The sequence below is a fragment of the uncultured Eudoraea sp. genome, assembly GCF_947490415.1.
Lineage (GTDB): Bacteria > Bacteroidota > Bacteroidia > Flavobacteriales > Flavobacteriaceae > Eudoraea.
On sequence record NZ_CANLGX010000008.1, the window covers coordinates 57,672 to 107,516 of the forward strand.

Annotated in this window: 45 protein-coding genes, 1 tRNA gene and 1 pseudogene (1 of these 47 cut by a window edge); 10 read left to right on the plus strand and 37 right to left on the minus strand. The window is 38.2% G+C overall.

Annotation, left to right across the window (positions count from 1 at the left end; genetic code table 11):
- The 3 genes from metG to Q0874_RS16375 all read right to left on the minus strand — a co-directional run.
- Positions 1 to 470, minus strand: partial view of a methionine--tRNA ligase gene (metG, locus tag Q0874_RS16365; protein ID WP_299164597.1) — the beginning only. 1,630 nt of this gene lie to the left of the window's left edge; 470 of the gene's 2,100 nt are visible here — the first part of the coding sequence; it begins with the start codon at positions 468 to 470; its stop codon lies off the left edge, out of view.
- 141 nt (positions 471 to 611) lie between these two features.
- Complete coding sequence (locus tag Q0874_RS16370) at positions 612 to 2,306, minus strand: DUF1501 domain-containing protein (RefSeq protein WP_299164598.1); 1,695 nt, start codon at positions 2,304 to 2,306, stop codon at positions 612 to 614.
- Positions 2,307 to 2,317: 11 nt separating this feature from the next.
- A complete protein-coding gene (locus Q0874_RS16375; RefSeq protein ID WP_299164599.1) occupies positions 2,318 to 3,826 on the minus strand; it encodes a DUF1800 domain-containing protein in 1,509 nt (502 codons plus the stop codon).
- 189 nt (positions 3,827 to 4,015) lie between these two features.
- Between Q0874_RS16375 and Q0874_RS16380 the strand changes: the two genes are divergently transcribed.
- Both Q0874_RS16380 and Q0874_RS16385 read left to right on the plus strand, forming a co-directional pair.
- On the plus strand, positions 4,016 to 4,375 hold the full coding sequence (locus Q0874_RS16380) for a YraN family protein (protein ID WP_299164600.1): 360 nt from the start codon (positions 4,016 to 4,018) through the stop codon (positions 4,373 to 4,375).
- A gap of 51 nt (positions 4,376 to 4,426) precedes the next feature.
- Positions 4,427 to 5,086 carry an aspartate kinase gene (locus Q0874_RS16385; protein ID WP_299164601.1) on the plus strand — a complete coding sequence of 220 codons (660 nt, stop codon included), beginning with the start codon at positions 4,427 to 4,429 and terminating at the stop codon, positions 5,084 to 5,086.
- A gap of 15 nt (positions 5,087 to 5,101) precedes the next feature.
- On the opposite strand, the gene Q0874_RS16390 is transcribed toward Q0874_RS16385, so the two are convergent.
- From Q0874_RS16390 to Q0874_RS16415, 6 genes are all read right to left on the minus strand, one after another.
- On the minus strand, positions 5,102 to 6,391 hold the full coding sequence (locus Q0874_RS16390; RefSeq protein WP_299164602.1) for a serine hydrolase: 1,290 nt from the start codon (positions 6,389 to 6,391) through the stop codon (positions 5,102 to 5,104).
- A gap of 123 nt (positions 6,392 to 6,514) precedes the next feature.
- Positions 6,515 to 7,978 carry a Gfo/Idh/MocA family oxidoreductase gene (locus Q0874_RS16395; protein ID WP_299164603.1) on the minus strand — a complete coding sequence of 488 codons (1,464 nt, stop codon included), beginning with the start codon at positions 7,976 to 7,978 and terminating at the stop codon, positions 6,515 to 6,517.
- Positions 7,979 to 8,247: 269 nt separating this feature from the next.
- Complete coding sequence (gene mfd / locus Q0874_RS16400; protein WP_299164604.1) at positions 8,248 to 11,607, minus strand: transcription-repair coupling factor; 3,360 nt, start codon at positions 11,605 to 11,607, stop codon at positions 8,248 to 8,250.
- A gap of 55 nt (positions 11,608 to 11,662) precedes the next feature.
- Positions 11,663 to 12,295 carry a ligase-associated DNA damage response endonuclease PdeM gene (pdeM, locus tag Q0874_RS16405; RefSeq protein ID WP_299164605.1) on the minus strand — a complete coding sequence of 211 codons (633 nt, stop codon included), beginning with the start codon at positions 12,293 to 12,295 and terminating at the stop codon, positions 11,663 to 11,665.
- Between the two features lie 73 nt (positions 12,296 to 12,368).
- Positions 12,369 to 14,837, minus strand: coding sequence for a ligase-associated DNA damage response DEXH box helicase (locus Q0874_RS16410; protein WP_299164606.1), 2,469 nt, complete (start codon positions 14,835 to 14,837; stop codon positions 12,369 to 12,371).
- Positions 14,834 to 15,016, minus strand: a complete 183-nt coding sequence (locus Q0874_RS16415; RefSeq protein WP_299164607.1) for a hypothetical protein — start codon at positions 15,014 to 15,016, stop codon at positions 14,834 to 14,836. The genes Q0874_RS16410 and Q0874_RS16415 overlap by 4 nt, the downstream gene beginning before the upstream one ends.
- An 86-nt stretch (positions 15,017 to 15,102) precedes the next feature.
- Between Q0874_RS16415 and Q0874_RS16420 the strand changes: the two genes are divergently transcribed.
- Positions 15,103 to 15,525 (plus strand): TerB family tellurite resistance protein, encoded by a 423-nt coding sequence (locus tag Q0874_RS16420; RefSeq protein WP_299164608.1) that lies wholly within the window; start codon positions 15,103 to 15,105, stop codon positions 15,523 to 15,525.
- A gap of 29 nt (positions 15,526 to 15,554) precedes the next feature.
- Here the strand turns inward: Q0874_RS16420 and fbp are convergent, their stop codons facing one another.
- Complete coding sequence (gene fbp, locus Q0874_RS16425) at positions 15,555 to 16,577, minus strand: class 1 fructose-bisphosphatase (RefSeq protein ID WP_299164609.1); 1,023 nt, start codon at positions 16,575 to 16,577, stop codon at positions 15,555 to 15,557.
- 113 nt (positions 16,578 to 16,690) lie between these two features.
- Here fbp and Q0874_RS16430 point away from each other — a divergent pair, with 113 nt between their 5' ends.
- From Q0874_RS16430 to Q0874_RS16440, 3 genes are all read left to right on the plus strand, one after another.
- The gene (locus tag Q0874_RS16430; RefSeq protein ID WP_299164610.1) at positions 16,691 to 17,170 is read left to right on the plus strand and encodes a GNAT family N-acetyltransferase; all 480 of its coding nucleotides are present in this window, start codon (positions 16,691 to 16,693) and stop codon (positions 17,168 to 17,170) included.
- Positions 17,167 to 18,420, plus strand: coding sequence for an aspartate kinase (locus Q0874_RS16435; RefSeq protein ID WP_299164611.1), 1,254 nt, complete (start codon positions 17,167 to 17,169; stop codon positions 18,418 to 18,420). The genes Q0874_RS16430 and Q0874_RS16435 overlap by 4 nt, the downstream gene beginning before the upstream one ends.
- Positions 18,421 to 18,504: 84 nt before the next feature.
- Complete coding sequence (locus Q0874_RS16440) at positions 18,505 to 20,316, plus strand: lysophospholipid acyltransferase family protein (protein ID WP_299164612.1); 1,812 nt, start codon at positions 18,505 to 18,507, stop codon at positions 20,314 to 20,316.
- On the opposite strand, the gene Q0874_RS16445 is transcribed toward Q0874_RS16440, so the two are convergent.
- The 18 genes and pseudogenes from Q0874_RS16445 to Q0874_RS16535 form a co-directional block, all read right to left on the minus strand.
- Complete coding sequence (locus tag Q0874_RS16445) at positions 20,313 to 20,732, minus strand: arsenate reductase ArsC (protein ID WP_299164613.1); 420 nt, start codon at positions 20,730 to 20,732, stop codon at positions 20,313 to 20,315. The two genes, Q0874_RS16440 and Q0874_RS16445, sit on opposite strands and share 4 nt — an antisense overlap.
- Positions 20,733 to 20,768: 36 nt before the next feature.
- Positions 20,769 to 21,290, minus strand: a complete 522-nt coding sequence (locus Q0874_RS16450) for a GNAT family N-acetyltransferase (protein ID WP_299164614.1) — start codon at positions 21,288 to 21,290, stop codon at positions 20,769 to 20,771.
- A 21-nt stretch (positions 21,291 to 21,311) separates the two neighbouring features.
- On the minus strand, positions 21,312 to 21,800 hold the full coding sequence (locus tag Q0874_RS16455) for a DUF6428 family protein (protein WP_299164615.1): 489 nt from the start codon (positions 21,798 to 21,800) through the stop codon (positions 21,312 to 21,314).
- A gap of 10 nt (positions 21,801 to 21,810) precedes the next feature.
- Positions 21,811 to 22,134 (minus strand): helix-turn-helix transcriptional regulator, encoded by a 324-nt coding sequence (locus Q0874_RS16460; RefSeq protein WP_299164616.1) that lies wholly within the window; start codon positions 22,132 to 22,134, stop codon positions 21,811 to 21,813.
- A gap of 80 nt (positions 22,135 to 22,214) precedes the next feature.
- Positions 22,215 to 22,718: a TM2 domain-containing protein gene (locus tag Q0874_RS16465; RefSeq protein WP_299164617.1), complete on the minus strand. Its 504-nt coding sequence runs from the start codon at positions 22,716 to 22,718 to the stop codon at positions 22,215 to 22,217.
- Between the two features lie 51 nt (positions 22,719 to 22,769).
- Positions 22,770 to 23,155: pseudogene (locus tag Q0874_RS16470) on the minus strand (VOC family protein).
- Positions 23,156 to 23,165: 10 nt separating this feature from the next.
- Positions 23,166 to 23,621 (minus strand): DUF1801 domain-containing protein, encoded by a 456-nt coding sequence (locus Q0874_RS16475; RefSeq protein WP_299164618.1) that lies wholly within the window; start codon positions 23,619 to 23,621, stop codon positions 23,166 to 23,168.
- Positions 23,622 to 23,644: 23 nt separating this feature from the next.
- On the minus strand, positions 23,645 to 24,583 hold the full coding sequence (locus tag Q0874_RS16480; protein WP_299164619.1) for a 2-hydroxyacid dehydrogenase: 939 nt from the start codon (positions 24,581 to 24,583) through the stop codon (positions 23,645 to 23,647).
- A 6-nt stretch (positions 24,584 to 24,589) separates the two neighbouring features.
- Complete coding sequence (locus Q0874_RS16485; protein WP_299164620.1) at positions 24,590 to 24,955, minus strand: cupin domain-containing protein; 366 nt, start codon at positions 24,953 to 24,955, stop codon at positions 24,590 to 24,592.
- A gap of 5 nt (positions 24,956 to 24,960) precedes the next feature.
- Complete coding sequence (locus Q0874_RS16490; protein WP_299164621.1) at positions 24,961 to 25,923, minus strand: exo-alpha-sialidase; 963 nt, start codon at positions 25,921 to 25,923, stop codon at positions 24,961 to 24,963.
- A 10-nt stretch (positions 25,924 to 25,933) separates the two neighbouring features.
- The gene (locus Q0874_RS16495) at positions 25,934 to 26,854 is read right to left on the minus strand and encodes a carbon-nitrogen hydrolase family protein (protein WP_299164622.1); all 921 of its coding nucleotides are present in this window, start codon (positions 26,852 to 26,854) and stop codon (positions 25,934 to 25,936) included.
- Positions 26,855 to 26,929: 75 nt separating this feature from the next.
- The gene (gene mgtE, locus Q0874_RS16500; protein WP_299164653.1) at positions 26,930 to 28,282 is read right to left on the minus strand and encodes a magnesium transporter; all 1,353 of its coding nucleotides are present in this window, start codon (positions 28,280 to 28,282) and stop codon (positions 26,930 to 26,932) included.
- On the minus strand, positions 28,269 to 29,129 hold the full coding sequence (gene rsmA, locus Q0874_RS16505) for a 16S rRNA (adenine(1518)-N(6)/adenine(1519)-N(6))-dimethyltransferase RsmA (RefSeq protein ID WP_299164623.1): 861 nt from the start codon (positions 29,127 to 29,129) through the stop codon (positions 28,269 to 28,271). The genes mgtE and rsmA overlap by 14 nt, the downstream gene beginning before the upstream one ends.
- A gap of 3 nt (positions 29,130 to 29,132) precedes the next feature.
- Positions 29,133 to 29,780 (minus strand): DUF4286 family protein, encoded by a 648-nt coding sequence (locus tag Q0874_RS17395; protein ID WP_367275458.1) that lies wholly within the window; start codon positions 29,778 to 29,780, stop codon positions 29,133 to 29,135.
- A gap of 32 nt (positions 29,781 to 29,812) precedes the next feature.
- A complete protein-coding gene (locus Q0874_RS16520) occupies positions 29,813 to 31,597 on the minus strand; it encodes a tetratricopeptide repeat protein (RefSeq protein WP_299164624.1) in 1,785 nt (594 codons plus the stop codon).
- A gap of 153 nt (positions 31,598 to 31,750) precedes the next feature.
- Positions 31,751 to 33,022 carry a serine--tRNA ligase gene (serS, locus tag Q0874_RS16525; protein ID WP_299164625.1) on the minus strand — a complete coding sequence of 424 codons (1,272 nt, stop codon included), beginning with the start codon at positions 33,020 to 33,022 and terminating at the stop codon, positions 31,751 to 31,753.
- Between the two features lie 108 nt (positions 33,023 to 33,130).
- A complete protein-coding gene (locus tag Q0874_RS16530; RefSeq protein WP_299164631.1) occupies positions 33,131 to 34,456 on the minus strand; it encodes an HTTM domain-containing protein in 1,326 nt (441 codons plus the stop codon).
- Positions 34,457 to 35,383 (minus strand): bifunctional riboflavin kinase/FAD synthetase, encoded by a 927-nt coding sequence (locus Q0874_RS16535; RefSeq protein ID WP_299164632.1) that lies wholly within the window; start codon positions 35,381 to 35,383, stop codon positions 34,457 to 34,459.
- A gap of 50 nt (positions 35,384 to 35,433) precedes the next feature.
- Between Q0874_RS16535 and Q0874_RS16540 the strand changes: the two genes are divergently transcribed.
- Together Q0874_RS16540 and Q0874_RS16545 are read left to right on the plus strand one after the other, a co-directional pair.
- Positions 35,434 to 39,216, plus strand: coding sequence for a reprolysin-like metallopeptidase (locus Q0874_RS16540; RefSeq protein WP_299164634.1), 3,783 nt, complete (start codon positions 35,434 to 35,436; stop codon positions 39,214 to 39,216).
- Entirely contained in the window at positions 39,213 to 39,890 is a 678-nt protein-coding gene (locus Q0874_RS16545; protein WP_299164635.1) for a hypothetical protein, read from the plus strand. The genes Q0874_RS16540 and Q0874_RS16545 overlap by 4 nt, the downstream gene beginning before the upstream one ends.
- Before the next feature lie 46 nt (positions 39,891 to 39,936).
- On the opposite strand, the gene pth is transcribed toward Q0874_RS16545, so the two are convergent.
- From pth to Q0874_RS16560, 3 genes are all read right to left on the minus strand, one after another.
- A complete protein-coding gene (gene pth, locus Q0874_RS16550) occupies positions 39,937 to 40,566 on the minus strand; it encodes an aminoacyl-tRNA hydrolase (RefSeq protein WP_299164637.1) in 630 nt (209 codons plus the stop codon).
- Between the two features lie 91 nt (positions 40,567 to 40,657).
- Positions 40,658 to 41,326, minus strand: coding sequence for a 50S ribosomal protein L25/general stress protein Ctc (locus Q0874_RS16555; RefSeq protein ID WP_299164639.1), 669 nt, complete (start codon positions 41,324 to 41,326; stop codon positions 40,658 to 40,660).
- A 20-nt stretch (positions 41,327 to 41,346) separates the two neighbouring features.
- Positions 41,347 to 42,288, minus strand: coding sequence for a ribose-phosphate pyrophosphokinase (locus Q0874_RS16560; protein WP_299164641.1), 942 nt, complete (start codon positions 42,286 to 42,288; stop codon positions 41,347 to 41,349).
- Between the two features lie 144 nt (positions 42,289 to 42,432).
- On the opposite strand from Q0874_RS16560, the gene Q0874_RS16565 reads away from it, so the two are divergent.
- Positions 42,433 to 42,514: transfer RNA gene (locus Q0874_RS16565), tRNA-Leu, on the plus strand.
- A gap of 68 nt (positions 42,515 to 42,582) precedes the next feature.
- Here the strand turns inward: Q0874_RS16565 and Q0874_RS16570 are convergent.
- The 6 genes from Q0874_RS16570 to Q0874_RS16595 all read right to left on the minus strand — a co-directional run bounded on the left by Q0874_RS16570 (position 42,583) and on the right by Q0874_RS16595 (position 48,871).
- The gene (locus Q0874_RS16570; RefSeq protein WP_299164644.1) at positions 42,583 to 42,747 is read right to left on the minus strand and encodes a hypothetical protein; all 165 of its coding nucleotides are present in this window, start codon (positions 42,745 to 42,747) and stop codon (positions 42,583 to 42,585) included.
- A gap of 238 nt (positions 42,748 to 42,985) precedes the next feature.
- Positions 42,986 to 43,810 carry a hypothetical protein gene (locus Q0874_RS16575; protein WP_299164646.1) on the minus strand — a complete coding sequence of 275 codons (825 nt, stop codon included), beginning with the start codon at positions 43,808 to 43,810 and terminating at the stop codon, positions 42,986 to 42,988.
- A gap of 209 nt (positions 43,811 to 44,019) precedes the next feature.
- Positions 44,020 to 44,652, minus strand: a complete 633-nt coding sequence (locus Q0874_RS16580) for a hypothetical protein (protein ID WP_299164648.1) — start codon at positions 44,650 to 44,652, stop codon at positions 44,020 to 44,022.
- 242 nt (positions 44,653 to 44,894) lie between these two features.
- Positions 44,895 to 46,709, minus strand: coding sequence for a serine hydrolase (locus Q0874_RS16585; protein ID WP_299164649.1), 1,815 nt, complete (start codon positions 46,707 to 46,709; stop codon positions 44,895 to 44,897).
- An 86-nt stretch (positions 46,710 to 46,795) separates the two neighbouring features.
- A complete protein-coding gene (locus tag Q0874_RS16590; RefSeq protein ID WP_299164650.1) occupies positions 46,796 to 47,959 on the minus strand; it encodes an AraC family transcriptional regulator in 1,164 nt (387 codons plus the stop codon).
- 159 nt (positions 47,960 to 48,118) lie between these two features.
- Entirely contained in the window at positions 48,119 to 48,871 is a 753-nt protein-coding gene (locus Q0874_RS16595; protein ID WP_299164651.1) for a type 1 glutamine amidotransferase domain-containing protein, read from the minus strand.
- A 289-nt stretch (positions 48,872 to 49,160) separates the two neighbouring features.
- Here Q0874_RS16595 and Q0874_RS16600 point away from each other — a divergent pair, with 289 nt between their 5' ends.
- Entirely contained in the window at positions 49,161 to 49,541 is a 381-nt protein-coding gene (locus tag Q0874_RS16600; RefSeq protein ID WP_299164652.1) for a hypothetical protein, read from the plus strand.
- The last annotated feature ends 304 nt before the right edge of the window (positions 49,542 to 49,845 follow it).

The following is a 49,845-nucleotide window of genomic DNA, read 5'->3' on the forward strand; positions in this document are numbered from 1 at the left end:
TCTTCGTAACCGCATTTAGGGCAGGTTCCAATGACAAATCGGTCTGCGAGAAATTGCTGGGCTTCCTCATCGTAAAGTTGAGCTGTTATCTCCTCCAGGAAATCACCTTGTTCGTATAAAGTTTTAAAAAAATCGCTGGCCGTTTCGTGATGAATTTGGGCGGAGGTACGTGAATAGTTGTCAAATGATATTCCAAAATCTACAAATGATTTTTTTATAATGCCATGGTATTTGTCAATAATCTCTTGGGGTGTAACTCCTTCTTTTTTAGCCTTCATGGGTATGGCCACGCCATGTTCATCACTTCCGCAAACAAAAGCGACATCATTGCCATTTAACCTGAGGTATCTTGCATAGATATCTGCAGGGACGTAGACTCCGGCCAAGTGCCCAATATGGATAGGGCCGTTTGTGTAAGGCAAAGCTGCTGTGATTGTATATCTGGCAGGTTTATGCAGGTGTTCCGACATCAAAAATGGATTAAGGCACAAAAATAACTATTATTTCAGACCAAACACCAAGTACCCGGGAAAAAGAAAACCCACGGAACACCAGATCCTTTTAGAAGGGATTTCCGGTGTCCGGGGGCAATTATGCAAAGTAGGGGTAACCTAAGCTACCATTATCGATTTAGACATTTTTTTGTCCGAAACTTGTATCCTATATATGTATTTGCCTGTAGACAAATGCGAAGGTAAATTTTCCCTTATGTTGATTTCGGTAGAACCTTCCGACACGATCTGATTATAAACAGTTCCAACATTTTGTCCCAGGATATTATATAATTGAATATCAACATGAGCAGTAAAAGGCATTTCCAAATAGATATGCGGTGTACTTTTTGTGGGATAAAATGGCTTGTGAACAATGGCTTCCAATAATTCAGGAGTTGGATCTTCTGCAACCGGATCTTCAGGCATTGGAGGCGTTGGCGGTTCATCGCTATATACAATATCGGGGAATTCCACACCACTACAATTAAAGCCAAGATCAACCGGCGCATAGGGGTGATTTAGTAAGTGCTGCTCTACCAAAGGTATAGGGACACATAACCATTCTGCAAGGACCGTGGCATACAGATCCCTAAAGTCCATAGTGTATTCAAGATTTCCTCGTCCATTTGGACTTTCCAAAGAAGGGTGTTCCCCTACAAAGGCACTTCCATTAAGCCCGGAACCGAAAAATAAGGTTGGGGCAGCCTTACCGTGGTCTGTTCCGTTTGAACCGTTTTCAAATATTCGTCTTCCGAATTCGGAAAATGTCATACTCAATACTTTTTCATCTTGTTGAGTGAATGCAATATCTTCATAAAAGTTATTGATAGCGATAGATAAATTAGACATCAATCGCTCATGAGCAAGAGGCTGATTTCCGTGGGTATCAAAACCTCCCATTGAGATCATGTACACTTTTGTGCCTAAATTACCCTTAATAAGCCTGGCCAAAAGCGCTAATTGCCTTGCAAAACCATTGTCCTGATATTGAACCTGATTTTGTCCTCTTTCATAAGCTTCATGGATAAGTCCGGAGTATTCATATGTGGTATTAGCTACTCCTCTTAAGAACTTAAGCTGATCTCCATACATACAGTTATTGAACAAACTGTCATCCAGGCTGTACTGAACTCCGGATTCTGCAATTTCTTCCAACTGATCGATATTTGAAGTAACAAAGGCATAGTTGGTTTCTTCACCCTGGAATACGAGACTGCCAAAATTTCCAATTTGGATAGCTGCAGGTGCTGCAGGGGGGTTTACCAGGTAGTCCGGGTAAATATTTTCGAAATAACGACCCATCCAACCTGTATTCAGTCCATCGAAACCGGTAGTTGTTAAATCGGTATTCGCATAAATATCAGACCCTGTAAAGTGAGATAAACTTTGATTTTCATAGCCTACACCATGAACCGCTTTCACTTGCCCGGCACCCCACATGGGTTCCAGGGAATTCATATACGTAGGGATTCCAAACTCATCAGTAAGTTTAAGGATCTTACTTTCCGGAATATAGATATTAGGTCTTGCATTAGCGTATGTATCATATTGCTCAATAGGGATCACGGTACTCAATCCGTCATTACCACCCGAAAGGCGTATTAGGATAAGAATACTGTCTGTATCGGCATTGGCAATAGCCGCGGTCAGTGGGGACGGTGCAGATGCGCTCAGCATATTACTGCCGAGCATCATAGAACCAGACCCGGCAATGCCCAACGCCTGTAAAAAGGATCGACGACTCCAATACTTATGTTCCTCGTCGTGTCCGTTGTTGTTTTTTATATTGATAGGTAAATGATTATTACACATAGTCGTAGGTTTTATTTTAGTTGAAACTCAGGTTGTCTGGATAAATGCATAAGCAATAAGAATACTTGTGAAGGTACTTCCGGGCTTACGGAAAGCATCCATAATCCAAGTCCACCAGGAATATAATCCGAACCATAATAGTTTTCCGGTACATCTTCAATCTTGAAAACAGACATTGCATTTTCAAAATCCTGGGGTGTAAGCAATCCTTTTGGAGTAATTTTATCTACTATGGCTGTCACCACAGTTTCGGGATTACTTGTATTGCTGTTAGCACCACCAACCGCATCCATTGCAAGGGTTCGGAATTGCTGCGGGTTATTCTGGTAAAACATTTCCAGGAATACCTCAGCGGAAAGCCATCGCCCGATCATAAAGTTGGTGTTAATCCATGTCCTGTTTCTTTGCCATCCGGCAACGTCCACTGGATCAAAAAGTTCCTGTCCTAAAAGTCGGCTAGTATCAATTACATTAAGTAATGTTCCATTGTCATACGCAAAATTGGTTTCATTAATTAGACTAAGGTAAATATCAAAAGGACTCTTTATAATAACTCCTATTGCCTCATCATCAAAAAAGTGCTGACTTGAGAAAAGTTGCGCAAGTACCGGTGCAATTTCAAAGTTATTAGCGATAAAGGTGCTTGCCATGCCTGAAATTATGGTTTGCGCATTCCCTGCATCGTCGCTGGAATCTGGATGAACAAAATATTCGTATAATTTTTGACATATAAAACCAGCTATTTCATTTGGCCTTTCCTGAAAAAGGATATTTATGACATCATTATAATTCCAGTTGCCAGTCTGACCCAGAATAGTTTTAGGGCCGGCATCAAATTTGGTAGGATCAAAAAGAACCTGTTCACAGCCTATTTCGCCTCTTTCAACATAGCCGGTAAGGGCCTTTGCCGTTTCAATAATATCCTGTTCTGTGTAACCATTTCCTTCACCTAATGAGAAGAGCTCATACAATTCCCTTGCATAATTTTCATTTGGATTATTACCATTATTATATACTCCATCAAGGTAATAAAGCATGGCACCGGTTAGGCCAATTTCACTTACAAAGGTTTTAAAATTGCCTATTGCATTCCTTTGAAGACAATTTACATAATAATAAAGGAAGGAATTACAATCATAAACATCCAGTTCTGTAACAAAGTGGTTGCTCCAGAAAAAGCTTAGCCGCTCCCTAAGATTGTTATTCAATAAGCCATTGGTATAGCTAATCCTCCATTCCTCTCTTTGGGCACGTCTAACTTGTCCTGCCAGATCATCGTCTGCCGGATAGTTGCTGTTGTTCCAATCTGCCCAGGCAGGAGCTGGAGTGGGGGCCATATTGACCGCTTCATTGATCAGATTATTTACCAAGTTTCCGGCGGTTTGGCCAACTGCTTGGTCTATAGTCTGCACTGAGGCGCTAAAACCCAGTCTTCTGTAAAAATGCGCCGCCCTATATTTATCCAAGGGTGTTGTGTACGGCGCTAATGTAGAGGTATTACAATTAACGAAGAATTCCATAGTTTTTTAGGCTTTAAGAACGTTCATGTGTTTAGGGGCAAATTCTTAACGCTTAAACTTAATGGATAGTATTGTGATCCATGTATATTCGTTATTCTGCAAGGAAATTACAATCTTCTTGTTGAAATTGGGGATGAATTACCAATGTTTTCGACCAACTGCTTTATTTTTTAAGAAAATGAAGAATTTATGGGTGCGCATAATGAATTTGGAAAGGAAGGTGAAGAATTAGCCACAGCTTATTTAGTGAAAAAGGGATACCATATTAAATGTCGTAATTACCGCTATTTGAAAGCTGAAATTGACATTATTGCCCAAAAGGGTAATACCATAGCCATAATTGAAGTGAAGTCGAGAAGATCTGCATACTTTGAAAATATTGCGGAAACGGTAAGCAAAAAGAAAATAGGCTTACTGGTAACAGCGGCCGATTATTATATAAACAGCAATAAATTTGAGAGGGAGGTAAGGTTTGATATCATTACGATCTTAAAAAAAAATAACAGATATATCATAGAGCATCTGGAAGACGCTTTCTACCATTTTTAAAAATTTGTTTTATTTATAACATTATGTTATTTTTGACGCAATACTTTAAATATGAAAACAATCTCGTCTGTTGTAGAACATTACATTAAAAAGAAACCATTTTTACAAAGTGCTCTTGCCCAGGGAATTATTAACCTTACTTCGCTCTCGCGACTTATCAAACCGGAAATTCAGGAAGAATTGGGCAAAGATATCCGCAATGGGGCCATAGTTATGGCGCTTAAACGTTTGTCTGATGATCTTGAATTCAGAGCGACTCACAAAATAATAAAAGTTCTTAAAAATATTGGGGAAATCACAGTACGCTCATCACTAACAGATTTTACCTTTCTGGTTTCCGATACCATTTTAGAAAAACAAACTGCACTCCTGGAGGAGGTGAATAAAAACAAAGATGTTTTTTACACCTCGTCAAGAGGGGTTAATGAGCTTAATATAGTAGTAAGCAATAGTTTGGACAGTATCATAGAAGAGATTTTTAAGGAAGAAAAGTGTACACAGAAAGCGGAAAACCTGGCTTCCATTACTGTAAAACTCCCCGCAGAGAATGTTTCAGTTCCGGGGATTTACTATTTCATTTTTCAGCGATTGGCGTGGGAGGGGATTGTCCTTTACGAAGTTATTTCTACAACTAATGAATTCACAATCATTGTAAATGATGATCAGGTAGACATTGCTTTTAAAACAATAAAGGATTTAAAATCTTTGTAAAATAGCGCTATTAAATTAGTGCTGATAAGCCCTAAAAGGACCATATACAGCATCCCGGAAACTTTTGTGCAGGCCTATTTGGTCATAAGGAAATAGTTGTACAAATAAGACGGCTGTAAGTTCATTTACAGGATCTATCCAGAATAGGGTACTCGCAGCGCCATCCCAGAAAAACTCGCCCACTACGCCATTGTTTTCTTCCTTGGATACAGGAGGACGCAATCGTACTGCGAAATCAATACCAAAACCTACTTGACCTTTACTTGGCAGAAAGGACCGCTTTTCTATACTGTCCGCTAAATGATTTGTAGACATTAATTTTACAGTTTCCGGTTTTAGGATCGTTACAGAATCCAATGTCCCTTCATGCACCATCATACGAGCAAATCGCATATAATTGTCAAGTGTTGAAGTTAGTCCGGATCCCCCCCGGGTTAAAGGCCAATGATTAAAATAATCGGATTTTGCTTCTTCGTCGGGTAGTTGGTTGAGTATTCCGTCGTCATTTTGTAAATACATAGCCGAAAAGCGACCACGGTCATATTCGGGAACATAATAACGCGTCTCTTTCATCCCAAGTGGATCTAAAACATTTTCCCTAACATATTCACCATATGGCTGTCCTGAAATCCGTTCAACCATAAAAGCCTGAACATCTACACAGGGCCCGTATTCCCATTGTTCACCCGGATGAAAATACAGCGGTGTTTCGCCCATTTTTTGGGCCATTTCTACCAGGGTATTGTTTCTGTTTAATGCATCTGCTTCCTTTATCATTAATCCCAAACCGGGAATGTCCGCATTCCTTCCAAATCCTGCCGTATGGCGGGTTAGGTCGCGGATGGTCATGGGACGTTTAGGATCTGTCAGAACCGGATTACCCGAAGCATCTTCACCCTCATAGACTTTCATGTTTGCAAATTCAGGTGCGTATTTGGAAACAGGGTCGTCCAGTTCAAAGGCACCGTCTTCATACAAGGTCATGAGTACCGTGCCGGTTATAGGTTTGGTCATGGAATATATCTGCACAATAGTATTGCGGGCCATGGGTTTTTTCGCCTCGCGATCGGCATAGCCGAAGGCATTGTAATACACTTCCTTGTCTTTTTCATAGATGAGCGCAGAAACCCCGGCTATTTTACCGGAATCAACAAAACTTTTTAAAGTAGAGTCAATACGACTAATAGCCAAATTATCTATTATTACCGAAGAACTTTTAGATTCCTCAGGAGACTTATTAGATTCTTTACATGCAGCATTAATTAGCAAAAAACCTACTATAATAAACCGTGCTAACTTATTCATTATTGATTCATTTTTGTTTACAAAGGGTTATTTATATTCTAATTCGATTCTATCATTATTAAATTCAAATTCAATAAGTAACTTTTTAGCAGCAAATTTATAGTGGGTATAAAGGAAACATTTCTACATTTCCCAACCTGGTCTATAGGTCCTTCCCACAAATTGGTTTGCCTCTTCAAGGTTAGTAATTTTCATATTTTCTCCATCCCATAATAACTTTTTACGCGCAAAAAATTCCATTTTTCCTTCACTATTCTCTTTTCTTAACATATAGCTGCGAATAGCAAGATTACCCATTAAGACAGTCTCTGTCATCGGGCCTGCATAATCAAAGGACGAGGTCAAGGCCAAATGCTCAGGACTATTAAAACCAGCTTTACAAGCATCTGTCCATTTGCGCTGATGGCCGTATTCCGGCTCCTCACTCTCTTCTGTTTCGGGACCAAAATCTGTGGTTCCATCATTTAGATATAGTTTAGGAGTTAATGGAGAACTATCATTTATATTAGTTGAGATTATACCGTTTTCTCCTATTATAAGTACACCATTATAACTTCCCGGCCCTCCAATATCACTATCTGCAGGAATTATTTCCGGATGCGATGGTCTTATCCCGCCGTCGCTCCAGGTCATTTCAATTGCCGATTTACTTTTTTCTGTGGCATCAAAGTGCAGGGTAATGAATGAGGATGGAGGGCAACCTTCCGGGTGATAATCAGCGTTCCACATTTGAGTATAAACAGTTCCGGCACTACATTCTGCATCGGTAGGATATTTAAGTCCGAGGGTCCTAAAAGGGATGTCTATTAGATGGCAACCCACGTCACCAAGTGCACCCGTTCCATAGTCCCACCATCCTCTCCAGTTAAAAGGATGTAAATTGGGAGTGTAGGGTCTGTATTCAGCTGGTCCCAGCCAAAGGTCCCAATTTAAATCTTTGGGCTTTAAATTTTCATCTGGTTCCGGCATAGCATATCCTTGTGGCCAGACAGGACGATTTGTCCAAACCTGTACCTTAGATATTTGTCCCAGCACCCCCGAATCTACCCATTTTTGAACCATTCCTAAAAGCGGGTTGGATCCTCCCTGGTTGCCCATTTGACTTACAATTTTATTTTTTCTTGCCATTTCGGTGAGCATTCGTGCTTCACGGATATTATGGGTCAATGGTTTTTGGACATACACATGTTTGCCCCTTTCCATGGCAAATGCGGCGGCTGGGCCATGAAGATGATCTGGTGTGGAGATGGTAACAGCATCAATATCTTTTTCCTTATCCAGCATCACCCTGAAATCCTCATATAATTTTGCTTTTGAAAATTTTTTAACAGAAGCTGAAGCAGATCCCGAGAAATCTACGTCGCAAAGTGCAACCACTCTTTCCCGTCCATTAACAGATGCGTTCAGAATATCACTTTTTCCTTTTCCACCGGCACCGATTGCGGCCAAATTTAACTGATCACTAGGCGCGGTATATCCAATGCCACCGAGTACATGTCTGGGTACAATAAAAATTGAGGAAGCTATGGCTCCTTTTTTTATAAATGATCTTCGGGATGTTGAATAAGCTTTTTTTGGTTTACTCATGATGCTTAATTAAAAGTTATATGGTCAAAATTTTATTATAACAAAGTTTTTTCCTTACACTTAGAGTTTGGTTATTTAAACCGCACTGATAAGCATAAATAGATTGATATTTACTTACTTAGTAGATGATGTAGATAAAGATAATGAATACCGCTGATCTAACGTAAGTTGATTAACATAATCAAAAAAATAAAAAGGGGTGAGGCGTTTTTAGGGAAGCATCTTCGGGGAAATTACCCTATAGTTACGTACCGAATAATGGAATTGCATTAAATAACTATCTTCTGTTTTTGCGATAATGGTTGAAGTACTTCCAGCGCTTTATTCACAGATTTAATATGATCAAATATTAATAATAGTCTAAGCCCGTTCCGGGTTTGTTTTTCTTTAAGCTTGCAGGTTTCATTATGCTGTTGTGCATAGGAAAGGACATTTGAAAATTCCGGACTTTGGAAAAAGGCAGACTGCTGATCTGAAATAAAGTAACCCAATAGTTTCCCTTTTTTCATAACCACTTTTTCTAATCCAATACCCGTGGCAATCCACTTGATTCGTACCGAGTTTAGCAAATCCTCTACCTGTGTTGGATATGCACCAAATCTGTCAATAAGTTGAGACTCGAATTTTTGAAGTTCTTCTTCCGATTTAAGGGTGTTTAATTCGGTATAAAGGTTTAATCTTTCTGTGGTATTGTTAATATAATCATCCGGGAATAGCAATTCAAAATCAGAATCTAACTGTGTATCCTTGACAAATACTTTTTCCTTTCTTTCAGTTTCCTCATAAAGATCCTTGAATTCGTTCTCTTTTAATTCATCAATAGCTTCGGACAATATTTTTTGATAGGTTTCAAAGCCAATTTCGTTTATAAATCCGCTTTGTTCACCTCCCAACAGGTCTCCTGCACCGCGAATTTCAAGGTCTTTCATTGCAATGTTAAAACCACTTCCCAATGCTGTATATTCTTCCAATGCCTGAATTCGTTTTCTGGCATCGGGAGTCATTACCTCATATGGGGGTGTAATGAAATAACAAAAAGCTTTCTTATTACTTCTGCCAACACGTCCCCTCATCTGATGCAGATCACTTAATCCAAAGTTATTTGCATTATTTATAAAGATGGTATTTGCATTTGTAACATCCAAACCACTTTCCACGATGGTAGTAGAGACCAATACATCGAATTCACCATTCATAAAAGCGAGCATCAAAGTTTCCAATTTCCTGCCTTCCATTTGCCCGTGGCCTATACCTACTTTTGCATCAGGAACCAACCGCTGTATCATTCCGGCAACTTCTTTTATATTTTCTATCCTGTTATGAATAAAAAATATTTGCCCCCCTCTTTGAATTTCATAGGATATAGCATCGCGTATTATTTCTTCGTTAAATTGTGTTACATGACTTTCAATGGGATACCTGTTTGGTGGAGGTGTATTTATCACAGATAAATCCCTCGCTGCCATTAAACTAAATTGCAGCGTTCTTGGAATAGGCGTAGCGGTTAATGTAAGAACGTCTACATTTTCTTTTATTGATTTTAATTTATCTTTTACAGCAACACCGAATTTTTGTTCTTCATCAACAATAAGTAATCCCAGGTCTTTAAACTGAACATTTTTGCTGGCCAATTGATGTGTGCCAATAATGATATCTATTTTCCCTGATTTTAATTCATCAAGAATTATGCGCTTCTCTTTTGCCGTTCTAAAACGGTTAAGATAATCTACTTTAACCGGCATTTCTTTCAATCGTTTGGAGAAAGTTCTGTGGTGTTGAAAGGCAAGGATAGTGGTAGGTACCAGCACCGCCACTTGTTTTCCATTTTCAGCCGCCTTGAATGCTGCCCTTATTGCGACTTCGGTTTTTCCAAATCCAACATCACCACAAACCAGCCTATCCATAGGCCTTTCACTTTCCATGTCTTTTTTGATATCTTCTGTAGCAGTTTCTTGATCGGGAGTGTCCTCATAAATAAATGAGGCTTCCAGTTCTAGTTGCAAATAGCTGTCTGGTGCGTATTGAAATCCTTTGTCCAGTCTTCTTTTGGCATAGACTTTTATAAGATCAAAGGCTATTTTTTTTACTCTGGACTTCGTCTTTTGTTTAAGTTTTTTCCAGGCAGCAGATCCCAATTTGTAAATTTTAGGGACAGCTCCATCCTTTCCATTGTATTTGGAGATCTTGTGTAAGGAATGAATACTTACGTAGAGTATGTCGCGCTCGCCGTACATTAATTTAATGGCTTCCTGTTTTTTGCCTTCCACATCAATTTTTTGAAGCCCTCCAAATTTGCCTATCCCATGGTCTATATGGGTAACATAATCCCCAATTTCCAATTTATTGAGGTCTTTTAGAGTAATAGCCTGTTTTTTCGCATAACCATTTCGCAAATGAAATTTGTGATAGCGCTCAAAGATCTGATGGTCTGTGTAACATGCAATCTTAAGATCATGGTCTATAAAGCCTTGATATAATGGAAGGACTTTAGTTTTATAATGCACATTTTCATCTACTTCATCAAAGATGTCATGTAACCTTTTGGTTTGTACTTCCGAGGAACAGAAAATATAATTTTCATAACCCTTGCGGTTATTCTCATTGAGATTGGTGATAAGTAAATCAAATTTCTTGTTGAAAGCAGGCTGAGGTGTCGTATTAAAATCTATACTCTCAGAATTTGGCATATTATCAAAACCACCTAAAGTAGCGAATGCAAAACCTGTTAATTGCTTTTTAAGCAAGGCAGAATTGGTAAATAATTCTTCAGGTTTCGATTGTTTTAGCTCAGAATTAAGTTCTCCAAATGCCTTTTGTGCTTTTTCAAAAAATAAATCAACCCTGTTATAAGTTAATTCCGGATTTTTTAAGAATATGACGGTATCTGCACTTATGTATTTCAGAAAACTTTCACGGCTTTCATTGAGGTGTTTATTTTCTACGTTGGGAATTATTCTAATTCTGTTAACCTTGTCTATAGATAATTGGGTTTCTACGTCAAAAGTCCGGATACTCTCTACTTCATCTCCAAAAAATTCTATTCTGTAAGGTTCATCATGTGAGAAGGAAAAGACATCCAGGATACCACCGCGTACGGAGAATTCACCCGGCTCGGTCACAAAATCGACCCGTTTGAAATGATACTCAAAAAGCACTTCATTTAGAAAGTCCAATGAAAGTTCATCAGACTTATTTATTTTCAAGGTGTTTTTGCTCAGTTCTTTTCTGGTAACTACTTTTTCAAAAAGGGCGTCAGGGTAGGTAATGATAACCGCAGGTTTTTTTCGGGAATTTATCCGGTTCAAAACTTCTGCCCTAAGCAATACATTAGCATTATCGGTTTCTTCTATTTGGTATGGTCTCCTGTAACTTCCCGGATAGAACAGCACGTCACTTTCACCTATGAGCTGTTCCAGATCGTTAAGTACATATGCAGCTTCTTCTTTATCATTTAAAACGAGGAGAAAAGGCCGGTCTATTTTATTGAAGATTGCAGAGATTACAAAAGAAAAAGAGGATCCGCTAAGGCCATTTAAGGTAATATTGGGTTGGTTTTGGACAATAACATCCTGCAGTTTCCTGAGTTGAGGAGACTGTGCATACAGTTGCTGCAATGAAGATTTGGTCAACCGTTTAATTTTGTGCAAATATAATTGCTGAATGTATGGCAGACCAAGCTTTGATTCAAATTTTTATAATAATGTCATCCGCAATGGCAAATACTTCATCTTTCTTCGCTTTCTTCATGGTGTAAGTTCCTGTAAATTTGCCAAACGCAGGAAGTATTAATTGATCTTGTGTCTTGAAAAAACAAGGAAGACGAAGTGATTGTTTTCCTCTTCCTCTAAGCTTAATAGCCGGGTGAATATGACCTGAAAAATTAAAATACCCTTGTCGCTCTTCCGGATGATGAGTGAGCAGAAATTTTTCTGAGATTAACTCTGATACTACCTGAATTCCAATTCGCTCATATCTCAGAGGTGAAATTATATCGTGATTTCCCCTGACCAAAATAAATTTTAAGTCAGAATGTTTAACCCATTTTTCAAAGAGTACCCATTCCTGATTTAATGAAGAATGGAACAAATCGCCTAAAAAGCAAACCACTTTGGGATCAAAAAAAGCGATAGTTGAATCCAGTAAATCAAAATTTTTGTAAATGGCTCTCTGAGGTACTGCTGCGCCAAATTTTCTAAAATGGGAGATTTTACCCAAATGTACGTCACTGATCAGAAGGGTGGCCTGCTCCTGCCAAAAAAGGGTGCCACTTGGGTGCAGGATGAAATTCTGATCTTGAATTTGAATGGTTTGGGTCATCTTTTCAAAGATAGATAATGTAATGTTTATGCAATAAATGAAATCTTATTCGAATTGCCATCTCATTGATTTTTCATTTGCTTTTAGTTAAAATGGCGGTCATCCTTTTAATGCGGTCTGCCAGCTTTTCGCTGGATAGTTTTTCCCTCAATCTGTCTGTGATTAATGGGAAAGAGAAGGGCGTGGGACTTGTACAAGGTCTCCATACGATCTCCTGCCCGGCTATACGTTCCAGAGCAATTCGCAAACGACCTTCTTCCAACTGATGTTCAAAAGTCTCTCTGAACGCCTGCTGAAACAATAGGTTATCCGATTCATAATCCCTGAAAACATCAAATAATAACTGTGAATTACTCTGCAAATGCTTCATTTTGACACCTTTTTCGGGGTATCCTGTAAAAACCATTCCGCTAATCACAGCAATATCGCGGAACTTACGCCGCGCCATCTCAGTTGAATTCAAGCTTTTTTGAAGATCATCAATCAAGTATGAGGTCGTAAATAAATCGTTATCAAGAACCTGTTGCATATCCAGTTCTTTATCCGATAAGAGCTCAAAACCATAGTCATTAAAGGCAAGGGAAAAAGTAATTGGAGATAGCAGGCTAATTCTGTAACTCAGTAAACTGCCCATCGCCTCATGAACAAATCTACCTTCAAAGGGATAAAAGATATGATGGTAACCTTCCTGAGTTTGGAAAGTTTCTATTAAAAACTCATTGGGTTTAGGCACAATACTTTCCACTTGTTGTCTGGAAAATATTGTTTTAAGTGCCCTAATTTCGGGGGACTGATCTTTTTCATTCAATTGTACTGAGTAAAGCTCTTCTCTCAGTAATTTTGACATCTGTGCAGATAATGTTAATCTGCCGCCCATCCATGCTGGTACTTTTGAGGATTTTTTGGATGAATTTCGCACGTGAGCCTGCATTTCTTTTATGCGGATAAATTCCAGATTTCTCCCCGCAAAAGTAAATACATCACCCTGCTTTAATTTTGAAATGAAATATTCTTCAATGGTTCCTATATAGCCTCCTTTTTGATAACGAACAGTAATATTTGCGTCGCCAACAATGGTGCCTATCTGAAACCGATGTCTCATAGCAACACCGCGATTGGTAACTTTGAATTTTCCATTTTCATCTACCTCTACCTTTTTGTATTCATCATAGGATTGTAAACTCTGACTTCCCAAAACAATGAAGTTTAACAGCCATTGCCATTCGTCGACAGTAATACTTTGATAGCAAAAGGTTTGCTTAATTTCCGGAAAGATCTTGTCCGGGATAAATCCATTTGATACAGCAAGAGTGATTAAGTACTGTATTAAAACATCAAAACTATTGAGGTAGGGGATCCTATCTTCAACTGCTTTTTTTTTCACAGCCTGCTTCAGGGCAGAGGCCTCTACGAGTTCGATGGCATGGGTTGGAAGGAAATAAATAACACTTTCTTCGCCGGGTCTATGACCGCTTCGTCCCGCTCTTTGTAAAAACCGGGCAACACCTTTTGGCCCACCAATTTGTACTACGGTTTCCACCGGCGCGAAATCTACACCGAGATCCAGGCTGGATGTACAAACCACAGCTTTGAGGCTTTCATTTCTTATAGCTTGTTCTACCCATTGCCTAGTTTCCTTATTTATACTTCCGTGATGCATGGCAATTTCACCGGCTAATTCCGGATGTTTTTCCAGGATTTTTTGAAACCAGATTTCACATTGACTTCTGGTATTTGTAAATAGTAGTGTAGTTCTGCTCTTATTTATTATAGGAATTACTTCATCAAGCAAGCGCAGACCCAAATGGCCCCGCCAGGGAAAAGTTTCCATCTCTTTGGGAATAATACTCTTTACGGTGATCTTCTTTTTGAGATTGGCCCTAATCAGTACAGAATTTTGATGAGCAGAAGATTCCGGACCCAACAGTACTTCTCGGGCCTGCTCAAGATTACCGATCGTGGCAGAAATACCCCAAATACGTAAATCTTTTGCAACTCCTTTAAGTCGTGATAGGCCAAGTTCTGTTTGTACCCCTCGTTTGGTGCCAAGCAATTCGTGCCATTCATCTACCACTATAGCAGAACAGTTCTTAAAAATTACATCATATCCTTTTGTGGCTAAAAGCAATTGCAGACTTTCGGGAGTGGTAATAAGCAGGTCTGGCATTACTCTTCGTTGCCTGGCCCTTTCAGAAGTTGAGGTATCTCCGGAGCGTATACCCACGGTAAGTTGAGTATCTAAATCGCGGTTCACTCTTTCTGCGGATTGCTTTATCTCCTGTGACAAAGCCCTTAAGGGAGTAATCCAAATGGCCTTAAGTCCTTTTTTATGTTTTGTCTTATAATCAGGGTTATTTTTGATATAGTTTAAGATGATAGGAAACCACAATGCATAGGTCTTTCCACTCCCTGTAGGGGCATTTAGCAGACCGTGTTTTCCATTTAAAAAGGCCGACCAGGTTTTTATTTGAAATGGGTGAGGTTTCCAATCTTGTTGACTAAACCAATCTTCTGCCAGATTATAAAGTTGTTGTTTTGTCATTCTTTCTCTTCTGGCTTTTGGTTCTTTTGGACCCTTGTCTTTTGGGTGTCCTGATCTTTATTGGGGGTTATTCCTTTCCCTGTTGAGATTTGACTCTCGATACAAAATGAGACCATGGAGCGCTCTGTGAAATTACAAATTTCTCTTTGAAACCAATCAGGAATATAGAATCCCAACATGAAAGAATTTGTTAAATATTTTGAAGTTTTATTAAAAGTATGATCTTTAAAAAAAGTATATTTACGGCTTAAATTAGTACTGTTTTATGCCTATAGTAGATTTATACTTTCATAGTGAACACCGGCGAAATTTAGCTCATTTCGCTTCTTTAGCATCTCTTGCAGCCGTTGATGGCGAGATTAATCCCAAAGAGAAAGGTTTATTAGACCGATTTGCCCGAAAACTTGATATTACCAATGAGGAATACAAGGAGGTAATGAAAAAATCCAACAAATATCCCATAACTCCTTCGAATAGTTTAGAAGAACGTCTTGAGCGATTATACGATCTGTTTAAATTAATATATGTAGATCATCATGTAGACGATGAGGAGATGGTATTACTGAAGAAATACGCCATTGGATTAGGTTTTCCAATAAAAAAAGCGAACCACATTATAGAAAAGACTGTGGCCATATTTAGTGGAAGATTTAATTTTGATGATTATTTGTATATCCTAAAGCATTAGCAGGGGGAACTAAAAATAAAACTTCAGAACTATTCGTTTTCTCGAATTTTTTGTCTGGCCATAAATTCCTCCGCTTTTTCCACCATTTTAGAGCTTCCGCAGAAGAAAGGAACGCGTTCGTGCAATTCCGTCGGTTGTATTTCCATTATTCTTCTAAAACCATCACTGGCTTTTCCATTTGCCTGTTCAGCTATATAAGCCATGGGATTGCATTCATATAACAAGCGTAATTTACCGTTAGAAGCAACACTGCTTTTGGGATATAAGTAAATGCCGCCTTTTATCATATTTCTGTGAAAATCTGAAACCAGAGAACCAATATATCTTGAGGTGTAAGGCCTGTCTTCTTCTTCTAATTGGCAGTACTTGATATAATCCTTTACTCCCTGAGGAAAATGAATATAGTTACCTTCATTCACTGAATATATCTTACCTGTTTCCGGATATTTCATATCCGGATGGGAAAGATAGAATGTTCCTATTGCCGGATTTAGTGTAAATCCATTAACTCCGTATCCTGTAGTATACACAAGCATAGTTGAAGTCCCATAGATTATATAACCGGCAGCTACCTGGTTAATGCCTGGCTGAAGAAAATCTTCAAGGGTAACCGGGGTACCAACAGGGGTAATTCTTCTATAAATGGAAAAAATGGTTCCGACAGATACATTTACGTCAATATTAGATGAACCATCCAAAGGATCAATAAGGACAACATATTTGTTCTGGTGCAGTTCGTCATTACTATTAACGCTGATAAAATCATCCTCTTCTTCTGATGCTATTCCGCAAACTATTTCCCTGTTCTTTAAGGTCTGAATAAATTTTTCATTGGCGAGAACATCTAATTTTTGTTGATCTTCACCCTGGATATTGGTATCTCCTGCTGCTCCAAGGATATCTATAAGTCCGGCCTTGTTAACCTCGTGATTTACTACCTTACAGGCAAGCCTTATGGCGTTTATTAATTTAGATAATTCCCCTGAAGAATATTGGAAAGAGGCTTGATTTTCAATAATAAATTCCCCAAGAGTTTTATTTTTTTTATCCATTAAGGAAGGTTGTTTTATTTGAATACAAATATCGGTTATTTTGTTAAACTATAAGGTTTTCGGGGCCTGTATGTTTTTTATATTTATAACTTTGTGTTTTATTTGTAACAATTATGGAATATCAAATCAGGGAAGCCGTGGCAGAAGATATGCCCGCGGTTTTAGAACTAATAAAGGAATTAGCTAGATTCGAGAAAGAAGAGAATGCCGTTGAGATGACAACAGAGGGGCTGGTAAATGACGGATTTGGTAATGAGAAATTATTTCATTGTTTTGTAGGGGTTATGAATAACAGTGTTAAAGGGATGGCATTGATATATCCCAGGTATTCAACCTGGAAAGGTCCTGTAGTACATTTGGAAGATTTAATTGTTTCGGAAGCCTTCCGGGGCAGTGGCCTGGGTACGGCCCTACTTAACGAGGTTGTAAAATTTGCAGCGAAATTGGGCGTTAAGCGTATATCCTGGGATGTGCTCGACTGGAATGAGCCGGCCATTGATTTTTATGAAAAGAAAGGAGCCAAAGTATTGCGCGATTGGGATGTGGTGCATTTAGATGAAAGAGGTATTCAAGAATATTTAAGTAAGTTATGAGAGTATTTAAGTTTGGAGGAGCATCGGTTAAAGATGCGAATGGAATCAGAAATCTAGTAAAAGTCCTGGAGGAGACCGGACATCAGAACACATTTTTAGTGGTTTCAGCAATGGGAAAAATGACCAACGCAATGGAGGCTGTCGTTAATGCTTATTTTGATAAGCGTGTGGGATTAAAAAATGCTTTTGAAGAAGTGGTTTTGTATCACCAAACTATTCTGGAGGCCTTATTTGAAGATAAAAAACACCCTGTTTATCCAAAAGTTAACCTTCTATTTAAGGAAGTTCAAGGCTTTTTGGCATGGAACAAATCACCAAATTACAGTTTTGTTTATGACCAGGTAGTCGGATATGGAGAATTACTTTCAACTACCATTGTGAGTATGTATCTAAATGAAGTAGGGATTAAAAATTACTGGATTGACATTCGGGATTTTATAAAGACCGATGACAACTATAGAGATGGCAGGGTAAATTGGGAAAAAACACAACAGCACATTTCGCAGGGTGTAGAAGCAAATAAATTATATATTACGCAGGGATTTTTAGCAAGTGACGATAATAATTTTACCACAACACTTGGCAGAGAAGGTTCAGATTATACTGCAGCTATTCTGGCCTATTGTCTCAATGCCAATTCGGTTACCATTTGGAAAGATGTTCCGGGAGTACTAAATGCAGATCCAAGGTATTTTGAGGAGACACGTCTTTTAAACAAAATATCTTATCGCGAGGCTATAGAACTGGCTTTTTACGGAGCGTCTGTAATTCACCCCAAGACTTTACAGCCCTTGCAGAGAAAGGAAATACCTCTTCATGTTAAATCGTTTATTAATCCTAAGGATGCCGGTACTACAGTTGGTAAAGGTATAGGGATTGAACCCGAGATACCTTGTTTTATTGTTAAGAAGAACCAGGTCTTGATGAAACTCTCTTCCCTGGATTTTTCATTTATTGTTGAAGACAGTATAGGTGACCTCTTTAAATTGCTGCACGATTATAAAATGAAGGTGGACCTTATACAAAATTCCGCAATTAGTTTTTCCGTTTGTGTAGATAACAAGTTTAACCGACTTAGTGATTTATTGGATCAACTGTCTGGTAAGTTTAAGGTAGTCTGTCATGAGGATGTTTCTTTGTATACTATCCGACACTTTAATACTGAGGCCATAAAATCTTTACAGAATGGGAGAGATGTTCTTTTAGAACAGCGCGGAAAGGAAACCTTACAATTAGTGGTAAAGCAGTAAATTAAAAGCAGTAGTTTACTATGTTAAAATAATGGGCTCTCCTCTTGATTTCCCTATATTTACTTATATATAGTTAAATAGTCTATGGGTTTAGTCACCGTAAAAGAAGTAGCCAAGGCCATAAATCTCGAGCGATATGGTTTTTTCGGAACATTCATAGGATGGATCCTGGTAAGGTTAACCAAATTGTCTGAAATCAATAAGTTTTATGACCAGCATAAGGAATTGGAGGGATCTGAATTCCTCGACGCCATCCTCGAACATTATGAAATAGACTTTGAAATTCCGGAAGGTGATTTTAAGAGACTTCCTAAGGATGGAGCCTACATTACTATAAGCAATCATCCGCTGGGAGGTATTGATGGGGTTTTACTTCTAAAGTTGATGTTGCAACAGAGACCTGATTTCAAGATTATTGCTAATTTTTTACTTCACCGGATCGAACCAATGTCGCCCTATATCATGCCTGTGAATCCTTTTGAAAACCACAAAGATGCCAAAAGTAGTATTGCAGGTTTTAAAAACGCTTTGAGTCATTTAAGGGATGGACATCCCCTGGGTATTTTCCCGGCAGGAGAAGTATCCACCTATAAAGATGGAAAACTAATAGTTGACAAGCCCTGGGAGGAATCTGCTTTAAAACTTATTCGAAAAGCCGAGGTACCTGTTGTTCCCATTTATTTTCATGCAAAGAATAGTAAATTATTCTATCATTTATCAAAGTTCAACGATATCTTCAGGACGGCTAAATTACCTTCTGAAGTTACTACTCAAAGGAACAGGGCTATTAAAGTAAGAATAGGACAACCCATTCCCGTAAAATCCCAGAAGGAAAATCAAAGTTTGGCGGAGTTTTCAGAACTGTTGCGTAAAAAAACATACATGCTCGCAAATGCGTATGAAAAAGAACGTTTAATAGACCAGATACCCACCAATTTGAAAATACCAAAACCTCCAAGAAAGATAGCCGGTGAAATGCGGACGGAGGTAATACAAGGCGAATTAGAAAAATTAAGAGAGAAGGATTGCCGTTTATTAGAAAGCAAGAATTATGAGGTGTTTTTGGCTCAGGCAAACGATATGCCTTTTATTCTTAAGGAAATTGGAAGACAAAGAGAACTGACATTCAGGGCAATAGGCGAGGGAACAAACAATTCTATTGATCTGGATAAATTTGATTATTACTACCACCATTTGTTTCTGTGGGATAATGCCGAAAAGAAAATAGTTGGTGCCTATAGGATGGGGATGGGTTCCGAAATTTTTAAGAACTATGGGATTAATGGTTTCTATTTACAGGACCTGTTTGGATTTGAACCTGAATTATACGGAATGATGAGGCAGTCCATTGAAATGGGCCGTGCCTATATTGTTAAGGAATATCAGCAAAAACCAATGCCTTTGTTTCTGCTTTGGAAGGGCATAGTTCATACTACATTAAGGCATCCCGAACATAAATATTTAATTGGTGGAGTTAGCATAAGCAACCAATTTTCAAATTTTTCCAAGTCCCTGATGATAGAATTTATGAAATCAAATTATTGGGATCCGTATGTAGCACAATATATCAGGCCGAAAAAGGAATTTAAAGTAAAATTAAATGATGCCGATAAGGAATTCATATTTGATGAAACGGAGGCAGACCTTAATAAATTTGACAGGTTAATTGACGAAGTAGAACCGGGAAGCCTTAGATTACCCGTGTTAATAAAAAAGTATATTAAACAGAATGCCAGAGTGGTTGCATTTAATGTTGATCCGTTATTTAATAATTCAGTGGACGGCCTTATGTATATAAAAATTGCCGACTTGCCTGAGAGTACCGTAAGGCCTGTGATGGAAGAGTTTCAGGCAGAGTTGGAAAGAAAACTTACCGAAAAGAGCGGGACTGCCTAGTTCAATTCCTTTTCTGCAAATTTTTTACAAAAATCTCTTATCTCATTGCGTGCTTTTAAAAAGGCCGTATGCTTTTCTTCTTCTGTTCCAATTACTTTGGAAGGGTCAAAAAAGTTATGGTGGATCCTTTTTGCATCCTTTGAGGGAATATAGGGGCAGTTTTCCCTGGCATGGTCACAGACAGTAATTATAAAATCCCAGGGGATTCCATCGTATTCATCTACATTATTTGAGGTATGCGTTGAAATGTCTATTCCATCCTCTTTCATTATTGCCACTGCACCGGGATTCAGTCCATGCGTTTCAATTCCCGCACTGTATATTTTGGCCTTCCCATTTAGTAGCGCACTGAGATAGCCATGTGCCATTTGACTGCGGCAGGAGTTACCCGTACACAATACCAAGATATTTTTCATACTAATTACTTTTTTAAGTTTTCGATTTAAAATATTTTAATTTATCCCAACAATTTTACTTCGTCTTTCAAATAGTAAATTGTCTTTCCAAATTCCGTCCAACTGACCTATTCTTTCCCGTTTGCCCAAAAAGCGGAAACCAACTTTCTCATGAAGTTTGATGCTACCGGTATTTTCAGGAAAAATACCCGATTGCAATGTCCAGACACCTGCCATTTCACTAGATATGATAAGTTCTTCCATAAGAAGTATGCCCACACCTTTCCCCCGGGCTTTTTCTGCAACATAAACACTTACTTCAGCAACTCCTCCGTAAACACACCTGCCGGAGACAGGGGATAGTGCCGCCCATCCTGCGACCTTACCATCTCTTAGAGCTATTAATCTGCAACTTGAAATATGATTTCTATTCCATTGCTCATAGGAGGGGATCTCCTTTTCAAATGTTGCAAAGCCCGTATCGATACCTTGCTTATATATTTGAGAAACTTCAGGCCAATGGGCTTCGGACATTTCTAAAATTAAAAAGCCGGACTCTTTTAAATGGTTTATGGACATCTTGGCTATATTACCAAATTTCTAACAGCAACCTCCGCCGGGAGAGCAACAGGCTTCTTTTTCTGCATTAGCTTCAATGGGAACCGCACATTCCTCTTTAGCCTTACAGTCCGTTTTTTCCACGACCAGTTTAATCAGTAATCGGTCTTCAAAAATATCGTACCCATCAATAAATAACTGAGCGGTGTGGAAGTTAGCGTTGCTATATTCAATCTTAAGCTCGGCTTCCAATTCCATAGGTTTAATTCCGTTTACCCTGTTTAGAATTTGAAGTGCTTTAGAAACAGACATATACCTTGTTTTGTCTAATTCGGATGGACTTTCCCAAAGTTGGACTATGGTTTCTTTCCAAAAATCAGTTCCTGCACCGCAATCCACTGAGTCAACTATTATATTTTTCACCTCAGTAAGGTGATAGTTTGCACCTACTAATGCCCCTTTGTTGTAGTCAAATACTAATTCTTTATTTCCGTTATCCCTTAAGAGCGATAAAAATTCTTTTGTTTTCATTAATTTGTTTTTAGCAACAGTTTAAATTTGTTTTATAGAAGAAATCATTTATTAAGGCGAGTATTTCCTGCCATTTCTTTTGGTTAATACAGTAACAGACCCTTTTACCACTAATTTCACCCTCAATTAAATTAATACTTTTGAGTTCCTTTAAATGCTGGGAAATGGTTGGTTGAGCAAGCCCTATTTCTTCAACTATATCATTACAAATACAGGCGCTCTGATTACTAATATATTGTAAGATGGCAATCCGTGCGGGGTTGGCCAATACCTTTAAGATAATCGCCAGTTCATTTTGTTCGGCAGTAAAAATTTGTGTTTTAGTTGTTCCCATTACATATTTATATATTGCAATATTACGATAATAGTTTTAATAAAAAAAGCCAGATCATAAAAAACCCGACTTTTTATATTTTAGAACCAGGGTTTTTTGCCTACCTGATAGGTATTATAAAAATCCTCATCAGACTTGGTAAGGTAAATAATACCTTCTATCAATCCAATCATACCTGTTATCCAAACCATAAATACTCCCACACCAACGCAGCTAAGAACAAAGCCAATAATAGTTACTCCTAATAGGATAAAACCTTCCTTCTGATAACCCAATATAAATTTATGAATTCCTAAGGAGCCTAAGATTATAGCCAGTATCCCGGCCAGTATTTTTTTATTATCACTTTCTGTGACTCCTTTCATACCTTCTGAAAATTCACCTGCGGTTTTCTTAGCTCCCTCTGCAAAATCACTGGCAGCTTCTTTAGTTTCTTCAGCGAATTCTTTGGCAGATTCTTTGGCCTCTTCAGCAAATTCCTTAGCTTTCTCTTTCGCTTCTTTAGCAGATTCTTTGGCCTTACTTTTAGCTTTATCAAATTTCCCTTCTGCTTTGTCTTCGGGATCCTTATTTTCTTCAGACATGATTATTTTGTGTTGGTTAATACTCTCTTAAATGTAATAATTATTTTTCAATCAAAGAAATGCTTTATCCACTGGTTCCCAAAGCTCTAGCTTATTACCTTCCGGATCTATAATCCATCCAAATTTACCATAATCGTATTCTTGCATTTCCCCTAAAACAGTAACACCTTCCTCTTTTAATACGGCCAATAATTCTACTAAATTTTAAACACGAAAATTCATCATAAAACCCTTTTTACTAGGATTAAAATTGGTGGTATCTTCCTTAAAAGGGCTCCATTGCGTAGAACAATCATTACCCTCTTTATCTTTCCACCAGAAGGTGCAGCCGTATTGGTCTGTATTCAGCCCCAGATGATTTTTATACCAGTCTTTTATCTTATCCGGTTCTTTTGTTTTAAAAAAACCCCTCCTAATCCTGTAACTCTATTTTTCATAATATGCAGTTTATTTTTTTTTGGCCTGTTCGTATATTTTTATCCATTGTTCAGCAGTCATTTTTGCGGCTAATTCGCCTATTAGCGAATAGGGAATATGCTCTATGTTTTTAAAGCGAATGCAACTTTTACCCATGTCTAATTTGGTTTTTACGTGTTTAGGGTATTCCGAAACAAACCAGGTTAATAAACTTTTATCACTATAAATTCCCATATGATAAAGGGCTATAAAGTTTTTTTGTGAAGCAATATTTATAAATGGCAAAGGTAGCTCGGGATTCGTATGGTACCCTGACGGGTATATAGAATGGGGCACAACGTAGCCTATCATACCATAACTCATAACTTCTTCAAAACCCTTGGGAAGATTTTTTAATAGGGCATCCCGTAATTTCATTATAGCTTGTTTTCTGTCTTCGGGTAGTTCAGAAATATATTCTTCGGGTGTTTTGGCATTAGATTGCATAGTTGTTTTATTTATATCCTAATTTAACAAAATCTGGACTTGATTTTGTCTACAATAGTCTGTGCTAATTTCTCCTTGCTTTCAACGGTCCATCCGGCAACATGCGGAGAGAGGATTACGTTATCGGCATCAATCAGATATTGAAAGGCCTCCGGGAATTCATGCTGGGTAAACATGTCTTCAAAAGAAGTTTTTTCATATTCCAGAACGTCTAATCCCGCTCCTAAAATTTTCCCGGACTTTAATGCGGCAACCAGATCTTCGGTCACTACGCATTTTCCTCTTGCCGTATTTAACAACCAAAAAGGTTTTTGAAACGCATTTATAAACTCAGTATTAATCATTCCCAGTGTTAATTCGGTTTGAGGCACGTGAAGACTTATTACGTCTGATCTTTGCTCCAATTCCATTATTCCTACCTGCCTGGCATTTTCATCAGATACGCCCCCAATAATATCATAGCAAATTACTTCTACATCAAAACCGCTTAGTTTTTTGGCAAAGGCTTTCCCAGTATTGCCATAACCGATAATACCAACAGTTTTGCCATCCAATTCTATCCCCCGGTTTCCTTCCCTGTCCCAGATGCCTTTTTTTACTTCACGGTTAGCTTTCGTGAGCTTATTAAAAAGGGCCAATAATAATCCCAGGGCATGTTCCCCAACAGCATTGCGGTTTCCTTCGGGCGCGGCCGCCAGAAAAATTCCTTTATACCTGGCATAATCCACGTCAATGTTTTCCAAACCAGCCCCAAGTCTGCCTATAAATTTGAGGTTTTGTGCTTTCTCCAAAAAGGATTGGTCTATGGTAAATCTACTTCTGATAATAAGCCCGTCGTAGAGGTGAATTCTCTTTTCAACCTCAGATTTGGGCGCAGTATATTCTTCAACATTCTCAAAACCGAGGGCGTTGAATTCCTCTATGAGCAAAGGATGGTTGGTGTCTAGGTGGAGGATTTTCATTCTTGTTTAAATTAGTGGATATTCGGTTTGTGTCATTGCGTGCTGCACGTTACCTGTGTGGGCCGTTGTCAACTTTTCAAAGAGCAATAAATGTACTTCTTCATTGTCTTTTGTAGACGGATTGTGTTCTACTCCTCTTGGAACAACTATGATTTCACCTTCTTTCACAACCTCTGTCCGGTCTCTGAATTGCATATATAAAGTACCTTTTAAAACCTGAAAAAGTTCATCCTCATTTTCGTGGGAATGCCATACAAACTCTCCCTGAATTTTTGCGAGGATTACCTGCATATCATCTACCTGTGCTATTTGATGCGGGTGCCATAATTTACTAAATGCGGCATGTTTCTGTTTTAAATTTATGGCTTTCATCTCTTTTATTTCAGATTTAATTTATCCATTCGAATTCTGTAAATGTTTCCCATACCATTCAAAACCTTGTTGGCTTCAATGGTTAGTTCCGGGACTGTGTTTATCCTTTCCTCTGCGGGCTTAGCCCTGTCACTGGTAAAGTAAAAATTATTTCTCGGTATATCTATAAATGGGCAGTAATCTAGCTTGTCTGAGTTAATGATGTCACCTAAATTCTTAGCTTCTCTCCAATTGCCGGTTTTATCTTTTTTACTGTAATACAGGTCGCCACCTCCCAGGCCATCAGGTCTTCCATAAGAACTGAAAATCAATAAATCTTCTTCTGGATTAATATAGGCATTAAACTCGAAGACTTTTGTGTTAATTGTTGAATCTAATACAATCGGCGCCTGGTATTTCCCTTCCGAAAAAGTGCTTAAAAATATATCTTCCCTACCTATACCTTCAGTTTTTGTTGCAGTAAAATATAAATTGCCATTAGCACTTACAGACGGGTAAAATTCATCCTGTTGACTGTTCACAAGGGTGTCAAGGGCAATGGGCTTATTCCAATGGCCATCGACCAGCTCTGAGTACCATATATTGTAATCGGTCCTTGTACTGTCTCCTCCAATAGGTCTGTTTGAAGCAAAGAACAATTTACTGCCATCAGCAGCAAAAAATGGTTCAATATCATTGTAATTCCCGGAAAAGGGGAGTATCACTTTCTGGCCCCATTTATTACTTTCTTTTTTTATGTTTACCAAAGTTCTTATGGTCTGATTATAATTTCCAAGGGTATAGACTATTTGGTTTCCGTCTGGCGAAATGGCAATATCTCTTTCGTATAAAGGAGTGGATATAAGATCTTTGGCAAAGACTTCGAGTTGTTCAGGGCTAATCTCAAGATCTATTGCTAGAGTTTTTTCTTTTTTACAGCTGGCAATTAATAAGATTATAATGAAAAAATAGGGTAAAGGGTATTTCATTATATAAATTTTATTCTTTTTTTGTTTCAGGCTGGTCTTTGACGTCAAAATCAAAAATATCATTTCTTGCATAATGTCCTATAACATCAAAATCGAGTTTATTTAACCTAATTTCTTCAAGATCTATTTCAGCCATAAGAACTCCTGCCTTATCATACAATGGACCGGCAAGAATTTTTCCGTCAGGAGCCACTATAATGCTGCCTCCTCGACACATTGTTTCGGGTTCATCAGAAACAAGAGTCCGGTACTTTTCCGGATACATAGATTTTGTAAAATACTGGTTGCAACCAAGTACATAGCATCTGCCTTCCAAAGCGATATGTTGCATAGTGGAGGTCCATTCTTCACGGGCATCGGCCGTAGGGGCAATATAAATTTCAACACCTTTCCTGTACATAGACATTCTGGCAAGAGGCATATAATTTTCCCAGCAGATCAAGCCTCCCAACTTGCCTATTTTAGTTTGATAGGTAGTTAATGATTCACCGGAAGCTTCTGCCCAGACAATTCTTTCGGTTCCGGTAGGTTTAATTTTTCGATGCGTACCAAGCAATCCGGAAGTAGGGGATATATAGAGCATTGAACAGTATAGACTGCCACTTATATCGTCTTTTTCAGTCACACCTATTACCAGGTAGGTTTTATTTTTTTTTGAAATGTCTTCGAGTCTTTTAAGGTCTTCACTCTGCACATTGAGGCTGTTTTCATAGTATTCAGCATAAAGCTTGCGTCCCTTTTCAGATCTGCTGCCTATAGTGGCCCCGAAAGTAAAGCCTCTTGGATAACCCGGTATAAAAGATTCCGGAAAAACCAATAAATTACATCCCTTTGCAGCATATGTTTTGGTGATCTTCCCAATTTTAGAAATTGTTTCCACCTTATTAAAAAAAACAGGGCTTTCCTGGACTAATCCTACTTTTATTAGCATAGACTGAAATTCTTAAATAGAATTTATTTTAGATTTCGGGGACTCTAAGGTATCCAATTTTAATAAAAGTGAAGTCTAAATTCCCAAAATAACTTTCGCTATCCAGAAATAAATGAGGATTCCGAAAATATCATTACTCGTTGTAATAAAAGGTCCGGTAGCAATAGCCGGATCTATACCCCTTTTATTTAGAAACAAAGGAATAAAGGTTCCTATTATTCCGGCAGCGATGATTACCACAACCAGGGAAATTGAAATAGCAAGTGCCGCTGGAAAATTGCCTTGCCAGAACCAGGTAAAAACTAAAAGTACCAGTCCCAGGATCAGACCATTTAGTGTGGCCAGAAGCATTTCCTTAATCAGGCGATTACTAATACTGCCCTTAAGATCATCATTAGCGAGACCCTGCACTATGATTGCACTGGATTGCACACCAACATTACCCGCCATCGCAGCAATTAAAGGTGTGAAAAAGAAAAGGATTGCATGCTTGCTTATCATTTCTTCAAAACCTCCCATGATGGCAGCCGCGCCAATACCGCCTAAAAGTCCCAAAAACAACCAGGGTAAACGTGCTCTTGTCAACTCCCAAATACTATCATCGGCCTCCACATCCTGTGAGATACCTGCCGCCATCTGGTAATCTTTCTCAGCTTCTTCCTTTATAACATCTACAATATCATCGATGGTAATTCTGCCAACCAACCTGCCAATCTCATCAACTACGGGAATGGCTTCAAGGTCGTATTTAGACATAATTTTTGCTACTTCCTCAGGTTTTTCATTTACGTTAACCCGATCAACTTTTGGAATATAAACATCTTTAATCGGAGATTTAGTGGAGGTCGTTAGAAGATCCTTGAGTGAGAGTCTGCCAATGAGTTTGTCCTCATCGTCTACCACATAAATAGAGTGTACCCTCGTAACATTTTCGGCCTGAGCCCTCATTTCTTTAACGCAGGTAAGTACGTTCCAATTTTCATTTACTTTCACCAACTCCTTGGCCATAAGTCCACCCGCAGAATCTTCATGGTAGCGTAAAAGATCTACAATATCCCTGGCATGTTCCCGGTCTTCTATTTCCGAAATTACTTCTTCAACTATTTCCTGTGGCAGTTCTCCAACAATATCCGCGGCATCATCGGTATCCAGTTCTTCTAGTTCTTCTGCTATTTCCTTGGAAGACAAATTATTAAGAACAGCCTCCCGCATATCATCATCCAACTCAATGAGTACGTCGGAGGTTTTATCACTGTCCAGAAGTTTAATAAGATAGGTAGCTGATTCTTCACTAAGATCATTGGCTATTTCTGCAATATCAGCATAGTGGATCTCTTCCATGAAAGACTTTAAATCTGCGTCTTTCCTGGATTCTATAAGCAGCTCAATTTCTGCCAATAGCTCATCTGTGAGTTTAAATGGAGTCATCATCTATCTTCTTGGTCAGCGCGATAAATTGGGCAACTGCCAATTCTTCGGGACGCCGGTCAAAGATAGCATCTTCTTTTAGATTATCAGAAAGGTTAAATATTTTTAAGCTGTTTCTTAATGTCTTTCGTCGCTGGTTAAAACCTGTTTTTACCACTCTGAAAAATAATTTTTCGTCACATTCCAGTGTAAAACCTTCTTTCCTGACTAGTCTTAGAACTCCAGATTCTACTTTTGGTGGGGGATCAAAAACTTCTGGCTTTACAGTGAAAAGATATTCAGCATGATAAAATGCCTGAACCAAAACAGAAAGAATACCATAGGTTTTATTTCCTTCTTTAGCGCAAATGCGCTGAGCCACTTCTTTTTGGAACATTCCCGAAAATTCAGGAACCCTATTTCGAATCTCCAGTAACCGGAATACAATCTGCGTGGAAATGTTATAAGGGAAATTGCCGGTTATGGCAAAAGGCTCCATATTAAATAAAGTTGAAAGATCGTATTTTAGGAAGTCGGCCTGTATTATTTCAAGTGAATTGTTTTGCTGCAGAATTTCATTGTGTTCCAACCGAAAGCTATGGTTAAGGTAAATTATAGATTCCTCATCCAGTTCCATAGCCACCAGATTCATAGAGCGCTGCAATAAGTATTTTGTTAGAACTCCTGTGCCGGGCCCAATTTCAAGCACATTGGTATAACCGTCCATTGAAAGTGTATTCGCTATTTGTCTGGCTATTTCTTCATCTTTAAGAAAGTGCTGTCCCAGATATTTTTTAGCTTTAACCGGACTTTCTTCCTGTCTGGTACTCTTCTTAAACGAACTGTGTTTTTTACGTTTTTTGGCCATAGTCTAGTTCGGTTGCGGGGTAGTGCTTATATAAGCCCAGGCACTTTTGCCGGAGCTCAATACCACCTTAATTCTCTTATAGGCCGGGCCTTCATATTTATCTGCTTCTAAAATTTCTTTATTGCTGCACATATAAACTCTGCCATTCACAAAATCCGTAGGCTCGTCTGAACTTTGCATTACAGGATATACACCAACTACTTTCTCATCTGATAGTTTATAACCTAAAAGGGTATCATTAAAACCGGAAAGTGTTCTTGAAAAAACAGTCAGCTGAATATTTTCCTGCTGTAGGGTACCGTAAGTGAAAAGATATTCAGTAGCATTTAAGCTATGTTCAGAATACTCTCCAATAACAGCAAGTTCTGTCCTGAAGGCGACAAATTTATTTCCGAAGTGCTTTGACACTTCCTTGCGCATCCTTTCGGCATCCTCTGCGTAATATTTATCTAAAATTTCCTTGTTTTCAGCGGTGTATTGTATGGAATAAGTTATACCTCCCATTTCTTCTTCTACAAGTACTTTTGCCATCTTAGCTTTTAGGAATTTACCTGTCTCCAGGACCTCTGGAATATGCGTTTCCCTCATCCATTTCAACCATTTATCGTGAACAGTTTCATCTATATTGATGGTAACATTGTAGATAATCATACTTCAAATATTATAAGTCAGTAAATGAAAATTTAGTTAATACTATCGCCACGTAATATTCGGAAATTTTTGCGTGCCTGAGGAAAGTAATAGCTGTCCTGATAGTTGTAAATTATTTTCTCGTAATGTTCTTTTGCTTTCTCGGGTTCATTTAAGATATTCCTATAGAGCTCTGCAAGTGCAAAATGAGCGTCATCGGCCAAAATATCATTTCCGTAAAACTCAACAATTTTGAGATAGTTAAATTCTGCCGCCTCATAATCCTTGATTAGTTCCAAAAGCTCACCTTGTTTTAAAAGAGCCTCATCTTCTATTTTTTCTCCCTTGTGATTTGTGAGAATATCATCGAAGACTTTAATTGCTTCAACTGTATTCTGCTGATAAGACAGGAGGTCTGCTCTGGCATACTTTTTTAAAGCCGTCTGAGTTGAATCTTCCAAAGAATTATCTGAAATTAAAAGGCTTAACTGCATGGCATCGTTGGCAATAAGTTGTGAAGTTGACCCTCTTAAAACCTTTAATTGAGTAAATGCCCAATCAAAATCACCCTTATAGAAACTGGTTTGAGCTACTTTAAATCGCGCATCCTGACCTAAAACATCATTTTTTAAACTTTTTTGGACCTGGGAAAAATTAATTAGTGCTTCGTTGAACTTCTGATCAAAAACAAGGATGTCTCCAAGGGCAAGTTTTACATAAGCTTTGCTGAAGCGTTCCAGAGGGAGTTCTAGACATTTCTTGAGAATTGTAACAGCCTCCCGGGGTTTTCCTTTTTTAAAAGTGAGGAAATTGGAGTAGGCAATTTGCAATTGCAAGGTGTGATTTTCATATCCATATTCTTCCATTAAAGATTCGAACTGCCTTTCTACTTCATCAAGTTGCTTTGCACTTGCATCCAAAAGTTCAATATCAATAAGGCTAAGGCGTGCATTAAGTTTGATTACCGGATCATTAGAATTTTTATCGATATAAGTAAAAATTGCTTTTGCCTCCTCAACAGCATTGTCCTCCATAGCAATTTCGCCCAGACCAATCAAACGCTGAAGCGTAATAGCCCCAGATCTTTTATAGATGGCTTTTTCCTGATTGAACGCACTGCTGTATTGCCTTTGTTGCACAAACAACCAACTCAGGATTTCATTCCATAGGATATCGGGATCTTTTTGAGCTTTTTGCAGCAGTATTTTTTTTAGCTTGAGGTTATTAGGATTCTCAGGGTCTGAGGTTATAAAACTATCAAGATTTCGAAGTACATTAGTTTGAGTAGCCTTGCCTGCAGAGATCAATTCCAAATAGGAGTTGTACATCCTTTCTATATCTCCTTGTTCTCCATAAATACGGGCCATTTGAAAATTATAGTCTAATTGCGGATTAAGTTCCATGGCTTTCGAATAGGCCCTAAGGGCATAGTCTAAAAGGGTATAGCGCTGAAATCTGAATCCTATTCCATAACCATAATTTGGATTTATCTCAATTATTGAAAGTGCAATTTCATAATTCTCTTTAGCCTTTTCCGTCTGGCCCTGCAGCAGGTAATTATACCCCAATTCAATATAAATAGTTGGGTATGGGTTACCTGATTCTATTTTCTTTAAAAGAAAGGCCTGCGCTTCTTCATACTTTTCCAACTGCTGGTAGCAGGCAATCAGACCTTCGGCATAATCAGTGCGCCTGGGGTTTTTTTCTGTCAGATTTTCATAAAAGACCGCTGCTTTCTCAAATTCACCATCATTGAAATACTGCTTCGCCAGAAAATCTTCTTGTGCCCAGCATTGAAAGGTAGAAATAAGACTAATAAATATAACGGCAAATCTCATATTGGAAATTTATCAAATTTAACCAAGCTCTATAAAAAACACTGTCAAAGAAAACATAATATCGCCGAACGGAACTTTTTACCGAATAGATTCAACACCAATAAAAGTGCAAATCATTGATTTTCCCACAATAGGCCCATTAAATAAAATAATTTAATCTATTCTGCTAAAACCTGTATAGGGCACCAGGATATCAGGAATGTTTATCCCATCTTCGGTCTGGTAATTTTCCAGGATCCCAGCTAAAACCCTTGGTAAAGCTAGTGAACTACCATTTAATGTATGAGCAAATTGTGTTTTGTTGTTTTCATCTCTGTAACGAAGCTTTAATCTGTTCGCCTGAAAAGTTTCGAAATTAGAGACAGAACTAATTTCCAACCAACGGTCCTGAGCGGTTGAAAATACCTCGAAATCATAGGTAAGAGCTGAGGTAAAGCCAAGGTCGCCAGCACAAAGGCGTAAGACCCTGAATGGCAACTTTAATTCCCTTAAAATATTTTTTATATGTTCTACCATGGCATCCAATGCCCTGTAAGAATTATCCGGATGTTCTACACGCACTATTTCCACCTTGTCAAATTGGTGGAGGCGGTTCAGCCCCCTAACATGAGCCCCATAACTGCCTGCTTCTCTGCGGAAACAAGGGGTATAGCTTGTATAGGAAATTGGGAGATCATTTTTATCGAGGATAGTATCTCTTAAAATATTAGTGACAGGTACTTCGGCGGTTGGTATCAGATAAAGATCATCTTCAGTGACATGATACATCTGTCCTTCCTTGTCCGGAAGTTGCCCTGTGCCATAGCCTGATGCTTCATTAACTAAGAAGGGCACCTGCATTTCCGTATATCCGGCTTCGGTATTTTTATCTAAAAAATAGGCAATCAAGGCGCGTTGTAAACGAGCACCTTTACCCTTATAAACAGGAAACCCTGCCCCGGTTATTTTAACTCCCAGTTCAAAGTCTATAATGTCGTATTTTTTTGCCAGTTCCCAATGCGGCTTAGCGTCGCCACTCAGAACAGGAATATCTCCTTCCCGAAAGACTTCTTCATTATCTTCTTCACTATTTCCGGATGGGACGGATTCATGTGGGACATTAGGAATTTGATACAGTGCATCCTCCAGTTCATCTGCAACAGCATTTAGTTCTTCGGTTAGCCTCTTGGAATCCTCTTTTAGCTGAGTTGTTTTTTGTTTAATCTGGTTTGCTTCTTCTGCTTTTCCACTTTTAAAAAGTAAACCAATCTCTTTAGAAAGTTTATTGCCTTCTGCCAGTGTATTATCCAGATCTGTTTGCAGTGCCCGTCTTTTTTCATCGAGACTAAGTACCTTATTCAAATGAAATTCTGCATCAAAATTTCGTTTTTTTAAAGCTTTCGCAATCTGATCTTTATTTGTTCGTAAGGCTTGTAACTGCAACATGTTAAGATGTTTTAAGGCGCAAATTTAGGGTTAATTGATTAATGTATCAATTTGAAGAAGCAACAATTTATTTAATCTATCATATTGATACATTAATCGAGAAGATTCTTATTTAGCTTTGGTTTCTTTGGAGGGTAGGATCCAGATATGATGTTTAAAATGGTCCCAACGCTCTGCCCCCAGATCTACTTCCGGATCAATAAAGGGTTTTAGTTTACTGCCATTTACCCGGACTCTGGAATTTACATAAACGGAAATATCAGCACCGTCTTTAGAATATTTCTTTTTAAGCCGTTGTGCAAATTGCCAAATAAAATCGGGATATGCAGCAACTCTTCCTTTTTGCTTCTTTGAAAGGTAGTCATTGAGATTTACATTAATGATATTTCCGTTATCATTATTGACCACTTTAAAACTTATTACGCCAGACCTGCTTCTCAACATCATGCGCCAACTCAATCTATGTCCCTCTTCGGTCCATAGAACATCATCTTTTATAAAATGATGTCTCACAGGGAGAATAAGTTGTACTGTAAAGTAAATCCCAAATCCCACTAAAAAGAGGTTTCTGTATTTAGGGATAATCAATTTAGAAGGTTCTGGTATAGGTTTCTTTTTAAAGAAAATGCGCCGAATTGTTTCGGGCTCAAAAAAGAAAACGGTAAAAGCCAGCGCAAGGTAGGGAAAGATCCCAATTTGAAATACAACCGAATTGAAGAGGTGAAAGAATATCGCGAAGGCAAATGCAATTTTTCTGGAGGGCTTCCACAGCAAGGCAGGAACAATGAGTAAATCAAAGAAAATTCCCATGACTGAAATAAATTTATGAACCCAATATTCCTGCAACAAATCTCCTATGAGCCAATAATGAGCCTTGCTTTGCATCAGTATTCCAACAAAACTAAAATCAAGCCAATCCGCGTATAGTTTGGCCAGGGCGGCATAGGTATAAACAATAAAAAGCTGTAGTACAATAATCCATTTTACATAGCTGTACATGCTTTCATTCCTGATCTGAGGCTTAGCCCGGGCGTCTAATGAATATGCCCGGTTTGCAGGAAAAAAGCACATGATCAGGGAGATTAATGCCAACAAATAATAGTGATTGTTGTACGATGTTTTTTGCATCAAATAAACCGCCGTCCAGAGCAGCGTAAATGAAATAATACTAAGTCTGTACTTATAACCTAGAGCAATGAAAACACCCAGGGTGCCCATTATAAAAAAGTAGATATACATCCCGGAACCGGGTAAAGGCTGTAACCATTCAAAACCAATAAAAGAGAAGGTAAATGCGGGCTCAATCATTGTTCTTCGCACCCATCCTGTAAGAATCGCTCCATAGCATTCAAGGCTAATGAGAATACCCAAAAATATGCGAAATATTACTAAAGGACTATTGTCTATTCTTTTGAATAAAAAGGTATTAAACATCTAGCTTGAAATTATGGAAATAGACGTTTCTTTGTCCTCTAGCAATTGTGTTTTAAGCTCCTCAAGCGATTTAAACTTATGTTCATCGCGGATGCGCTCTATAATATCTACCTGGATATTTTGCCCATATAAATCCGAGTTAAAATCAAAAAAATGAATTTCAATACTCTTTGTGGAACCATCTACCGTAGGATTAAAACCGATGTTCATCATCCCGTAAAAAAGCTTGCCATTAAGGATGCTTTTTACAACATAAACCCCGTTTTTAGGGATGAGTTTGTATTTTTCTGCAATAAATAAATTAGCTGTGGGAAAGCTTAATTGTCGTCCCAGCCCTTTACCTTTTTTAACAACGCCCGTTAGCATATAGTTATACCCCAGGTATTCATTGGCGGTCTTTATATCTCCATCAATAAGCGCATTTCTGATTTTTGTAGAACTTACAGAAACATCATCTATTTCCTGTGCCGCAATTTCTTCAACTTCAAAATTGAACGTATTACCAAAAGCGAAAAGATCCTGGATATTGGCATTTCTATTGCGTCCAAAGCGGTGGTCATACCCTATTATAATTTTTTTTGCCTTTAATTCATTCACCAGGATGTCCCTAACGAATTCGGTGGAAGAAATACGTGAGAATTCAAGAGTGAAGGGATGAATAATTAAGTAATCCAGGCCAATGTGCTCTAAAATTTTGATTTTTTCCTGGATGGTATTCAGAAGCCTTATTTCGGTATCTTTTTGTAAAACCATTCTGGGATGCGGGAAAAAAGTAAGTACCGTAGATCGCAGATTAGTTTTTTTGGCATCATTTATGAGGCGTTCAAGTATTTTTCTGTGACCTATGTGAACACCGTCAAAAGTGCCAATGGTTATAGCAGTTGGGTGCTTTTTATCGTAATTGGAAATGCTTTGAACTGTGACCACACAAATAAAATAATAAAAAGGCTTACTTTTAAAAGTTTAAAAATCCCTTGATGTTAGCAAAACTACGTCTTGTTTTATCAATTTCCATAATATTTCTCTCCTTTTACGGATCTGCACAATCCAAATATTGGGGTCAGGAGATTTCTCCCAGTAAGTTTTCTTCGCCTTCACTATCCAATCCGGACGTAACTAAGGTAAAGGTTTTTGATTTGGATCAGGCATCTTTATCCAAGGAACTTTTATCTATATCCACGCTAAAGAAATCATCCGGGACAATTTATTTTCCAGATGTCAAAGGGAAACTAAGAGCATTCAGAGTTTCAGAAAATTCGGTCTTGTCACCGGAATTGGCAAAAAAATATCCCGGTATAAAGTCCTATTCAGGGTATAGTTTGGATGGAAACAAAGATCGTATACGTTTTAGCATTTCTCACAAGGGAGTACAAAGCATGATCGTTCATGCAGGAACTGAAAAGACGACTTTCATGGAGAAAGTCTCAGATGGTGGCAGTACTTATGTAGTTTACGACAGAAGTATACATTCGAAGCCCGACAGCGACTTTATTTGTTTTACCCAATCAGTGATTGAAAAAAGCATCAACGGGCCTGTTTCAAAACTCGTGGATGATCAAATGCTAAGAAAATACAGAATAGCAATTTCTGCTACAGGAGAATATACCGAATTTCATGGAGGCACGGTGGCCGACGCCCTGGCTGCAATAAATGCAACACTTACAAGGGTAAATCAGGTTTTTGAAACCGATTTAGGCGTTACTTTAGAATTGATTGCCAATACAGATTTGGTAATATTTACAGACCCGGATACCGATCCCTATGGAGGAAATTTAAATTCAGAGGTTCAAAATACACTAACCACAACAATTGGCGAAGCAAATTATGATGTGGGTCATTTATTTCATGAGGATACCAATGGAGGGAATGCGGGCTTTATAGGGTCAGTTTGCCGCGATAACCAAAAAGGAAGCGGATACGCTGCAGCCTTAAATCCGCAGGGTGATATCTTTGATCTCGATTTTGTATCACATGAATTAGGGCATCAATTTGGTGCAAATCACACCTGGTCCTTTGAATCTGAAGGCACCTTGGTACAGGCAGAACCCGGGACCGGAACCACCATTATGGGATACGCGGGTATAATACCCGGACAAAACGTAGCCCCCAACGGTGATGACTATTTCCATTATTACAGCATATTTCAAATCATAGAATATCTTCAGACCACAAGCTGCGGAGAACTTACACCTTTAACAAATAACCCTCCGGTTATTAATCCAATAGCTGATTATATTATTCCCAAAGGAACGCCATTTGTATTAGCAGGAAATGCCATAGATCCGGATTCTACAGATATACTTACCTATGCATGGGAACAGATTGATGACGGTATAGTCACTACAGAAAACTTCGGGCCTGACAATCCAAGTGGTGCAAATTTCAGATCTCTTAAGCCCACCACAGACCCCGACAGATATTTTCCAAAATTATCAGAGGTTATCCTGGGGAATCTTACGCAAACCAATCCACCGATAAATTCGGCCTGGGAAACGGTTTCCAATGTGGAACGCGAAATGAACTTCGCCTTAACCGTCAGAGATAACGCAGCAGGAGGCGGGCAGGTAGCTTCAGAACTGGTAAAGCTCAATGTTTTAAATAACGCGGGACCATTTGTTGTCAGCTCTCAAAATACGGCGGAGACCTATACGGCCGGATCTGTGCAGACTATCACCTGGGATGTCGCCAACACGAACAAAACACCAATAAATGCCCAAGAGGTAGATATTTTTCTATCTACAGACGGAGGCCTGAGTTTTCCAATACAACTGGCAACCGCAGTTCCAAACGATGGCAGCCATGAGGTTATTATTCCTGGCAATAGCACTACAACTGCACGTATTATAGTTAAGGGAACAAACAATGTTTTTTTTAGTATGAACTCTTCTGATTTTGTAATTGAAGATTCTGAAGTTATCCTAAATTTTGCAGACCTCAATTATGAAGTTTGCGAACCTGATGACCTTGTGGTGCCGTTTATATATGAAACCTATTTAGGGTTTAATGAGGAGGTTACATTTAGTGTTCAGGGCATGCCTACCGGTCTCACGGCAGTTTTTACACCGCCTACCGCAACATTAAATAATACTCCGGTTTCTATTGCTTTTTCAAATACAGATCTTGTTCTTCCCGGGAATTATCCTGTGACCGTCACAGCCACTTCTCTGAGCGTCACTAAAGATGTAACACTGAATATCAATATTAACGATGCTAACTTCTCAGATGTGGTTTTACAGACGCCCATTGATATGGCAACGGGGGTAGGTCTACAACAACTCCTTACTTGGGAGTTGAATACGCAGCACAATTCATACGATATAGAAATTGCCACAGATATACTGTTTAACACAGTTATTGAATCTGCCAGCGATGTTATTTTTAATACCTATTTACCGGAAAACCTGCAGGAAGAAACTACTTATTACTGGAGAATAAAACCAAAAAATTCATGTGGGGAAGGAACTTTTGGCCCACCATTCAGCTTTACAACGATTACAATAAGTTGCGACATTGAAACAGCTAAAGACCTGCCCGTAGAAATAACTTCTATAGGCACACCAACGGTAATTTCTAAAATTACCTTCTTAAATGATTTACCTGTAACGGATGTAAATGTAGGTTTGGAATTAGAGCATAGCTTTCTGGCAGATTTGATAATTAGTATTACATCGCCCCAGGGTACGGAGGTTATTTTAACTTCCAACTCCTGTGGGGAATTGGAAAATATTGATGCCGTTTTTGACGATGACGGAGATCCTTTAATTTGTGGTGGCGGAACGGCCGCAATTAGTGGTACAGTAAACCCCTTGGGTTCATTAGCCTCCTTTAATGGCGAATCATCTTTTGGTGAATGGATATTAACAGTTTCTGATACTGCCCCGGCTGATGGCGGCAGCATAAATAACTTTTTCCTGGAAATCTGTGGTGAAGGTGAATTAAGACCCGATGATGATAATGATGGTGTTTTTGACGATGGAGATGACCTTTGTCTGGGAACACCTCCGGGAACAGAGGTGAATACAGACGGCTGTCCTGTTTTTCGTTTCGCCACGGATAATTTCAACCTGGAAATAGAAAGTGAATCCTGCATTACCAGTGATAACGGATCATTTGAAATAACAGCAATGATGTCTATGGATTATACAGTTAATGTAGTGGGCAACGGGTTGAATATTACTGAGGACTTTATCAAGGTTTATGATCTGGAAAATTTGGCTGCCGGCACTTACTCGGTCTGTATTAGTGGAACGGATGGCGTAAATACCTTTGAGGAAATCTGTTTTGAGGTAGAGATAAATGAGCCGGAACCTTTAGCTGTTAGTTCTGTGGTCTCTTTAGATGGTTTGCAGGCGGTTCTGACGTTATCTGGCGCCCAATTGTATAATATTGAATTAAATGGAAACCTTACCCAGACGGAAGGCTCAGAAATTATACTGGATCTGAAGCAGGGAATAAATACCCTAAAAGTATCTACTAATCTGCCCTGTCAGGGTGCATATGATGAGACTGTCTTTATTCCAGCTGTTCCAGTGATATATCCAAATCCGGTAGTTGAGACTTTAAATATAAATTTGGGACCAACTTTAGACCCTGTAGACATTACCGTTTTTGCATCTGACGGCCGCTTTATTAGCAGTCAAAGGTATAATAGTAATGAGGATACACTTACGCTTAATTTTGCTGGATTACCTTCAGGACTGTATTATGTAAATGTCAGAGGAGGAACTTTTAAAGGAACTTATAAAGTGTTGAAGCGATGAGAGTTTTTATTATAGTTTTCATAAGCCTGCTTTTTACAGCCTGTAAAAAGGACTCACCCAAGCCACCTTCTGCCGCGGTTTTAACTTTCCCTTTGCAGAACTCGCTATGTACCACAGGGGTAAGCATAACTCCAACAACAAGCAGGGTAGAGTTCAAGTGGCAGACCGCAGACAACACAAACACTTATGAATTAAGGGTAACGAATGTTTTAACTGATATTACCCAAACCGTTAGTACGCAATCTACCAGTGCTGAACTCACCATTGAAAAAGGAACTCCTTTTTCGTGGTTAGTTATTACCAGGAATACGGAAGTGCAGGAAACTGCATCAAGTACAACCTGGCAATTTTTCAATGCCGGTTCCCAAATTACTCATACTCCCTTTCCGGCGCAAATAATAGCTCCATTATCCGGGGCTTCGGTGGTGCGTGATATTAACGGAGAAATCGTTTTGGAATGGTCCGGTGCAGATGTGGATAATGATATCGTAGGTTATGAGATATTCCTTGATATTGTGTCTCCCCCACAGGTTTTAGCAGCTTCGCCTGCAGCTTCTGTCTCTAGCATTAAAATAAATACTACAGCTAACACGGTATATTACTGGAACGTGATCACCAAGGATGCTGAGGGGAATAGTTCAGATTCAGGTATTTATTCTTTCCGGGCGTTATAAACTCTACGCTTTTTGTTAGTAAGGCTTGTCAGTGAGATGAGGTAGGCTAGGTATTATTATACTCATTCATGGTTATCTTTACCCCGGCAAGGACAAAAGATGCGATAAGCTCAGCGGCTCTCTCCAGCCGTTCAGGCAGTGCTTGTTTTTCTTCGTCATTCCATTTTCCAAGGACATAGTCTACTTGTCTTCCTTTGTTAAATTCAGAGCCAACTCCAATTCGCAATCGGTTGTAATTTACAGTTTGCAAGCTGTTTTGAATGTCCTTAAGACCATTATGGCCACCATCACTGCCCTTGGTTTTTAGCCTTAGTGTACCAAAGGGGAGGTTTAAGTCATCGGTGATAACAAGGATATTTTCTAATGGAATTTTTTCTTTTTCCATCCAGTATTTTACAGATTTACCACTTAGGTTCATATAGGTAGATGGTTTTAAACATAAAACACTTCTTCCTTTTATTTTAAAAGAACCTAAATCTCCTAATTTCCGGGTCTCAAAGGAGAATTTTTGTTTTTCAGACAGTTTGTTAAGCACTTGGAAACCAATATTATGCCTGGTGTGGGCATATTCATCACCTATGTTTCCCAAGCCAATTAGCAGGTACTTTTTCATGGAATCCGTTTCTTCTAATAGTCGTTTTTCCTTCCCAAAAAGAAATTCAAAAAATCTTCTCATACCCTCAGTTGGTTAAGGGTAAAAATACAAAAGCATCCCGAATCCTGATATATGACAGATGGGATGCTTTTTATTGATAGCTTGAGGTTATTTATTCAGCGCCTTCTTTTGGGGCTTCTCCACCTTCAGCAGCAGTTTCTGATGCACCTTCAGCACCTTCAGCACCTTCAACTCCTTCTAATCCTTCTTCATCTTCCTCTTCAACTTCTATGGCTGCACGAGCAGTTTTAACCTGAACCACCACGGTAGAATCTGGTTGTAAAATTGAAAATTCATCATTTAGCAAGGATTCTACCAGGATGTTATCTCCAATTTTTAAATTAGAAATATCTATGTCAAAGAAATCGGGAAGGTTGTCCGGTAAGGCTTTTATAGTCAGTTTTCTGTTTCTGAATAGTAAGCGCCCCCCATTTCTTACTCCTGGGGAATTACCTTGTAAGCGAACAGGAATTTCCATTGAAACCTCTTTGTCGTCAAACAGTTGATAAAAATCTACATGTAGAATTCTGTCAGTTACAGGATGGAACTGTATATCCTGCATTACTGCTTTTAACTTGTCACCTGTCTCCAAATCAATCTTTACAGTGTGGGCGTTTGGGGTGTACACTAAATTTTTGAATGCTAATTCATCCGCCGAAAAGTGTAATGGTTTTTCCCCTCCGTATACCACGCAAGGAACCTTTCCAGCATTACGCAGGGCCTTCGTTGCCTTTTTGCCCACGCTTTCTCTTTCTGATCCTTTGATTGTAATTGATTTCATTATCTAAGTTTAATTAATATTTACATTAAAAATTTGGACGCAATTGAAGTGTTGTGATGAACTCTGTGCATAACGTCTGCAAATAGGTCGGCACAACTTAAAACTCGTATTTTTCCACTTTCTTTTTTGATAGGGATAGAATCTGTAACAATCAATTCTAACAATTGCGATTTTTCTATTTTTTCATAGGCATTGCCTGATAACAAAGCGTGAGTGGTTATAGCCCTTACGCTTTTAGCGCCTCGTTCCATCATAAGATCGGCGGCTTTTGCTAAAGTTCCTGCGGTATCTACGAGGTCATCAACCAGAACTACGTTTTTATCCTGTACGTCACCAATGAGTTCCATATGTGAAATTACATTCGCTTTTGCCCTTTGTTTATAACAGATTACCACATCGCATTCAAGTGCCTTGGAATAAGCATATGCCCTTTTTGAGCCACCCATATCGGGAGATGCAATGGTAAGGTTATCTAAATTAAGGCCATTCAGATAAGGAAGGAATAATGTTGACGCAAATAAATGGTCTACTGGTTTTTCAAAGAATCCTTGTATCTGATCTGCATGCAGGTCCATGGTAATTATACGTGTTGCCCCTGCAGTTTCCAACATCTTGGCTATTAGTTTAGCGGCGATAGGAACTCTTGGTTTATCCTTTCTGTCTTGCCTGGCCCAACCATAATAGGGAATTACAGCAGTAATATGCCTGGCTGATGCCCGCTTTGCAGCGTCTAACATCAGTAGCATTTCCATAAGATTTTCAGAACTTGGATTGGTAGAACCTATTACAAAAATTCTTGTTCCGCGAATAGACTCTTCAAATGAAGGTTGAAATTCCCCGTCGCTAAAATGAGAAAACAAAACATTTCCTAACTCTGCACCATAAGACTTGGCAATTTTTTTGCCTAATTCCATACTCTGGGTGCAGGCAAAAATCTTCGGTTCCGGTACTTGATAAGCCATGGTTAATCTCTTGTTTTCTAGTTTCTTAAAACCCCTGATTCTTAAGGAGGTGCAAATTTAAAAATTTATTTGGGTTGCTAAAGGATAAATGTGGGTTATTTTAGTTTTGCAACCGAAATTATTTTTTAGCTTTGCAGTCCGTTTGCCTCGGTGGCGGAACTGGTAGACGCGCTGGATTCAAAATCCAGTGTCTTCGGACGTGTGGGTTCGATTCCCACCCGAGGTACACTTAAAGACTCTTAAACCTCTATGTTTAGGAGTCTTTTTATTTTGTTGGTGACGAATTAGTGACGATTATAAGTGAAATATAGTAGAATAGGAAGTTTTAGATGTCCTCTCTAAGGCATAAAGGACAAACTTAGAATTACCTTCTATAACAATATCCAAAAACTTGCCTTTGGAAAATACAGTATCGTACTGCTCATCTTCTGAAAGCATTTTGTATTCGTAGAGAGTCATTGTACTTCGTTAATAATTAAAGCCTTTGTTACTTGGATCTTAGCGGCTCTTCTTAATATACTACTCCTTGGCTTATAACACTTGGATCGGAAGTTGGCAGAATAATAGATCCAGATATTACAAACGAACTATAGGTTATATCTGAAATATCAGAACTTGAAAAAGATGGATTATTAATACATTCTTCCTCTTTAACATCTTCTTTTACTTTACAATGGAATATCAAATCTAAAAGGACCTAGTCTCGATAACAGGAGTTTATGGACTTTTTGAGGTCCTCCAGCAATACCAGGTTACTATCCAAAAGTTCATCTACTATAGAAAGGTGTACGGCGCTAATGCGGTACCTATATTGAATCTGGTTTACTAGCTCCAGTTCTTGGATCGGATCATTTAAATAATTTGTGATATGTTTGAAAAAAGTAAATTCAAAATCAGCGGGTTTGTTGAATATTGGTTTGATGTACCCTTTTTCCAAAATTTTCTGACTCCATTTTAACTGATGGTTTGGCACATAATGGGTGCCTACCTGTAATGCTAATGGGGCAAAATGGTTATCTATGTATTCGTTGTTTTGCCGAATGACGGTCTCATACTGGTCGACCGTTTGAAAATAAAGCATTATTTGTTGTTTCAATGTCTGATCCAAAAGTAGGTTTAACCCTCCCGTTGCCAACAGCTCCCTGTAGGTGCTATTATGTTTACGAAATGTACTCCGGTTATTTAATATACTTAGGCGCTTAGAAAAGATAGTATCAATCGTAAAACTAGCTCTGTCATAATATCCCTGAAGTATGTCCTCGGCATTGTTGATTACTTCCTGGTCAAACTCTAAATAGGACTCTAAGAACATCTTTTCTGTAGTCAGATCCGTTATGAGTCCTTTAAGGTATTCACATTCCCTGGAGCGGGCTTCTAAATAGTCCTGATGTTTATTAACCTGTAGTGCTATCAATATCCCAATAACCACTAAAAGTATCTCCCCAATGCCATATCTTGCATATTTGAAGAACTGATTATCATCGGCAAGTTTTTTGCGGATTTTACGGAAGAAGTTGATCATAAGAAAGAAGAGGTTGGTTGTTCTTCCTAAGGTAAGGAATTATCTAGAAAAGTTTTACACCGATTACTATATCAAGAAACTTGCCTTTTGAAAATACTGTGTCGAACTGCTCATCTTCGGAAAGCATTTTGTATTCGTAGAGAGTCATAATGAAGGTTAGTAAAGAACTACTATAAGGAATAGCTTATACACGTTGCTGGCGATAGTTTTTAATTCACTAAACCACTTCTAAGATTACAATCACTACTTTTTACCAGGTCATCCAAACCATCAACCTTCCAGCATTCTCCGAATACTGAACAATAACAGTAAGTTAATTTATATTCTTCACTAATTTTAATTAGGGTGTCAATAAGCGTATCTTCAAAATTTCCTTTTGTTGTAAAGCTAATTGTTATTACATTGGTAACTTCTCCTGGAGCCAATACTTTGGTGCTTAGATTAGCGTTTCGGGTTTGTTGTATGGAAAGGTTTGGATAGTCTTTCTCTAATTCATGACCGAGTCCCCAACTCGTGATTTCTCTATTTTTATAAGTATAAATAACATTATCTACTATAGCAGGTCCAACTCCTTTATTAGTAACTCTGTAATTGAATAATGCAGTAGAGTCACCAATTTCAATATCAGGTGAGTTTTCTAAAAATGGCCAAACAGAAGCGCCCTGTTGCTGAAAAAGCAACTTCTGTTGTTCTTCAAGAATAGAGGTCTCTTTATAACCTAATAAAACAGAAAAAAAACTAATCAGGACGGCAAAAAGAGCTATAATTAGAGGCGTATCAATTTTTTTGTTTTTAGCCAAATTAACTTGTTTAATTTCTTCTTCTTTTTTGCTGTTTTCCATTTTAATTCAATTATTGCCAATGGTGTGGTATAACCGTCAGTTACGGTTTTAAGTTTATACTTTTTTTCGTTTAAGCGCTACAGTTTGCAATTCCGAGTGGATTCGGACGCGGTCGAATCCGCCGTAATTGCGGTTATACATTGTTATAGCACGTTATTTATATTCATAATGAAATATTAGTTGGATTTTTATGTAATCTTATTAGGATCGTTTTATTTTGATCAATTATGGTTTTAATATCATTATCCAAAGTTGAAACCAATTAAGTTCCAGAACCACATAAACCAGGTAAACGAAAAGAATACAATAAGATGTAAGAGGTAATTTACTTTGCCTCCTATGCTTAGTTCTTGTCTTTTCTGAAATTCTCGGATGATTGTAAATACACCTAAGGCAACTGTGAATAAAGGTAAGCAGAAAATGGCATAAAAATACGTAGGGATTTGGTATTGTAGCTCATCTCGGCCATTATAGATGGCTAAAAATATAAATACAATAGATAATATTCCGAGTAAATTGAATATTGCTGTGACGTGGGATACATGAACCTTTTTGACCTGTAGCACAACATATCTTATCAGGTTAAAAAGAAATAGGAGAAATATCGTGGTTACAGCAAACAGTGTGAATTTCTCACTTTCAAACCATTTCAGCTTTTTGTAAGCGAAATTTTCATTATAAAACCAGCCGATATCTCCTTTTCGATTTTTACCAAAGCCTGTCTTCCAATTTTCATTTGTGTTTTCAAAAAGCAAAGGGGCAATTTCTCTAAATTCTTGGCCCCAGAGAGAGATGCTTGAATCTTCTGTTGCTTCTATTTTTACTTTGTAAGTAAACAAGAGGTTTAACTTTTCTATGGTAGAATGGGAGAATCGATTCATGACGTATTCTCCATTTATTTCCGATAAATCCGTTGTGGTGTTTTTATTCCAAGTAGGTTCAGAATATGTACTCGGAAAGAAGCGGTGTATAAATTGCTGTACCATTTCCTTAGATAAGGATTCGTCTCCGCCGTTGTGTGTAATGAAAATACCGATTCCCTTTTCTGGGATTAAACAAAGGAAACTCCCATAGTTTGTGGCTGATCCGCCATGCCTCAATAGCCGTAAACCGTTTTGATATGCTTCAAAGAACCCTACCGCTACACCAGGCAATTGAGGATGATGTGTAAATTGCTGACTGTGCATTTCCGCAAATGAACTATTTGAAATTAAGCTACCATCGTTTTTCGAAGAAGTCTGTAGATGAAAGTTCATGAATTTTGCCATTTCTTCTGCCGTGCTTATCAGCATGGAAGCGGGTTTTGTCTTGATATAATCGAAAGGCACGGGTTTCCACTGTTGGCTTTCCTTTTGGTAACTCTTTGCAAAGTTAGTGGCCTTACTGACATCAAAAGTACTATTTGCCATTTGCAGTGGAGACAGCAACTCGGTCTGAATAAAATCCTCATAGACTTTTCCTGATACTTCTTCAACAATTAAACCTGCCAGAGCCAAACCGTGATTGGAATACGCAAAGGTTTCTCCGGCTTTAGTCACACGCTCAGGCATTTCGTTGTATAGGTATTCCTTTAGGGGAATTTGCTTAGAAGCGTCATGTGTCCGGCGTTCTAAGTTTTTATCCTCAAAACCAGCTGTATGGGTTAATAAGTTCTGTAGTGTAACTGAATCACCTTCTATGGATTTATAATTGAAATCTGGCAAATAGTTCCGAATGTCGCGATGCAAATCAATTAAGCCTTTTGAGTGTAATTGCATAACAGCCGTAGCTGTGACTAATTTTGTGACAGAAGCAATCCTGAACGAGGTGTTAGAACTGAACGGTCGATTTTCATCAATATTAGCCAATCCATGCCCTTTTGTTGTAATGAGTTCTCCGTCTTGTACAATGGCATACCCTATTCCTGTAGTATTGTCTTTGTCAATATGCTGCCCCGCAATGGAATCCATAAATTGAATGACGTCTTGCTTGAAATATTGTTTTGTTATGCTGTCTTGTTGTGCCTGAATTTGTATACTGATAATGCACAATAGCATAATTAAAAGATGTTTTCTCATGGCTGATTGATTTTGATTTTATACGATTATGACTACAAAACAAGTGTTTTTATAGGTACGAGTCGTTCGTTCCGGCCGAAGCGAACCTATTGTTGTAGTGTTTTTTTGAACTGTCTAGGCGTCATGCCTGTTTCTCTCTTAAAAACGGTGTTAAAAGTAGTCTTTGAATTGAAACCGCATTCAAATGCCACAGCCAAAAGTGTGTAGTTCTCGAACTTTGGATTAGCCATCTTTTGTTTACAATCTTCCACGCGGTAGTGATTAATAAAATTGTAAAAGTTGGTATGCAGTTCGTTGTTTAATACTTCCGACAATTGATGCCGACTGATGCCCAATGTTTCCGCCATTTCGTTTCCAGAGAGTTTTTCATTCAAATAGAGTTTCTCCTTTTCCATGAGGTCTTTTAAATGTCTACTTAACACTGATTCGGTTTTGATGGAGGCTTCTGTATCTTCGGCTTTTCCTAATGAATCAGTGGCCTGATCCTTTATATGATTAGGGGTATTTGATATTTTGTTTTCGCTTTGAAACAAAGAGAGTATATCAGGCTGACTGATAGCCTTGTAACTAATTGCATAAATGAGCAACACAAGCGCAAATGCGCCGTAAGCTCCCATATGTTGGATGGATGAAGAAAGCAACAATTCTCCCAACAGATAGATAAAAGATACAATGGTAACCACGGACAATGCCCATACACTGTGTTTTAACCAATTGAGGTGAATGTTTTCTACATTAGAAAACCAATGAAAAAGTTGTTGGTCATACAATTTTAAATCCTTGGATATTCGCCATAAGTAGAACAATATTTGTAGGAAACTAAATAAAGATATTACCGGAAAGAAATAGGTGGAATACCAATCATCACTAACCGTGGTTGAAGTATTCCCCATGTTAAGCGATAATACTTTTTCTTGTGCCGAAAGCATATAAAAAGGAATCAAGGCTAACTTAGCAATGAAAAAAGGTATAAAATGTATTAGGATCTTAAAGCGATGATTAAGAAGTGCCCGAACATAAAGAAAAATAAGTGGGCCGAACAATAAGGTATTTCCCCAACGGATTCTAATTAGAAATGGGAAATTTTTATAGAAACTTGCACTTTCAGTGGCTTCAAATAAGCAGTTGAAACTCAATAGAAGCACAAACAAAGCAAGAATTCGGTTGGCTTTTCGATTAGTCCTCGAAAAAAATAAGGCAATCACCAGAATAATGCCTTGTGCTGCTCCTAAATAGAGTACGGTATTCATTGTGTACCTTCAGATTTTTTAAATGTGCTATAACGGTCTAGTGTATGAGTAGTAGCGGATTTTTACTCACAAACCTTTCGGTTTTGCACTGATCTTTATTTTCTGTTCTTGCTTTTATTTTCCCACTTAAACCGCTATTACTTATAAACATTGTTGGCATTAGTTTTCTATTTGTTTAATCATCTCTTTGGCAACTATGGCTGAAGAGGGAAGAAACATGGTCGTCACAATTCTCTTATCAATTACTATATCGTGTTTATCATTCAAATCACGTTTAGTTTGAAATATTCCTCCATTATCTTTTAATTGGTCCTCAAGCATTACAGGTAATAAAGTTCCTTCTTTAGCCCAACTTTTAGTAATCTCTGTCGAATTTGGGAAACCTGTCACTTTTTTACCTTTAACCATATAGTCACCATTGCTAAGTTTGACATTTGCTAAAGCACCAGGTCCATGTCCACAACCTCCTACTATTCCACCATTTTCGTAAATGTTAGCTATAATTGATAATAATTTTTTGTTATTGGCTACATCAAACAATGGTCCATATCCACCACCAATAAAAACGGCTTTATAGTTTTTATAATCTACTTGGTCAGGTGTAAGTGAATTTTCAACATTACCATTAAAATTTTCATACTTTATAGTATAACTACTGATTCCAACAGGATCCATTGAAAATGGGACTTTTCCACCAGTTGGTGAAACAAAATCAACTTCATATCCATGAGAAACAAAAATATGATATGGAGGTGCTACTTCCCAAAGATTGTTACCGGCAAAGTGTTTTTCTGGGTCTCCCATATCCTCGGTGTTTGAGACGATAATTAATATTCTTTCCTTTTCAGTTATCTCATTTTTACAAGAAATAAAGATTAGTAATATCAACACTGCTAAAAGTATTTTTTTCATTTTTTAATTGATTGAGTTTTGTATAAGACAATAAATAGAGAAGAGTGTTACGGTCTTTCAATTAATGCCAACGGTTTCGTGTATGGTTTGTGTTGTTGGGGGACTAAGTTAGCAAATAGAGATGAAGGCTGTGGAATTTCGGTAGAAATTCCTGAATAATCCTTAAACAACATATACTATACACGTTGTTGTGCCTAGTTCCTTTTATTGGTTTTGCTTTGACGGATAAATTGCTTTATTTTGGGATAAATGCCACAATCGGCAGTAGAATATATATTAAACGTCTGATATGGAATTCGACCTCCTGGAATATCTTGCCGACTTTACTCACTATGAACTCCTTGATGCCTATTACCTTGCGCGGAGCGCACTTATCAGTGATGTGACGATATTTATGACGATTCTTTTTGCCTATGTTACTGTTGCGTACTTTGTGAGTGCGAAGCTGACCAAGTTCCAAGCAATTTCAATCTCTTCGCTATACAGCCTTTTTGCTTTGTATATGGCTTCCTCTGCATACAATTCATCACTGATGGCATCGACTATTGCTTTTGCAGTTAGTGGGCTGGATCCTTCCAAGGACTCGATCGTTTTAGTAACGATTTTACTGGTAGCCTGGGTTTTCAGTATTATATTATTCATGCAAGCACGTCGAATGGGAGACGCCTAATGTTGTTGAAGGCACCTCCTTTAGTCATTCAGACTTGTTTAACATGCTATGAAATTTACTTTCTCAGATTCGCATCTAGAATATCCACACCACTTAACTGAGCGTTCGCTAAAACTAAATTTAATTCTATTTCTGATTAAAAGAATTAGGCACAACCGTTCGGTGTATGGTGTCGTAGCATCCCGAAGGGTGCTATGCAATATACACATTGTTGTGCTTTCGTTATAATTTTAGTTCATTATTTAAAGATTCTAAAAGTACTTCTATTTCTTGTTCACAGTTAAACATTGATCTTTTAACTGAT

Bases quoted from the DNA above. Each gene is read 5' to 3' on its own strand.
- Q0874_RS16460 (WP_299164616.1), bottom strand. From the start codon at position 22,134: ATGGGAACAACTAAAACACAAATTTTTACTGCCGAACAAAATGAACTG.
- rsmA (WP_299164623.1), bottom strand. From the start codon at position 29,129: ATGGCCAAAAAACGTAAAAAACACAGTTCGTTTAAGAAGAGTACCAGA.
- Q0874_RS16580 (WP_299164648.1), bottom strand. From the start codon at position 44,652: ATGGAAAACAGCAAAAAAGAAGAAGAAATTAAACAAGTTAATTTGGCT.
- Q0874_RS16530 (WP_299164631.1), bottom strand. From the start codon at position 34,456: ATGTTTAATACCTTTTTATTCAAAAGAATAGACAATAGTCCTTTAGTA.
- Q0874_RS16410 (WP_299164606.1), bottom strand. From the start codon at position 14,837: ATGACAAAACAACAACTTTATAATCTGGCAGAAGATTGGTTTAGTCAA.
- Q0874_RS16555 (WP_299164639.1), bottom strand. From the start codon at position 41,326: ATGAAATCAATTACAATCAAAGGATCAGAAAGAGAAAGCGTGGGCAAA.
- serS (WP_299164625.1), bottom strand. From the start codon at position 33,022: ATGTTGCAGTTACAAGCCTTACGAACAAATAAAGATCAGATTGCGAAA.
- fbp (WP_299164609.1), bottom strand. From the start codon at position 16,577: ATGGATAAAAAAAATAAAACTCTTGGGGAATTTATTATTGAAAATCAA.
- Q0874_RS16385 (WP_299164601.1), top strand. From the start codon at position 4,427: ATGAAAACAATCTCGTCTGTTGTAGAACATTACATTAAAAAGAAACCA.
- Q0874_RS16590 (WP_299164650.1), bottom strand. From the start codon at position 47,959: ATGAATACCGTACTCTATTTAGGAGCAGCACAAGGCATTATTCTGGTG.
- Q0874_RS16375 (WP_299164599.1), bottom strand. From the start codon at position 3,826: ATGGAATTCTTCGTTAATTGTAATACCTCTACATTAGCGCCGTACACA.
- Q0874_RS16570 (WP_299164644.1), bottom strand. From the start codon at position 42,747: ATGACTCTCTACGAATACAAAATGCTTTCAGAAGATGAGCAGTACGAT.
- Q0874_RS16370 (WP_299164598.1), bottom strand. From the start codon at position 2,306: ATGTGTAATAATCATTTACCTATCAATATAAAAAACAACAACGGACAC.
- Q0874_RS16465 (WP_299164617.1), bottom strand. From the start codon at position 22,718: ATGTCTGAAGAAAATAAGGATCCCGAAGACAAAGCAGAAGGGAAATTT.
- Q0874_RS16435 (WP_299164611.1), top strand. From the start codon at position 17,167: ATGAGAGTATTTAAGTTTGGAGGAGCATCGGTTAAAGATGCGAATGGA.
- Q0874_RS16415 (WP_299164607.1), bottom strand. From the start codon at position 15,016: ATGTTGGGATTCTATATTCCTGATTGGTTTCAAAGAGAAATTTGTAAT.
- Q0874_RS16480 (WP_299164619.1), bottom strand. From the start codon at position 24,583: ATGAAAATCCTCCACCTAGACACCAACCATCCTTTGCTCATAGAGGAA.
- pdeM (WP_299164605.1), bottom strand. From the start codon at position 12,295: ATGACCCAAACCATTCAAATTCAAGATCAGAATTTCATCCTGCACCCA.
- Q0874_RS16560 (WP_299164641.1), bottom strand. From the start codon at position 42,288: ATGGCTTATCAAGTACCGGAACCGAAGATTTTTGCCTGCACCCAGAGT.
- Q0874_RS16540 (WP_299164634.1), top strand. From the start codon at position 35,434: ATGTTAGCAAAACTACGTCTTGTTTTATCAATTTCCATAATATTTCTC.
- Q0874_RS16430 (WP_299164610.1), top strand. From the start codon at position 16,691: ATGGAATATCAAATCAGGGAAGCCGTGGCAGAAGATATGCCCGCGGTT.
- Q0874_RS16490 (WP_299164621.1), bottom strand. From the start codon at position 25,923: ATGAAATACCCTTTACCCTATTTTTTCATTATAATCTTATTAATTGCC.
- Q0874_RS16450 (WP_299164614.1), bottom strand. From the start codon at position 21,290: ATGTCCATAAACCATTTAAAAGAGTCCGGCTTTTTAATTTTAGAAATG.
- Q0874_RS16520 (WP_299164624.1), bottom strand. From the start codon at position 31,597: ATGAGATTTGCCGTTATATTTATTAGTCTTATTTCTACCTTTCAATGC.
- Q0874_RS16440 (WP_299164612.1), top strand. From the start codon at position 18,505: ATGGGTTTAGTCACCGTAAAAGAAGTAGCCAAGGCCATAAATCTCGAG.
- Q0874_RS16485 (WP_299164620.1), bottom strand. From the start codon at position 24,955: ATGAAAGCCATAAATTTAAAACAGAAACATGCCGCATTTAGTAAATTA.
- Q0874_RS16455 (WP_299164615.1), bottom strand. From the start codon at position 21,800: ATGAAAACAAAAGAATTTTTATCGCTCTTAAGGGATAACGGAAATAAA.
- Q0874_RS16600 (WP_299164652.1), top strand. From the start codon at position 49,161: ATGGAATTCGACCTCCTGGAATATCTTGCCGACTTTACTCACTATGAA.
- Q0874_RS16585 (WP_299164649.1), bottom strand. From the start codon at position 46,709: ATGAGAAAACATCTTTTAATTATGCTATTGTGCATTATCAGTATACAA.
- Q0874_RS16475 (WP_299164618.1), bottom strand. From the start codon at position 23,621: ATGCAATCTAATGCCAAAACACCCGAAGAATATATTTCTGAACTACCC.
- Q0874_RS16595 (WP_299164651.1), bottom strand. From the start codon at position 48,871: ATGAAAAAAATACTTTTAGCAGTGTTGATATTACTAATCTTTATTTCT.
- Q0874_RS16390 (WP_299164602.1), bottom strand. From the start codon at position 6,391: ATGAATAAGTTAGCACGGTTTATTATAGTAGGTTTTTTGCTAATTAAT.
- Q0874_RS16545 (WP_299164635.1), top strand. From the start codon at position 39,213: ATGAGAGTTTTTATTATAGTTTTCATAAGCCTGCTTTTTACAGCCTGT.
- mgtE (WP_299164653.1), bottom strand. From the start codon at position 28,282: ATGACTCCATTTAAACTCACAGATGAGCTATTGGCAGAAATTGAGCTG.
- pth (WP_299164637.1), bottom strand. From the start codon at position 40,566: ATGAGAAGATTTTTTGAATTTCTTTTTGGGAAGGAAAAACGACTATTA.
- Q0874_RS16575 (WP_299164646.1), bottom strand. From the start codon at position 43,810: ATGATCAACTTCTTCCGTAAAATCCGCAAAAAACTTGCCGATGATAAT.
- Q0874_RS16395 (WP_299164603.1), bottom strand. From the start codon at position 7,978: ATGAGTAAACCAAAAAAAGCTTATTCAACATCCCGAAGATCATTTATA.
- Q0874_RS16420 (WP_299164608.1), top strand. From the start codon at position 15,103: ATGCCTATAGTAGATTTATACTTTCATAGTGAACACCGGCGAAATTTA.
- Q0874_RS17395 (WP_367275458.1), bottom strand. From the start codon at position 29,780: ATGATTATCTACAATGTTACCATCAATATAGATGAAACTGTTCACGAT.
- Q0874_RS16380 (WP_299164600.1), top strand. From the start codon at position 4,016: ATGGGTGCGCATAATGAATTTGGAAAGGAAGGTGAAGAATTAGCCACA.
- Q0874_RS16495 (WP_299164622.1), bottom strand. From the start codon at position 26,854: ATGCTAATAAAAGTAGGATTAGTCCAGGAAAGCCCTGTTTTTTTTAAT.
- Q0874_RS16445 (WP_299164613.1), bottom strand. From the start codon at position 20,732: ATGAAAAATATCTTGGTATTGTGTACGGGTAACTCCTGCCGCAGTCAA.